Consider the following 55,119-nt stretch of genomic DNA (forward strand, 5'->3'; position numbering starts at 1 on the left):
AGCACAGGCCGCATCGCATTTCGCGGCAACGTCGGCGGGAATGGTGACAGTGCCGTCGTCGGCTTGGGCATTGAGATCTCGCCAGTACGCAATCAGGTCCGGCTGCGAATCGGTCACGGTTTCGGCACCCTTCATTTCAACACTTCTAGCCCGGGAGCTCCGGATCGAGCCGGACTACGAGTTCATTGAGTTCTGTGCATGGGTCGTACTGCAGGGAATCGGCCAGTGCGCTCGTGTTCAGCGTCGTCATGATCAATTCGGCTCCAACCGTGAAGGCAAGGGCGCAATTCAGAGATGCATCGGCACCGACCTGCTGGTACTGGGTGGCGTCCCGCGTTCCCACTCGAGTCGGCAGGAGTCGGTCGAAGGTGGTCGCATCGCCTATGTAGTCGAGACCTTTCAACCCCACGAATATCGAGAAGTAGTATTTGGTCGCCGGTGGCTGGTTCTCCCAGCCGCAGATCTTGAATCCATTTTGATCGCGTCCGAATATCCCCGATTCCTTGGTCTCGGCGTTCAGTCCCGCTCGCTCGATGGCCTCGTCGGGGATGGTGCAGGGATCCCATGGCTCTGTGGGTGCTGCGATGGTGGTGCTGGCCGCGGTCGGAGTCGCGTCGTCCCCTGTAGCGCTTGCACAGCCTGTGAGCAGCAGAAGTATCGCCATTGCCGGGAGCCATCGACGTGCCCTGTGCATCGCTGTCATCCATTCCTCGAGAACACCTATGTTCTTGGACGCAGTTGCGCCTCGTCCGGTTCCCGAGACGGTCGAATTCACGCACCTCGTGGGGATTCGCACCGCGTTCAGGGGGTGCGGATTCCCACGAGGGGCGTAGATCGGCGGCCATCGAGCGCGATCGCCCGATGGGCCGCCATCGTAGGTGCGTCACTGTGCGGCGTCGGTGAGACAGCCTCAGTGGCTGCATGATCGAACGGATGCCACCGACGATTCGACTCCATGATCCGTGTCAGGCTGTGTCACAGTCGCTTTCGCGCTTGCAGACGCTCCACGAGTCCGAGGTTGAATCTTTCGATGTCCTCGACGGCGAAGGTGTCGTCGCCGACAAGTGCGAGAGAGGGGCGTCGCAGGAAATGCTCACCGCCCACGGGGATGCTCACCAGTTCGACCAGGCGCTGGAGCCATCGAACGACCCGCAAGGACGAGGGTACGTGGTCGGCCAGCAGAAGGGTTCCGCCGGGCCGCAGCACTCGTGTCATCTCCGCGAGAGCGACGTCGGGTGAGGGGATCGCGCACAGGGAGAAGGTGCAGACGACGGTGTCGAACGATGCGTCGGGGAACTCCAGTCCATGCGCATTGCCGAGCATCAGATTGGCATCGGGCATCACCGACTCTGCACGAGTTCGACCGCGCGCCAGCATGTCCGGGCTCAGTTCGATCCCGGTCAAGGCCGTCCGCTCCGGGTAGTGATCGAGGTTGAGGCCGGTTCCCACCGCGATCTCGAGCACCTCGCCGGTGGCTCGAGAGCAAATCCAGGATCGGGTGTCTCGAAACAGAACGCGGTCGAGAAAGTTCATGTGCTTGTCGTAGTGGACCGACTGTTTGTCCCAGTATCGCTGCCACCTGTCATGTCGTCGATTCATGGCTTCGCGCACGGTGTCGATTGCTCCATGCCCAATCGTCGCATCACAAGACTCGCCGGACACCATCCCACCGCCGAGTAGAACACGAGGTTTCCGCCGACGAACGCCGTCAGTGCTTGCCATCGACGGTCGTGTAGTCGGGTGAGCGCGAGGCTCGCGAGCACCACGGTGCCTCCCAGTGCCGGTACTGCGCGATCGATACTCGGGCGGACGGATCCTGCAGCACATGACATGAGGAGATGCTCGATTCTCTGGGTGAACGGTGTTGTTCATGTATACCCTAGGGGGTACAAGTTCGGGTGTCATTGATACCCCCGGGGGTACCGTGCTACCGTTCGGGCACCGCCCCCGACCTTTAAGGACACACAGTGAGTTCTACGGACGTTCGAACCGACGAGAGTTCTGCAGACAGCTCGCCGCCAGGGATCACCGGGGGGCCGTTGGCGCGCTTCGGTGCGCGCATGGCAGGCAATTTCAAGTGGGTGGTCACCGCGTGGCTCGTGGTCATCATCGGATTGGGAGCGTTTGCCCCGTCGGTGTTTGGCTCTCTCGCCGGTGCCGGTTGGCAATCCAACGGATCGGAGTCGGTCCAGGTTCGCGAACTCGCACAGGAGCACTTCGGCGGGAACTCTTCTGCCGCGATACAGGTGGTCGTGCACTCGGACACCGAGCAGGTGACGGATCCCGCTGTTGCGGCGGTCATTTCCGAGGTCACCGACATTCTGGCCGCTGACTCGCGGATTTCCGAGGTGATCCCCCCGCAACCGGGGATGTCGATCAGTCCCGACGGGCACACCGGAATCCTCATCGGTGGAGCGAACGGGACGACCGACGAGATGGTGAAGGCCGTCGACGATCTCAAGGGCGACTTGACCGCAGCCTCCACGGACTCGATCGAGGTCTACCCGACCGGAGCATCGGCGCTGTGGAGTGACTTCAACAAGGCCAACCACGACGCGATGATCAAGGCCGAGATCATCTCCTGGCCCGTCACATTGGCGATCATGGTGCTCGCGTTCGGATCGCTCGTCGCGGCAGGCCTGCCCCTGCTGTTGACGCTGGCCGGTCTGGTCGCATCCGCGGGTGGCTTGGTTCTGCTGAACGAAATCACACCGATCTCGGTGTGGGCAATGAACTTTGCGATGATGTTCGCGCTGGCGCTCGGTATCGACTACGCGCTCTTCCTCGTCGTTCGATTCCGGGATGCGCTCCGAAAGACCATCGACGCCGGACGGATCGACCCGCAGCGTGCAGTGGCAGAAACGATGGACACGGCAGGCAAAGCAGTCCTGCTGTCCGGTCTGACCGTGCTGATCAGCTTGTCTGCCGTGCTTCTCGTACCGGCACCTGCGGTACGCACGATGGCCGTGGGCATCATGCTCGCGGTGGTGTTCGTGCTCGCGGCCACCCTCACACTGCTCCCCGCAGTTCTGGGCAAGCTCGGAGCCAAGGTCAATGCCGGCTCCCTCCCGTACGCGAAGCGTCAGGTGCACCGTTCGCCGAAATTCGCGTCCTGGGGTCAGTTGCTGCACAAGCATCCGTGGCCGTTCGCCATCGGCTCGATGTTGATTCTGGTGGCGCTGTCGATTCCGGCTCTGGGTCTGAAGGTCGCCATGCCGTCCATTTCGGTTGTGCCCGAGGACGCTCCGGTCCGGCAGGGCTACGAACTGGTGCAGGCACAGATGGGCGAAGGTGCACCAGGCATGCTGCAGATCATCGCCCCCACATCGGAGGCGGAGCAGACCGCGCAGATCGCAGCGAGCGTCGACGGCGTATCGATGGTGACGCCGCCCATGCCCGCCATGGACGGATCCGACTTCGTCATGCTGCAGGCCATCCCGAACGTGGACCCGTCGGACCCCGCACTCGAGACCACACTCGACGCCTTGCGCGCCGAGCTGCCCGAGGGAGCGATCGTCGGCGGTGCACCCGCGGAGAACCTGGACCTGCAGACAGCGTTGAACGAGTATCTGCCGATCGTGGTGTCGGTGATCCTCGTGCTCGGATTCCTGCTGCTGCTGATCGCGCTGCAGGCACCGCTGATCGCTCTGTTGGGGACCGTGGTCAGCCTGCTGTCCACCGGAGCGGCATTCGGTGTGGCGAAGTTGATCTTCCAGGACGGTCACGGCTCGTCGCTGCTCGGATTCACGCCGCAGGGATTCCTGAACGGTTGGGGCCCGGTGTTCTTCTTCGCGATGATCTTCGCAATCGCGATGGACTACACGGTGTTTCTGCTGTCGAGCGTCAAGGAACACTACGAGAACACCGGTGATCCGCACGGTTCTCAGGTCGACGGAATGGCGCATTCGGGTCGGGTGATCTTCGCGGCGGCAGCGGTGATGATCGCGGTGTTCTTCTCGTTCGCGCTCGCCGAACCACTGCCACCCAAGGAGATGGGAATCATTCTGGGTGTCGCCGTATTGCTGGACGCGATTCTCATCCGCTTGGTTCTGCTGCCGGTGTTGTTGCGCTTGACCGGCCACGCCGCATGGTGGTCACCCGCGTGGTTGCGTGCGGTACTCCCCAAGATCGGCTTCTCGCACAGCTGAGTGTCACCGATCCAGAGCAACACGGTGGTGGCCGAGGCCGTACGGCTTCGGCCACCACGACCACTCTTACCCCTAGGGGTAAACTGGAGTTTCATCGAACGAAGGACTGAACGACATGACCGGTGACACCGAAAGCATCGCATTGGTATTGAACCGTCTGCGGCGTGCGCAGGGTCAGCTTGCAGGGGTGATCGCCATGATCGAGAGCGGTCGTGACTGCAAGGATGTCGTCACCCAGCTGGCCGCGGTGTCGAAGGCTCTCGACCGGGCAGGCTTCAAGATCGTTGCCACCGGACTCCGTGAGTGCATCACGGGAGCGGAGACAGGCGAGAAGATGAGCGAAGCGGAACTCGAGAAGCTGTTTCTCGCCCTCGCCTGAAGTTCGCGACGGTCCGCCGACCCCGCGTCAGCGGTGCGAGGGTGCTCCGAGGGGCCCGTGTGGATGGGTGAAAACCGCACGGGCCCACAAAGCCGTGGACAACAGCCGCCGCACAACCCAAGTACATTCCGATGGATGGGCCCGCGAACTCCGCATCGGGCGTCAGCGATTGGCGCGACCAGATTGCCAGTACGGCGAAGACCGTGGTTACTCCGTTCCCAGCCAATGCCAATCCTGCCCATTGGAACCGCCGTACTGCGCGCGCAGCCGCGGCCACTGTGACCGTGAACGTGACGCTGAAGACGACGAACAGAGTGGGTAGAACTCCCGCAGACTCGTTTTCGGCGCGTGGTGTGCGTAGCAAGACGTCATATCCATGCGCTGAACCGGTGTGGGGTAGCACGAACCCCAGGATCGCGGTCGCGATCGCGGCGACGAGGATCGGCGTGCTTCTGCCGAACTCGACCTCGGGCAGCACCCGTCGTTCTATGGCGTCGAACAACGAGCGGTACGTGCTCAGCTCGCCGTCGACGCTGTGACTCCTCGGTTTTCGGCAGCTCACGCTCGGCCGGTGAGGATGGCGTTCCAATACAACGCCGGCAGGCCGCGCCTTTTCAGGAACCACATGTCGCGGCGTTCGTGGGTGGTGTCGATGAACGGAATAGAGGGTGCGGGCTGCATCGTGTAGTCGAATTCGGCCAGAAGCATCGTGTTCCGAGACGTCGTCAAGGGGCAGGAGGCATAGCCACCGTACTGCGCGGTCAGCGGACGGCCGGCGATGCTCGCCTGCAGGTTCTCGGCGACTACGGGTGCCTGCTTGCGAATCGCGGCACCGGTCTTGGAGTTCGGCGAGGATCCGGCATCACCGAGCGCGAAGATGTTGTCGAATCGACTGTGCCGCAGAGTGTTCTTGTCGATCTGTACGTATCCGGCCGGATTCTCGGGGTCCGCTATGGGGCTGGCCTTGATCCAGTCCGGTGCTGATTGCCGCGGTACGACGTGGAGGAGATCGTAGGGTAGCTCTTCGCTCACTCCCGCGGCATTGTCGGTGATCGTCACCGATCGGCCGTCGGGATCGACGGCGGTGACCTCACTGTTCTTGCGCACCTCGATACCGTAGCGCGCTACCACCCGCTCGAGCTCCTCGGCGAAGACCGGCACTCCGAACATTCCGGGTGTGGGCAGGACGAGGACAACCCGGATGGCGTCGAGCACGCCCTGCTCGCGCCAGTAGTCGGCCGCAAGGTACGCGATCTTCTGTGGGGCACCCGCGCATTTGATGGGGCCGGAAGGCATCGTGAACACGGCGGTGCCCGAGCGCATCTTCTGGATCATCTGCCACGTCTTGGGTGCGAGGTCGTAGCGATAGTTGCTAGAGACCTGCGGGGTGTCGATCGATTCGGCCATGCCGGGCACGGAGTCCCAGTCGAGCTGGATACCGGGGCACACCACCAGGTGGTCGTAGTGCACGGTGGTTCCCGAGGAGGTGCTGACCGTCTGGGCATCGGGGTCGACTCCCTCGGCTCGATCCTTGATCCAGCCGACGCCCTGCGGCATCACCGACGCCTCGCTGCGCGCACTTTCCGCGGCCGGGGCGCGGCCACCACCGACGAGAGTCCACAGGGGTTGGTAGTAGTGGGTCTCGGCCGGCTCGATGATGCCGATGTCGGTCATTCCTGCGCGCCGCAGACGTGCCGCGAGAGAGAGACCGGCATTGCCCCCGCCGATGATGGCGACTTCGTGGTCGATGGTGTGCGCGGACATGTGGTCCTCCTGTAGCGACACGAGCTCGGTGAGCGCGTTCTCGATTCGGTTGGAGCGGGGGCGGGAATTTCACCCCTTCTTGATTGTTCGTACGGATGTACGTACATTAAGGGAGGCTAGTCGCCGATCGCGACGAACGCCACACTCGGGTCGGTTGAATTTTCCTCCCCGTCCCGGCTGAGACGGACGTGATGGTCGACGACCCGCGGAGCGCGCGCCGAACCTGCTGAACACATTCGACCGGGTGCGACTACTTCTTCATCTACACGAACGCTGCCACGATCGACAAGGAGATTTCGATGCTTCTCGAACGCATCTACGACGAAGACCTCGCCCAAGCCGGGTACTTCATCGGCTGCCAGGCCAAGGGGGAGGCAGTGGTGGTCGACGCCCGCCGCGACATCGGTGTGTACCTGGATCTGGCCGATCGGCATGGCATGACCATCACCGCCGTGACCGAGACCCACATCCATGCCGACTACCTGTCCGGCACCCGCGAGTTGGCCGAGGCCACCGGCGCGACCACCTACGTCTCGGGCGAGGGCGGCGACGACTGGCAGTACGGCTTCGATGCCGAACGCCTCCACGATGGCGACACGCTGGCTCTGGGCAACATCACCGTGCAAGCCGTTCACACGCCCGGTCATACCCCGGAGCACCTCTCGTTCCTGGTGACCGACGGTGCCTTCGCCGATGCTCCGGGATACATGTTGACGGGCGACTTCGTCTTTGCCGGCGATCTCGGTCGACCGGACCTACTCGACGAGGCTGCCGACGGTGTCGACACCCGTTTCGAGGGTGCCAAACAGATCTTCCGCAGCCTGAAGCGGTCGTTCGTCACGCAGCCGGACCACATCCAGGTCTTTCCGGGTCACGGTTCGGGCAGTGCTTGCGGAAAAGCTCTCGGCGCGCTCCCGTCGACCAGCGTCGGCTACGAACGCCGTTTCGCTTGGTGGGCCGGGTATGTCGAGCGCGACGACGAGCAGGGCTTCGTCGATGAGATGCTCGACGGCCAACCGGATGCACACGCCTACTTCAGCCGGATGAAGCGTCAGAACAAGCAGGGCCCGGTCGTTCTCGGGCCACTCTCTCCACTGCGCGAGTACGACTCCGCAGAATTGGCACGCGCCCTGGATTCCGACGAGGTCGTCCTCCTCGACACCCGCGGCCAAGATGAGGTGCACGCCGGCGCTGTCCCCGGAGCGCTCAACATCCCCGGCCTCGGCAAGGCAGCTTCGTTCGGTGCCTGGGTCTACGACCCCGAGCGAGAGGACACTCCACTGGTGGTGCTCGCCGAGGACTGTGATGCCGCCGACGAGTTTCGTGATCACCTGCTGCGGGTCGGCATCGATGAGGTGACCGGATACGTCACAAGTCTTCGAGGCCTCTCCATGACGACGCCCGAGACGATCGGTGCGGACGAGCTGGATTCGTTCGACCCGGCAATGGTGCTGGACGTGCGCAACAAGACCGAACACGCCGACGGCCACATACCTGGCTCCGAACAGCTCAGCGGAGGCCGATTGCTGTGGAACCTGGACGGACTGCCCACGGACGGTCCCATCGTGACCTATTGCCAGAGCGGCGTCCGTAACGCGGTCGCAGCCAGCGCTCTGCGTCGCGCCGGCTACCGAGTTGTCGAACTCGAGGGCAGCTACGCCGCCTGGGCCGAGCACAACCTCGAAACAGTCTGATCGAATACACAGATCGACAGGAGAATCTGATGGTCGACGACGATCGCAGTGCTGCGCTCGACCGTTCCAGCGCGATGCCGCTGTGGGCGCAACTGCACGCCGATCTGGTCCGCCGAATCGATGACGGCGAATTCGCCGGCTCCGAGTTCCCGGGCGAGCATGCGTTGACGACGAGCTACGGCGTCAGCCGGCACACCACCCGCGAGGCCCTGCGGCGCCTGCGGAACGAAGGAATCTTGATTGCAGAGCGTGGCCGGCCTTCTCGACTGGCCGGTCCGCCGGTGATCGAGCAACCTCTCGGTGCGCTCTACAGTCTCTTCGCTGCCGTGGAAGCCACGGGTGTTGCTCAGCAGAGCTTGGTGCGTGCACTCGAACTCCGCACCGACCCCGCGGTCGCTGCCACTCTGCAGGTCGGTCCCAAGACCCCACTGCTCTACCTGGAGCGCATCCGTATGGCAGGGACGATGCCGTTGGCGCTCGACTATGCCTGGTTGCCGGGAGATCTGGCACACGACCTCCTGGACGCAGACTTCACTCACACGGCTCTGTACATCGAGCTCGAGCAACGCTGCGGCATCCGCCTCACCGGTGGCCGCGAGGACGTCACCGCCATCGTCCCGACCGCCGACGACGCAGCACTGCTGGACATCGACGAGCAGACGGCCGCGCTGTCCATTCGCCGGTTGGGCTGTATGAACTCACGTCCGGTCGAACTGCGGCACACGGTTATTCGCGGTGATCGCTTCACCGTCTCGGCTACCTTCTCGCCGAGCGAGGGCTACCGCTTCGTGCCGTCCGATCCGCTTCGTGCCCTGTAAGACCACCCACGCACTCGAAGGAGCGCTCACCATGTCGACCCATCGACCCGAACTCGACCCTGCCGGCGCTGCCGCACTCGTCGACGGTTCGGGAGCCATCCTGATCGACGTGCGCGAGGACGATGAATGGGCCGCTGGGCACGCCCCGACTGCCGTCCACGTTCCACTCGGGGTGCTCGATCCCTCTGCCTTCTCACCCGAACAGCCTCTCGTGATCGTCTGTCGATCCGGTGCCCGCTCGGGCAGAGCAGTCACCGCACTCACTGCGGCGGGTCGAACGGCTCACAACCTGGCCGGCGGGATGAAGGCCTGGAAAGCCAGCGGCCTGAATGTGATTCGCGACGATGGTGCCCCAGGCGCGGTGATCTGACGTGGTCGGAACCATCGTCGTTGCTGTCAGCGTAGGGATTCTCATCGGGTTGACCCTGGGAGCGCTCGGTGGCGGGGGCTCGATACTGACGGTTCCGGCCTTGGTCTACCTGCTCTCCGTCGAACCGCAATCGGCCACCGGTGCGTCGCTGATCATCGTCGGCATCACGTCGATCGTTGCCGCGCTCGGTCACGCCAGAGCGCGGCACGTGCATTGGCGGGCGGCGGTCGTCTTCGGAATCTTCGGATCGCTCACCGCATTCGCGGGTTCGATCCTCAACCGCTCCGTCGACCCACAGATACTGCTGCTGGCATTCGCGGCACTGATGATCGTCGCGGCCGGTGCGATGCTGCGCCGTACCCGGCGCGGACACGATGCCGACGTACCGACGCCGAACCCGGCCGAGACCGAGGAGATGCGCCCGAGCGCCGTCGCAGTTACCACCAAACCCGCGAAAGTGAAGATCACCTCTTCGCAGGTGGTCAAGCTGGTCGGATCCGCGCTCGTCGTCGGGTTCCTCACCGGCTTCCTCGGAGTGGGGGGCGGCTTCCTCATCGTCCCTGCTCTGGTTTTGGCGCTGGGCTATTCGATGCCCGTGGCGGTCGGGACATCGCTGGTGATCATCTCGATCACCAGCGCGGGGGCCTTCACCGAACGCCTCGGCACGGGTGCCGCCATCCCGTGGGAGATCGTCGTACCGTTCACACTCGCTGCGATCGCAGGCTCGTTCGCAGGAAGAGTCATCAGCGACAGAGTCTCTGCCACCACACTCACCCGTAGCTTCGCAGTCCTCCTGCTCGTCGTCGCCGTCTACGTCACCGTCCAAGCCTCCATGGCCCTGTGACCGGGGTTTCTCGGCCGGCGACCGTCGTCGGTGATCGCGTACTGCCGCTACTTCTTGGAGAACATGCGAGAGAACAATCCCGGTGATTTCGGATCGGCCTCGTGCCCCTTGCATCGATCGGACGCGGGAACTCCGCGCATGACTTGCTGAACGTGTTGGCCGCAGCCCGCCCAGGTGGTCTTTCCGCACTTCTTGCACTTGACAGCTCTGCACATGGCATCTCCTCGGGTACGTCGACTGGTAGGTCCACCATACCCCAAGGGGTATTGATGTCGGGTGCCCGGGCCGAGCGCGTCCGGTTGGCCGCAGCGTGTCATCGGTCGGTGTTGCCCAGGGTTTCGAGGGCCCGGTCGAAGTCCGGCGGCACCGCAGAACTCCACCGTCCAGATACGCCGATGCGTGCGTCAGTGTCTGACGCACAGTGCGTGGTGAATCCGCTTGTAGACCGATGCGACGGTCAGGTCGCCGACCGTGCCGGCCTTCTCCCTCGGTGGTGCCGTCGGCCTTCTGGTGGGAGTGATCGGGGCAGTCTTCGTCCTCACCGGAGTGGTCGACTTGTGTCTGCTCGGCCCGTTGTTCTCCGTGGATCTTCGCGGACCGACCAAGGCATCCTGAGGACGACTCGATCTGGGGACCGACGACCTCAGAAATGGGGTATTACCTTGAATGCGGTGTATCCGTCGGTGTCCGCGGCGAGCGCGACACCGTTGTGTGTCATGGCTACCGGAACTGGGCCCGGTGATGTGCCCGTCACGCGGCCGGTGACCGCTTCGATGGCGGTCACCGTCGAATCCGAAGCGCCGTAGACGATTCCGCCGACGAGCGTGAACCGATCGGCATCGGGGAATCGATCGGCTGTGAAACCTCGGGTGCCGTACTGCCGGAACAGAACGGCGATTCCGTCGTCGTCGAGGTCTCCGGTGGTGATCATCGTCGATCCACCACTCGCATCGGCCATGACAGCCATCGGGGTCCGAGCACCACTGACCCAACGGATCTCGGCGTCCGAGAGGCGATAGACCGCCTGGATCGGTTCGGGACGGGTGGGGATCGTCCATGCCACGACGACGGAGTTTCCGGCCGCCTGAACGAACCGTGCGCTACCAGCGAGGGCGGCGGGCGGTGGTGCCACCGTTTCGGTCGACCATGCCGTGTTGCCGGTATCGACCGTCACGATTCTTGCGGTGTCACCATCGCGGACGACCGCATAGCCCCCGGATTCGGACACTGCACCACTCAGGTCGGTGGTGTGCCCGTCGGCAGCAGATATCGCGGCCTCCGGAGGGGCGGACTCCCCACTGCATCCGGCATCGATCAGCAGCCCGTCCCCGGTCAGGCACCCGTCGGTACCGACCGGGCCCCACACGACCTCGCCTGTCCGAGTGTCGCGAGCGGTGAGAGAGGCGGCGTGTCCGGAATCAGTCGGGTCGACGTCCTCGGTGATCAGCAGCTCGCGATCGTGGGCAGTGGTGACGGCGAACTGCGCGCGGTTCTTCGGTACGTCGACCCCGAACCGCGCTGCGCCGGTATCGCTGATGACCTGCACCGTTACCGAATCGGATGACGCTGCCGTGTCGAGAACTCCTACGAATCCGTCGTCGACGACATGGGGTCTCGAGACGAAGGGCACCGACCACAGCGGGCTGTCGCCGAAGCCGGGCGGTGCCACCAGCTGCGACGCCGACGGATTTTCGACCGTCCCCACGGCCGACGACGTAGTACATCCGGTGGCCGCGAGAAATGCGCAGATCCCCACTGCTGCGATCGCTGCGGTGGGGATCTGCCGGGTGTAAGGAGCTGCCATCTAGGAGATGGCGTTCTCGCCGTCGAGGGTCATGATGGCCGCCTGTAGCAGCGCTGTGGCTTCGTCGGCGACGTCTGCAAGCCCGGGGGCGTCGGACATGCCGACCATCACCTGCGGGTTCATCGCTTCCACGATCGTGCTGCCCCCGTCGGCGCGGACGACGACGTTGCACGGCAGAAGCAGTCCCACCTGGCGGTCGGCGTCGATCGCACCCTTCGCCAGTCGAGGATTGCAGGCACCGAGAATGACATAGCGCTCGATGTCGGCATCGATCTTCGACTTGAGGGTGGATTGCATGTCGATTTCGGTGAGGATTCCGAAACCTTGTTCGGACAGTGCTTTTCGGGTTGCTTCGACGGTGTCCTCGAACGTCGTCTCGACCCGTGTGCTGATTGCCAATTCGGTCATGATGTTTCGGTCCTCCAACTGTTGATGTTCTTCATGATGTCGACCGGCACCGTGGCCGCGAGGTCATGCGGCGCAGGACGATGCCGTGCAGTCACGATTGCGCCATCGAAAAATCACGGCCGCTGTCAACATTGTCAGTGATACTCCCGCAAGGATGGGTTGAATCGGTGCCCACAGCCCCAATGCGCCCGAGGTACCGAGTGCCAGCAGCACGAGCTTGTTGCAGACAGGGCATCCGACGGCGAAGAACGTGAGCACCACGGCGAACGCGGCCGGGGTTCCGGTTCGCTCGACCTGTCTGGGCTTGTCGATGCCGAACCATGCAGCCGTCAACAAGGCCGTCGCGATCAACACCGGCAGCTCCCACGCGCGGACCGGAACTTCTCGGCCGAACACCGGTGTGTCGATTATGTCGGTCGGAATGCCCACGACGAGCATCGTGATGACCCCGGCCAGAGTGCCACGCAGTATCCGCGTACCCCACCGGTTGGCTGCCTCTGCCGCGTCGATCGGCCGTGCGTCGGAAGCGGCGGTCTCGGCATGGCGGCGTTCGGAGATGGTGGGCTCGACCATGAACTCGATTCTCCTACGAGTGGAATTTACGTGCGTATGGTGTCTTCGTGAGGATATACCCGTATGGGTATGAGCGCCAGTATCGTCCAGCACCGAAAGGTATTGCATGACTTCGACATCACGGTCCACCCGCAGGCGAGATATCTGGCTTCTCGGGATCGCGGTGCTGGTCGCCGCCGTCCTCGTCGGCGTTCTGGTGGTCGGAATGGACGACGGTGACGAACCCGAGGCGACGTCGGGAGCGAGTACCAGCGCGGAACCGGGTATGGGCGCGACACCTGCGACTGGGCCGCTGGGCGATCTCTCGCGTCGCGCCGTCGACGACCCGATGGCGCTCGGCGCAGTGGATGCGCCGGTGGTGATGATCGCCTTCTCGGACTTCCGGTGTCCGTTCTGCGCCCAGTTCAGCCGGGAGACCGAACCGCAGTTGATCGACCGCTACGTCGACGAGGGCACCCTGCGTATCGAATGGCGTGATCTGCCGATCTTCGGGGAACAGTCCTTCGATGCCGCCCGCGCGGGTCGAGCAGCCGCGGCTCAGGGCAAGTTCTGGGAGTTCACCCACGCCGTGTACGCCGATGCGCCCGAGACCGGTCATGCCGACCTGACGATCGATGCGCTCGAAGCCTATGCGCAGCAAGCCGGTGTCCCGGACATGGAGCGTTTCACCGCCGATGCCACAGGAACGAGCTTCGACTCCGCGATCACCACCGATTCCGACGAGGCACAGTCTTTGGGGATACCGGCTACACCTGCATTCTCGGTGAACGGCGATCCGGTGCTGGGGGCGCAACCGTTGTCGATCTTCGTCGATCTGATCGATACCGCAGCCGGAGCGTAGGACGCCGTATGTCGCAGATCGGACTTCTCGGAGCGTTTCTCGGTGGACTGCTGGCCTTGCTCAGTCCTTGCTCGGCGCTGCTTCTGCCCTCGTTCTTCGCCTACGCATTCGACGGGGCGGGCAAGCTCGCCGGCCGCACTGGAGTGTTCTACCTCGGGCTTGCCGCGGTTCTGGTTCCCCTCGGAGCCGGAGTCGGTGCCCTCGGCTCGGCGATCACCCGATACCGCGACATCACCACCATGATCGGCGGACTGATCATCATCGGACTCGGGGTGATGATCATCGTCGGTCGCGGATTCGCGCTGGGGTCGGCTCAGCGCGCTGCCGCCCGCATCGACGTATCGTCGATCGGGTCGGTGTTCGCGCTCGGGGCGGTGTACGGGCTCGCCGGATTCTGCTCCGGACCGCTACTCGGCGCAGTCCTGACCGTCGCAGTAGCTGGTGGGCAGGCGGTGTACGGCGGAATTCTGATGGCCCTCTACGCAGCGGGCATGGTGGTCCCGCTGTTCGTGCTCGCGCTGGTGTGGGACCGGTTCTCGTTGGGCTCGCGAACCTGGTTGCGCGGCAAAGAGATCGGTATCGGACCCCTCGAGACGCACACCACCTCGCTGATATCGGGACTGATCTTCATCGGAATCGGCGTTCTCTTCCTGCTCACGGAGGGAACCGCCAACCTCGGTGGCGTCATGGGCGTCGACAGTCAGTATTCGCTGCAGGTGTGGATCAGCGGGGTCGCAGATTCGGTGTCCGATGTGGCTGTTCTGCTCGCCGGGGTGCTGGTGATCATCGCGATCCTGGCGGTCCGGATCGTGCGTGGCCGAAACACCGCAGAAGTCGATACGGAAAATCACGAATAGAGCTGCGACCAGCCGTCCCGTTGGCGTCGGGCGAGATGTAGGACGGCAGCCGGGACAACGTCGACTCCCATCAACAGGTCGTCGTCGCCGAGCCCTCGGCTGTTCAGACTGTTACGACATGCTGCGACGGTGATCGTTGCCGAGTCGATCAGTGCGCGCATCTCCAGAGAGATATCCGAGCAGCGCAAGGCGGCGTCGAGGCCTGCCCCGAAGCACACGACTTCGATCGTCACGGGTTCGGATGCGGCTCCGCGAAGATTGTGAATTGCCGACACGACGACTGTAGGTGTGGCGTTCACCGCGAACACCACTCGCAGCGGTTCTGTGTGGTCACTCATTCGCGGACTCCGTCCATCAGGCTGCGGTGGGGTGAGCCGGACCACGGTTGGGCATGCAGCAGAATGTCGATGGCGTGGCCATCACCTTGCGGCCGAACCAGATGCGATAGTTCGCGAACCCGCAGTCCGCTTGCTGCCCGGGCGAGGTCGTCGATGTCGGGCAGTATCGAGGGGTCGGGCGGACCGCCCACACCGCGAGTGAAATTCTCGAGCGCATGTCCGAGATACAGCAGCCGTCCCCCGGGTGCCAGCCAGGTTGCCGCGCCGGCGATGACCGCAACGAGCTCGTCGACCGGAAGATGCAGGAAGCCGATGGCAACCAGATCCACCGGCCCGCTCGGTTCCCAGGTTCTGGCGTCGGCAACGCTGTACCTGATCGATCCATCGGCCCCGCCGCTCGTGGCGAGTTCGATTGCCACCGAGGAGAAATCGACCGCATCGACCGTCCAGCCGGAATCGGCCAACCATCGGGCGTGCCGGCCGTCCCCGCAGCCCAGATCGACCGCGCGACCGGGTGTCAGTTCGGCAAATCTCGCGGACAGAGCGGCCGCCGGTGCAGATCCCCATGGATGTTCGACACTGCTGTACCGCGCGTCCCATGCCGATGAATCCACTGCGGACTCCTGTCTGTGTCGTGGGGCCGCTCGTATCGGAACGGCGTCGGCCTCACTGTACCCCCGGGGGTACAGTGACAACGATGGAAATGGCCGACGGTGTGGGCGACCGCCGGTGAGCGCGAGCATTGCGCCTTGCGAATGCAACCCGCTGACAGACCGGCGTCGATTTGGCATGGTGGAGGTATGCAGCGGCGCGCGGGCGAGAGTTGGTCCGCGGGACCGGTCTCAGTGTTTTGGGTCGCTCCGCGGGCTCCGCTCTCAGGGGTAACCCCTGGGTACATCACGAGAATCGATCACTGCGTCCGAAGCAGGTCCGCACGCTTCGCGTGCTTTGCTGCTCCGAGGACGAAAGATTTCGGTCGCCCCGCGCCGTTGCATGTCACAGCGCTTCACCTGATCGACAGCCGTCCATGACCGAGCGCGAATTGTCCCCACGGGCCGCTGCGACACTGGCTCGGTTGGCGGCCGATGCCGAGTGGACGCGATCGGGCCTCGAGGTCGCGTTCGCGCGTCTCACGCCTGAAAAGGCGTCGTGGTTGGCCGATCGCATCATCAATCTGTATCCGAGCCCGCCGTTCGACGAGGCATCGATATTCGTTCTGTTGCGCGACCTTCCGTTCATCTCGGAGCCTTCGAGGTCTTCGCAGCGACCGCAAGTGCGCACCGGCCGCAAACCCTGGCGATTCGAGGTGCCACGCTACGAAACGACCGGTCAGCTCGCGCGATCCCTCGACCTGACGATCTCCGAAATCGAATGGTTCGCCGATCTGCAGGGCAGACTCCGAACCGCACCGTTCCCGTTGCAGCACTATCGGTCTGCGCGACTCGACAAGCGGCAGGGAATCCGCCTGCTGGAGGTTCCGAAACCGCGACTGCGCGAGATCCAGCGAAAGATATTGCGCCGCATCCTCGACCGAATACCGGCGCATCCGGCGGCGCACGGCTTTCGAAAGGCGCGGAGCCCGCGAACCTTTGCGATGCCCCACGCCGAACGCGACGTGGTGATCTCGGTGGATCTCCGACGCTTCTTCCCGTCCATCGGCTTCGATCGAGTGGTCGCGATCTTCGAGGCGGTCGGCTACCCACGGAGGGTTGCGGCAAATCTCGCAGCGCTGTGTACGACGGTCACCCCCGCCGGCGAGTTGATCGGGATGGACCGTCCCACCGCAGCGAGACTTCGTGCCACACATCTGCCGCAGGGTGCGCCCACGTCTCCTGCGTTGGCGAATCTCGCTGCGCGACAACTCGATATCCAAGCCAGTGGACTGGCCCGATCTGTCGGAGCTCGCTACAGCCGATACGCAGACGACCTGGCGTTCTCCGGCGGTGCGGATATCGACGTCGACAGACTGCTGTGGCTGACCTCCCAGATCGCCCACGACGAAGGCTTCACGATCCATCCGGACAAGACCAGGGTCCGACGCGCGCATCAGAGACAACAGCTCACCGGACTCGTCGTCAACTCGTGGCCGGCAGTGCCCCGAGAAGAGTACGACAATCTCAGGGCACTGCTGCACAACTGCATCACCGCCGGCGTTGCCGAACAGAACCAGAGCGATCACAACGACTTTCGTGCTCACGTCTACGGACGTATAGCCCGAATCGGCGAAACGAACGAGACCCGTCGGGCAAAGCTGCTGCACATGGCCTCACAGGTGGAGTGGGAGAGGTCGGTGTTCGAGTAGGGGAATTCGGGTAACCGGACCGAACACCCCGCTGCAGGAGGAGACTCGATGAACGACCTGACCTTGACCATCGGGCACGAAGAACTCGTGATCCGTCAGCGATGGGAAGTCGTCAGCATTATCAACGACATTCTGATTGCAGTGTGGTTCATCATCGGCAGCATCTTGTTCTTCCACGAAAGCACCACTGTGGCCGGAACGTGGCTGTTTCTTCTCGGGAGTATCGAGCTGCTGATCAGGCCGATGATCCGGCTGGCCCGACGCGTGCACCTGACGAGGATCGGCCGCGGCCGGTCGGCCTCGGACAGCGACGAGGACTACTGACCGGGGCACCCGACGCGCGTCAGACGGAGTGCACCCGTAGCAACACGCCGGTCTGCGGGAACAACACCGGGACTGCCACGCCGGCTCGGGCGAGTGCCGATCCCGAGAGTTCGATCACTCCGCCGTCGGCGATCCACGGTGGCAGCGCAATGCCGTTGCCGAGATCGCTGAGCTCACGTACGAATTCGATGCGATACCTGAGGGAGGGATCGAGACCCGGGAGGCGCACGCGATCCGTGCGGTCCTCGGCCGAGGTGTCCATCCGCACCACTGCGTACGCGGCCTCGGAGAAGTCCGCTGCCACGACTCCGTGCACCCAGACGCTCGGGTCGGGGTGGTCGGAGCGCACCACGTCACCGGTGTGCAGTAGCCCGCGCAGTTCCTTGTACAGCGTGGTCCAGGTTGCCAGGTACTCGTGATCCTCGGACGATAGTTCCGTGACGTCCATCTCCAACCCGGCGTGACCGAACAGCGCTGTCAAGCAACGGAATTGGAGCGTGGACCACCGGCCGGATGTGTGCGCGATCTGCGGCCCGACATGGGATCCGATCAACTCCGGCGGCAGCAACTGCGTCGTCCACCGCTGCAGCCGTTGACGTTCGAGGGGATCGTTGGTGTCCGACGCCCAGACCCGGTCGGTGTGTTCGAGGACCTCGAGGTCGATGCGGGCTCCGCCCGATGCGCAGGACTCGAACTCGACCTGCGGATGCCGGGACCGTAGCTCGTCCAGCAGCCGATAGAACGCCGAGGTCTGGGCGTGCACAGCAGCGCGTCCTTCGGTATCGACCGCGAGCATCAAGTCGCGGTTGTGATCCCACTTCACGTAGTCCGGCCGCTCGGTCGCCAACACGGTATCGATGGCCGAGAGGAGATAGTCGAAGACATCCTGGCGCGTCAGATTCAGCACGTGCTGATGACGCCACTCGAGTGGAACTCGACCCGGTGCTGCGAGCATCCACTCCGGATGCGCCCGAGCGATATCGGAATCCAGGTTCACCATCTCCGGCTCGAACCACAGGCCGGGGCTCATGCCGAGCTCTCGGACGTGATCGAACAGCGGAGCCAGCCCATCGGGCCAGACGCCCTCGTCCACCTGCCAGTCTCCGAGACCGGCCCGGTCGTCGCGTCGGTGGCGGAACCAGCCGTCGTCGAGAACGAATCTCTCAACGCCCACTCGTGCGGCGACGTCCGCGATGCCGCGCAGCCGGGTGAGATCGTGATCGAAGTAGACGCCCTCCCACACGTTGAGCACCACCGGCCGCGGCGTTGTGGGATGTGCTGGGCGGGAGCGCATCCAGCGATGCAGCGACTGCGCCGAACCGTCCAGTCCGGCGGAGGAGTACACGAAATGCACCCAAGGAGTCGTGTACGTCTGACCTGTCTGCAGCACCACCTCACCGGGGGCAAGCAGTTCACCGCCGCCCAGCACGCCCGAGGCCTGACCGGCACGCTCGGGCAGGCGCTCGGCCAGATGCAGGTGATCGCCGCTCCAGGCGACATGGGCACCCCACACCTCGCCGCTGCGGAAGCCGAAGCCCTCGCTGCCTGCGGTGAGTACCAGGGTGGCGTCGTGCCCGGTTCTTCCGCGACGCGAGGCACGCGCCACCGTGCCGTGATCGAACCGTCGACGCTGCGGGGTGCGTTCGCGGCAGTGCCGGCCGGTGAGGTCGAGCAGTTCGGTTGCCGTGTCCGGCAACGGCATCAGGGTCGCGACGCCGTCGACGGTCAAGGGTTCGCCCGAGACGTTCCGGACACCCTGACGCACCCGCAGTGATCCGCCGACCTCGAGCGACAGTTCGATCGACCACGAGATGCCGAGCTCGCTGTCGGAAGCGGCCACAGTGCAACCGAATTCGGTAGCGGAGACGGTCACATCTGCCCACCGCGGGTACTGCACCGAACCGTCGCGATGCATGGCCAGAGCTGGGGTGCCCTGCCAGGCGTCGTCGCCGCCGGGTGCCAGGGTGAGCCACCGAGGTACGTCGACACTCGAGTGCGGAACCGCGGGTATCGCGGCTCGGCGCAGTTCGGTGAGGTCGTGATCGGAGAGTTCACCGAGATCGGTACCCCAGTGCAGCACGGCCGGAACTGCGGTGGACGACGGGCCGAGGATCACCATGACTCCGTCACGGCGCAGGACGGTGAAACTCACTTGTTGGCACCCATCGTCAGACCGGAGACGAAATGTCGTTGCAGCGCAATGAAAACCAACACTGTCGGCAGTGCCACCAGCACCGATCCGGCCGCGAGCAGATTGGTGTCGGTGAAGAAGCTGCCCTGCAGATTCTGCAGCGCCGTCGTCACCGGGAGCTTGTCACCGCTGACCATCAGGGCCAGAGCCCAGAAGAAGTCGTTGTAGATCCACGTCACCATGAGTGTCGCGAGGGCAGCCAGTGCGGGACGGCACAGCGGCATGACGACCTGCCAGTACTGCCGGAACAGCCCGGCTCCGTCGACGGTCGCCGCCTCGAGCAATTCGTGCGGCACGGTCTTCATGTAGTTGCTGAGCACGAAGACGCAGAACCCGGTCTGGAATGCGACGTGCACGATGATCAGACCCCAGTAGCTGTCGTACAGCGAGCCCGAGGAACTCATCCAGTACGGAACCGGAATTGCGTTGTACAGCCGGAACAGTGGGGTCAGCAGCGTCTGCTGGGGTAGCAGGTTTCCGGCGATGAACACCGCCAACATGAAGATGTTGAACTTCCAGCTGAACCGCGCCAGGATGAACGCCGCCATCGAGCCGAAGAACAGGATGAGCAGCACCGACGGAACGGTGATGATCAGCGAGTTGAGGAAGTAGTGCGGGATGCCGCCGATCTGCCACGAGTCGATGTAGTTGTCCAACGTGAATCCGCCCACCGACAGGTAGCCGTTGAGCAGCACGTAGTCGTAGCTGCGGAACGAGTTGTACACCGCCCACGCCAGTGGAAACAACCAGGCCACTGCCATGACCGTCAGCAGCACGTAGATCGCGATCTGCGCGGTGCCCGCGCGTCGACGATTGGCGACGGCCGCGCGATTGCGGGTCAGCGGATCGCGCTCGGGAGGTGCTGTGCGCGTGAGTGAAGTGGTCATCAGTCTTTGCTCCGAAGAACGATGGCGAGGTACAGGGCGATGAAGACGAGTGAGATGCCGAGCATGATCGTGGCCAGTGCCGAACCGAAGCCGATGCGGCTCGCCTCACCGACCACGTTGGCCGTCACGAGCGCCGAGATCAACTCGAGTCCGTTGCGGCCCTTGTTGATCACCCACACCAGGTCGAAAGCGCGTAGCGCCTCGATGACGGTGATCACGATGATCAGTAGGTTGGTGTTCTTCATCAGCGGGAAGATGACGCTGAAGAACGTGCGAATCGGTCCGGCGCCGTCCATCACCGCGGCCTCGCGGACGGACGGGTCGATGGCCTTGAGGCCGGCCAAGTACAACAGCATGATGTAGCCGGTGTGCCGCCAGCCTGCTGCGACCATGACGGCCCAGATGTTGATGTCCGGATCGCCGAGCCAGTCGACGTCGGTACCGAGCAGGCTGTTGAGGACGCCGCCCTCGGTGGAGTAGATGAGCTGCCAGATGAAGCCGATGAGGGCCATCGACAGCACCACGGGGATGTAGAAGATGCTCTGGTAGAGCCGAGATCCCTTGAGGTTCTTGTCCAGCAGGATCGCCAGCAGGATGCCGATGACGGTCGGGACGAGGAACAGGAACACGAGCCACAGCACGTTGTTCTGCAACGCCTGCTGGAACGGTGGGTACGCCTGGACCGCGTCGACGTAGTTCTGAGTACCGATCCACTCGATACTCGACGTGCCGCCGATGCCGTCCCACCGTGCGAACGACAGGACCACCGTGAAGACCGTGGGGATCCAGACGAGTCCGATGACGATCATCGCGGGAACGCCGAGCATCATCGCGATGGTCCACTTCTCGCGAACACTGCGCCTGATCTTCGGCGACTTGACCCGTTCGGGTGCGGTCATGGCATTACCTGATCTCGACGTGGGTGAATGAATTGGGGGCAAGCGGGATTCATGTTCCGAACACCGCCGACTTCTGACGCTCGATGCTGCGGACCAATCCGTCGACGTCGTTCGGGTTGCCGATGAACTGTTGCAGGGCCGGGATCATGACGATCGACGCGAAATCGGGGCGAGTATCGCGGTCGAAGAACTGCGTGATCTCTCCGGCGTTCTGGACGAGGTTTGCCGACTTACGCACCAGCGCAGGGAAATCCGACAGGTCGGCGTCGCGGTGGGCGGGGATGGCCTGCGGATCCTGCTTCGCGTAGGCGACGGCAGGTTCGGGGCCGGTGAGGAAGGTGAGCAGCTTCTCGGCACCGGGGCGATTGCGCGGATCGGCCCGCATCATGAAGCCGTCCATCGGGGCCTCGACCGCGGAACTGCCGATGGCGGAGTCGAGTTCGGGGAAGGGAAAGAAGTCGAGGTCGTCGCGGTCGGGCCCGGCGGGAAAGCTTTGTGCGACGAACATGCCGGCGACCAAGGACCCTACGCTCTTGTTGAGCAACGCCGTCTGAGCGTCGGCGATCTTTCGACCCAGCGGTTGTGGCTGATGGAACGGCAGAAGCTCACGCCACGTGTCGAATACGGTGCGGACTCGATTGTCGGTCCAGCTGACGTCACCGGCCAACAGGGTGCGGTGGAAGTCGACTCCGTTGAGGCGCAGGTTCAGGTAGTCGAACGTCCCCATCGGCGGCCAGCCGTCACGCGCACCGAAGCCGATCGGGGTGACGCCGTCGGCCTGCATCTGCTTGCTCAGGGTGACCCACTGGTCGTAGGTCCTGGGCGGTTCGTACCCGCGCTCGGCCCACAGGCTCGGGCGGTAGAACACGGCCCACGGGTAGTAGAAGAACGGAATCAGATACTGATTGCCGTCGGATCCGGTCGAGTTCTCCTTGAAGGAGTCGCTGTATCCGCCGCCGTTGCTCGCCCACACGCTCGAGACGTCCTCCACCAGACCCTTGTCTGCGAAGTACTTCATTCGATAGCCGCCCATCCAGGTGAACACGTCGTCGGGCGTGCCCTGGAGGTAGTTGTTGACGTTCTCCTGGAACGACGTCGAGTCGACGGTGTTGACGCGGATGTCGCCACCGGTCTGCTGCCGATACATGGCGACGACATCTTCGACGCCGACCTTGGAGTTCTTGTCCGACAGCCGTGAGCCGAGCGTGATCGTGTTGGGATCGAGACTGCTCGAGCACGACGACAGCACGCCACCTGCGGTGATCGCACCGGCGGCGACGAGCGCAGATCTGAGGAAATCGCGCCGGGACGGCTGCCAGGTACGCGGCCACTCGTGTGGGTTCATGAGAGTCCTTCGACGGAAAATATCGATAACGATCAGAAGTGAACATTCCGCTGTGCGTTCCGCGGTACTCGTCTGACCGTTCGGGGTGATGCAGGTTACAGAAACACGACGCCACGGCGTCTGTCAAGCTCTTCGAGGCCCGCTCACCAGCATCAGTAAGAAAATGTTCATTCATGTTGACATCTGAGGACGACTCGTTCATATTGTGAGCATGGACACAGCGCGACGCAGCACCTGGCCGACCCAGGGAATCTCTTTCGGGGGCGACTACAACCCCGAGCAGTGGCCCGAGGACGTCTGGCGACGTGACGTCGAACTGATGCACGAGGCCGGTGTCGACTTCGTGACCGTCGGTGTGTTCTCCTGGGCTCGTCTGCAGCCGACCGCCACGACGTGGGACTTCGAGTGGCTCGATCGCGTCATGGATCTGATGCACCAGGACGACATTCGCGTGGACCTGGCCACGGCCACCGCGTCGCCGCCGCCGTGGTTGGCCACTGCGTACCCGCAGATGCGTCCGGTCGACGAGCGCGGCTACCGCTACGCCATCGGCAGCCGTCAGACGTGGAGCCCCAGTTCCGCTGTGTACCGCGAACATTCACTGGTACTGGTCGAGAAGATGGCCCATCGTTACGGCGAGCACCCCGCGCTCGCGATGTGGCACGTCTCCAACGAACTCGGTTGCCACAACGCCCTGTGCTACTCCGACGACAGCGCGCACGCGTTCCGGGAATGGCTCAGCGCCAAGTACATCGACCTCGAAACCCTCAACACCGCGTGGGGCACCGACTTCTGGAGCCAGCGGTACAGCGACTGGGACGAGATCGTTCCCCCGTCGGTGAGCACCACGTTCGGTAATCCCACGCACCAACTCGACTGGCGCCGTTTCTGCTCCGACGCGCTCCTCGAGCAGTACCGCGCCGAGAAGGCGGTGCTGAACCGCATCACCCCTGGCGTGCCGGTCACCACCAACTTCATGGTGGGTATGGGCCAGGGCCCCGCACTCGCCGGCAACATGGACTACGCGTCCTGGGCCCCCGAGCAGGACATCGTCTCCACCGATCACTACCTCGTCGGTCCCGAGACCGGCGACGCCGCAGCGCATCACAAGCTTTCGTTCTCGGCTGACCTCACCCGCGGCGTCGCGGGGCGTCGACCCTGGTTGTTGATGGAACATTCCACCAGCGCCGTCAACTGGCAGCACATCAACCGCGCCAAGGTGCCCGGTGAGATGATGCGGAACTCGCTGGCGCACATGGCACGTGGAGCAGACGGCATCGCCTACTTCCAGTTCCGCGCCTCCAAGGCCGGAGCGGAGAAATTCCACTCCGCATTGGTGCCGCACGCGGGCGAGGACTCCGCCCGGTGGCGTGAGGTCGTCGAACTCGGTGCGGCACTGCGTCGCATGGCCCCGGTGGCAGGCAGCACCGTCGACGCTCGGGTCGCCGTGCTCTTCGACTGGGCCTCGCAGTGGGCGTGCGAACAAGAGGGCCATCCGTCGATGGCGATGCAGCCCATGGAGATTGCCCGCCGCGCCCATCACGGGTTCACCTCCGCAGGCGTGACCTGCGATGTCGTCCCGTCGTCGACGGACCTGAGCGACTACGACGTGATCGTGGTTCCGGCCCTGTACCTGTGCAGTGACGAGACCGCTGCGCGGATCGCCGACGCGGCCGAGGCGGGTGCGCAGGTGCTCGTCACTGCTTTCTCGGGAATCGCCGACGAGGACGACCACGTGCGACTCGGCGGCTACCCGGGAGCCTTCCGCGAGTTGCTCGGAGTCCGCGTCGAAGAGTTCTTCCCGCTCGCCGAGGGCGAGACCCTGCCCCTCGACGACGAGACCGTCGGTGAGATCTGGAGTGAATATCTCACCGCATCCGAGGATGTCGACGTGCTGGCGCGCCACACCAGGGGCCATCTGCGCGGTGTGCCCGCGCTGACGAAGCGGGCCGTCGGCACCGGCGCTGCCTGGTATGCGGCCACCGTTCCCGACGCAGTCGGCTGGGCTGCACTGACCGACAAGCTCTGCGGTGCAGCCGGTATCGAGACTCGACGAGATCTGGGATCCGATGTGGAGATCGTGCGGCGCTCGGCGGGGGAGCAGTCCTGGCTGTTCGTGCTCAACCACGGAAGCGACAAGGTGAGTGTGCCGGCCACCGGTACCGATCTGGTCAGCGGCGCACACGTCGACGGCGAGCTGATCGTGGCTGCCGGCGGTAGTGCAGTGATTGCCGAGAACAGCTGATGCTCGCCCATCAGCGTCAGCAGAAGATCCTCGACCAGGTGACGGCGCAGGGTGCGGTCAAGGTCGCCGATCTGGGAACTGCACTGTCGGTGTCGGACATGACCATTCGACGCGACATCAACGAACTGGTGGCTCGCGGTCTGGTCGAGCGGGTGCACGGCGGTGTCACGCTGCCACGATCGGCGAGCGTGTTCGAGCCGGGCTTCTCCGCGAAGTCCGAACTGGATCGAGATGCCAAGGCGGACATAGCCAAGGCCGCAGCTCGGTTCGTGCGACCGGGGACCTCCATCGGCATCTCCGGCGGTACCACGACTCACGCGCTCGCTCAGGAACTACTCGACATCCCGGACATCACCGTCGTCACCAATTCGCTTCCCGTCGCCGAGGTCTTCCACACCGGTGGCCGAACGGATCAGACCGTCCTGCTCACCGGCGGACAACGCACGCCCTCCTATGCGCTGGTCGGACCACTCACCGTCAGCGCGTTGCAGAGCATCCACCTGGACATGCTGTTCCTCGGAACGCACGGAGTGGACATCGAATCAGGGCTCACCTGCCCCAATCTGATGGAAGCACAGACCAATCAGGCGCTGGTGGCATCGTCCCGACGCGTCATCGTGCTGGCCGACCACACCAAATGGGGCGTCCGCGCGCTCGCCAACACCATCCCGCTCTCCCGCGTCGACGTGTTCGTCACCGATGCCGGGCTCGACCCCGGCGTGCAGGACGCGTTGTCCGAGGTGGTCGACGACGTGGTGATCGCCGGAGGACCCGTCGACACGAACGAGGAACGAGTACTCGATGACCGCGCATGACGCCACGACGCACGCACTGCGCAAGACGTCGACCACTCTGGCCGACGGCCGCGAGCTGATCTACTACGACGACACCGAGCCCTACGTCTCCGGCGGAGCCACCCGAGACTTGGTCGATACCCGCGCTCTCTCACCGTCGATGTCGCAGTCGCAGATGCGATTCGACGTCCTCACAGGCGAATGGATCGTCATCGCGGCGCAGCGAATGGACCGCACGTTCCTGCCCCCGGCCGACGCGTCGCCGTTGGCACCGAGCCGCCCCGACAGGCCGGCGACAGAGATTCCAGCTGCGGACTACGACGTGGTGGTGTTCGAGAACCGGTTCCCATCACTGTCCGAAACTGCTGCACAACAGACGCTTCCGAGCGAGGTGGACGGCGAGGCGCTGTGGCCGCTCGCGCCAGGCACCGGACGCTGCGAGGTGATCTGTTTCGCCAGTGATCCCGACGCCTCCTTCGTGTCGTTGGAGCTCTCTCGCGTCCGCACCATCATCGACGTCTGGGCCGACCGTACGGCTGCCCTCTCGGCTGTCCCCGGTGTGCAGCAGGTCTTCTGCTTCGAGAACCGCGGAAAGGAAATCGGCGTCACGCTGACGCACCCGCACGGTCAGATCTACGCCTACCCCTATCTCCCGCCCCGCACCGACGCGATGATGCGACAGTCGCGCACACACTTCGAGCGCACCGGTCGAGTCCTGCTCGCCGATGTACTCGCGGCCGAGCTGCGTTCGGGTCGACGCATCGTCGTCGACGCCGAACACTGGGTCGCGTACGTCCCGGCGGCGTCGCGCTGGCCCGTCGAGGTACATCTCGCTCCTCGTCGTGACGTGGCGGACCTGGCCGAGTTGAACGGTGCCGAGCGGGACGAATTGGCCGGGGTCTATCGCGATCTGCTGCGCGGCGTCGATGCATTCTTCGAAGGCGTCGACGAAGTGCCGTACATCTCGGCGTGGCATCAGGCCCCCGTCGGAGCCGATCGCGAGCTGGGACGTCTGCATCTGCAACTGTTTTCGATGATGCGCTCACCGGGCAGGATGAAGTTTCTGGCCGGGTCGGAATCGGCGATGGGCGCGTGGGTCAACGACACCACGCCCGAGCGGATCGCCGATCGCCTGCGCGAGGTGCTGGCATGAATTGGCTCGAGGTGGTGCCCGAGGAGGATCTCGCCGACGCAGCAGCGGCGTTGTTCCGCAGTGCATTCGGCGGCGAACCCGACGGCGTCTGGATCGCTCCCGGACGCGTCAATCTCATCGGTGAGCACATCGATTACGCAGGCGGACTCGTGTTGCCGTTCGCGCTGCCGTACGCAACCGCAGTCGCTGTCCGGCGCCGCGAGGACACTGTGATGCGCGCCGTATCGACACATACCGACGAGTCGTGGACGGGTGAGCTCGCGGAGATCGGTCCGGGCACGCCGTCGGGTTGGGCCGCGTACGTGGCAGGTGTGTCCTGGGCACTGCAGGTTCACGGCGTCGGCGGAGTCGATGTGGCCGTGCACTCCTCGGTACCGGTGGGCTCGGGGTTGTCGAGCTCGGCGGCCCTCGAATGCTCGTTCGCGCTGGCGCTCGACGACCTCTTCGATGTGCAGGTCGATCGGAAAGTGTTGATCGACGCCAGTATTCGGGCCGAGAACGAGATCGCCGGTGCGTCGACCGGAGGCATGGATCAGAACATCGCGATGTCGGCCCAGTCGGGACATGCGCTGCTACTCGACTGTCTCGACGGTTCGACGCGTCAGATACCCCTCGATCTCGCCGCGTCGGGAACTCGGTTGCTGGTGATCGACACCAATGCGCCGCATCGGTTGGTCGACGGTCAGTACGGAGAACGCCGGAAGGCGCTGGATACCGCGTACGCCGAATTGGGGGTGACGACGCTGCGCGGTCTCGATCTCGACAAGGCGGTGTCGGGACTCGTCGACGACACCCTGATCGCGCGAGTTCGCCACGTCATCAGTGAAATTCGCCGAGTGGAGGAGGCCGCCGAACTGCTCGACCGCGGCGCCGCAGGAGCCGAACTCGGTGAGTTGATGACGGCCTCGCACGCGTCCTTGCGAGACGACTACGAGGTCAGCTCACCGGAGCTGGACAGTGCGGTCGATGCGGCGCTGCGCGCGGGTGCATATGGGGCCCGGATGACCGGCGGGGGATTCGGCGGCTCTGCCATTGCGCTGGTTCCCTCGGAGTTGGTCCAGGCTGTTGCGGACGAGATCGCCACCGGTGCAGCACGATCCGAACTGCCGGAACCCACTTTTCTGACCGCCGAGCCCTCCGGCTCCGCGCATCGATTCTTCTAACCTCGACAAAGGAGTACTCCCATGGCACAGGTCACGTACGAAGGAGCGACCAAGCTCTATCCGGGATCGGACGTCGCGGCGGTCGAATCGTTGGACCTCGCCATCGAGGACGGCGAGTTTCTGGTTCTCGTCGGTCCGTCCGGCTGCGGAAAGTCCACCTCGTTGCGCATGCTCGCCGGGCTCGAGGACGTCGACTACGGTGCCATCAAGATCGGCGATCGCGACGTCACCTCGCTGGCACCCAAGGAACGCGACATCGCGATGGTGTTCCAGAACTACGCGCTGTACCCGCACATGACCGTCGCCAAGAACATGGGCTTCGCACTGCAGATCGCCGGCATGGACAAGGCCGAAGTGGGCCGACGCGTCGAGGAAGCGGCGAAGATTCTCGACCTCACCGACTACCTCGGCCGTAAACCCAAGGCGCTCTCCGGCGGTCAGCGTCAGCGCGTCGCGATGGGCCGCGCGATCGTGCGGAACCCGCAGGTCTTCCTCATGGACGAGCCGCTGTCCAACCTCGACGCCAAGCTCCGCGTTCAGACTCGCACGCAGATTTCGTTGCTGCAGCGCAGGCTCGGCACCACCACGGTCTACGTCACCCACGATCAGGTCGAGGCCATGACGATGGGTGATCGCGTGGCGATCATGAAAGCCGGTGTGCTGCAGCAGTGTGCCAGCCCGAAGGAGCTGTACGAGCGCCCGGTCAACGCATTCGTCGCCGGGTTCATCGGCTCTCCCGCGATGAATCTGTTCGAGGTGGACGTGGTCGCCGGAGCCGCGAAGCTGGGCTCGCTGTCGGTCCCCATCGAGCGCGCCATCGCCGACCGGATCGACGGCAGCCGCGTCACGATGGGCGTGCGACCGGAAGCGTGGACGCTCTCCGAGTCCGGAACGGACATCGTCGTCGATGTCGTCGAGGAACTCGGTGCGGACGCCTACATCTACGGCCGGACCGTCGCGGACGCGTCGAATCTCGGCACCGTCGGGGCACAGATCGTCGCGCGCATCCCCGATATCGCAACCCCGTCGCAGGGCGATGTCCTCCGACTCGCCCCGCGCGCCGAGACCGTGCACTACTTCTCGACGACAACAGGATTGAACCTGCTCCCCTAGGGCCACCTCTCGCTTCTCAACGGCTGTTGCGTTAGTCTCCTCGGCGGGGTGAGTCCGATCTGCACCAATTGCGGATCCACTATTTTTCCGGGGGATACGAAGTGTCGAAGAAGTGGTTGCGCGGCGTCGTGGTGTCTGCAGTGGCGGTCGCGTTGTATCCGATCGCTACGGTCTCGGCCGATCCTGCGCCGAGTCCGGCACCAGCGACCATCATGGGGTCCATCGACAACGGGCCGGGTCACTTCAGCGTTTTCCGTACCGTCGACAGCGGCCAGCGTCCGACCGCGGAGGACAACGCGGCGTGCAACGATTACTTCGGCTCCCCGCGTTCGTCGACCGTTGTCGAACGCCTCGACGCGCGGATGTACACCTTCACCAACGACCCGTCGACGGGCTTCTTGCAGAACCCCACGGCTCAGAACGTCGGACCGATCTACGTGTGCGCCGGGCCGACCGTCGACGGCCAGGCCTTCCTCGACCAGTGGGGCGCACTGACAGCCCCCGGACTGGGCGAGTTGTCGATGTACGGGCCGTGCGGGATCGAGTTCATGATCGGGTTGCCCGGCCGCGCGGCCGTCGATTGTGTTCTGCGAGTGAACCCCAACGATTCCGGGGTCATCGACGGTGTCGCGACCAGCAACTCGATCGCCAATCCGCTTCGCCTGCCGGACGGACGCACCGGCTCGCTGTGGACGCTCTACACACTCGGTGAAGGCACCGCTCCCGTGCCGGAACCCGTTGCGGGAACCCCGCAACCGACGGGTTCGGTGAAGTACAGCGTCGGGCGCGAGGTGAACTCGGTCTCGACCGGAAGCACTCCCGCATGCCCGGGTGGAGTGCGCACGACGGAGATTCACGCGGTGTCGGTGGACGCCGCCACCGGCGCGGCATCGACCGAGCCCTCCGCGGACGTCGCAGCCACAGCATCGATCTGCTACCAGAATCCGTCGTCTCCGGATTTCGGCGCGTCGTTGAGCATCACGAGCTACGGTGTCACGCCTGCGCTCACGGCCACGTCCACCGGACAGTGCCGTCGTATCGATCTGCCGATCGAGCCGGGCACCGTGCAGCAGTCCTGCGGCTTCACCTTGCCGCCGCAGCCTGCTCTCGGCCTGACCGGCGGCCAGGTGACACTCAACGGTCTGGTTCCGACGAACGATGCTGCAGGATCGGCAAACTCGGCCATCTGGACCACCTCGTTCCTCGGTTCCATCACCCCTCGATGAACAGACGGGGGATCGGGGTGCGCGTCGATCCGGTGTTACCGTCGGCTGGTGCACCTCGTCGTTCCCTCCGATGACTTCGCCGCCGCCTGGCGGGAGGCTCATGCCGAGTGGGGGCGAGCGGGTCGCCTGTCCGGTGTCGGCGGTTCGCTTCTCGATTTCCGTGCCCTGAAGAATCGGGTGCAGCTGACCGCGCTCACCGCGGTCCAGTGCACCCGATTTTGCTCTCTTGACCCTCACACTGTGTGAGACGAGAACCTCGGAGGGTCATGTTCAGCATTGGAGAGTTCGCATCGATCGGCCGGGTGTCGGTTCGCATGCTTCGGCATTACGACGAGATCGGGCTGTTGACGCCGGCACGGGTGGATCCGTTCACGGGCTATCGCTCGTACGACGGTTCACAGTTCGAGGTTCTGGGACGCATTCTCATGTTCAAGGACCTCGGGTTCAGGCTCGACGAGGTGACGCAGATCGTGCACGGTCAGGTCAGCGTCGACCGGCTACGTGAGATGCTCGCCGCCAAGCGTGATGATGTCGCTCGTCGACTCGATCTCGACGCCGCTCGCCTGCGTCGCATCGATGCGCGGCTCTCCCACACCGAAGGGATTTCGATGATCATCGTGGACACCAAATCATTGCCGCCCACCCGTATCGCTTTCGTCACCGACACTGCCGCCGGGTTCGGGCCCCAGAACATCGGCCCGGTAATCGGCCCGATGTACGCCCGACTCGCGCAGACCCTCGCCGGACACGGGGCGACGTTCGGGCCGTCCTCCATTGCGATGTACGAGGCCGTCGACGACGGGGACGGCACCGGCATCACCGTGCATGCCGCATTCGAGGTGGGGCCGGAAGTGACAGCGGCCGAGGGCTACGAGGTTCGCGAGCTTCCGCCCGTCGAGCTCGCGGTCACCACCGTCCACCACGGTTCGATGGCCACGATCGGTGAGACCTGGGAGCAGTTCACGGCGTGGATCGAGGCCAACGGCTACGAGCTCTCCGGGATCTGCCGCGAGTTCTATCTGGTATCGGAGCCCCAGCCACAGGAGAACTGGGTGACCGAATTGCAGCAGCCGGTGATCCGGCGTCAGGACGCCTGAGCGAGCTCCACGAGAGAAGTGCACTGGCAGCCGCCGGTGACCTCCTCGCATTCCAGCACCAGAAAGTGGCGGACGTACTCGAGGTCCACGCAGTCTGGCTCCGTGCACTCCGCACCGCCGACCGCGTGGATCACGAGTGTGCCGTGGCAGGTATCGAAGCGTGCGGACATGCGAATCCCTTTCTGTCGTTTGCTCTACATCCTTGATATCACCGGGCTCCGACAAGTTCGGGAGAAGACGAGCGTGTTCGACGCCTGAGCTGGGTTGCGATCATCACCGTCAGAGCCGGAATCCAGGCGTATCCCAGGGCGGTCCTGATGATGGTCCGGTCGCCCAGCCACGCTCCGGCTGACACCAGTACAACCGCCCACACGACTGCGGCCAGCAGGCTGAGTACCGCGTATTCACGGTGCCGCAGCGCGGAGGTCGCTACGAGTCGCGGTGTGACGGTGCGGATACCCCCGATGAGATGTCCGACGGCGGCGACAGCGCGTGGTCGTGATCGCGCCTGTGTGGTCAGCCCGAGGACGACCCTCATCACCGGGGCCGGCACCGCCGACTCCACTCGTCCGAGACCCGACACCGTGGCGGTGCGGCGACTGTGCCAGAACGCCCACTGCGCACCCATGCTCGACGCCACCGCCGCTGTGACGACGGCAGGTAGCCACGGTACGACGCCGATCGACGTCAGCACCCCGAGCGTGATCGGGACGCTGTTTCCTGGTGTGAAAAGACCCAGCAACGACGCGGACTCGAACGCCAGCAGCACGAATACGACGGCGAAGACGACCCATACGGGCACGGACGACAACCGGTCCACATCGAGGATGTTCAGGTTCATACTTGTCCAATCTGGTCGACCGTGGCGCGGAGAACACCACGATCGACCCACGGATCGACGGTAGGGCCAGCCCTACCTCGGGCCGTGGGTTCACACTGCGGACAAGCCGACGACACCCGACTTAGGCTGATCCGCATGAACGAGGCTCTACCGATTCCCCTGAATCCACTCAGGGCGTGGATATCGCCGCACTGGTGGCTTGCGGTGGCGTCGTTGCTGGCATCGACGGTCGCCGGGCTGGGCGGTTGGATGATCCTGGGCCTGCTGATACTGGCGGTGTGCGCACTGCCGTTTGCGCTCAGCGGGGTGCTCGTCTTCGCGCTGACGATAGTGGCGCTCAAGTGGATGGACTGTGCAGCGCGTGCCGGAATCGGTTTCACCGGTGGAATTGCCATCGAGGGCCCCGAAGTGACCGTGTACCCGACCAGTTGGCGCAAGTTCGTCTGGTGCCTTCGCGACCTCGGATTGTGGAAGTCGTTGTGCTACTGGCTCATCCGTATTCCGGTCTCTGCTGTTCTGCTGTTCTTGCTGCCGGCGCTCTTCGTGGCCCTGCCGGTTCTCGCGCTGGCCCCGGTCGCCTGGATCGTGTCGAATCCGGTCGCCGATCAGCTCGAAATCGGCGAGCGGGTGGGCTATCCGTTCGTCGCGTTGGTCGGTTTCGCGTCTTTGGTGACCTTCGTTGCGGGAGTTCCGCTGCTGCTCACCGCCCTGGCGCGACTCGACTGGTGGAGTGCCGCAGCCCTTCTCGGCCGATCGGAGTCCAGTAGGAGAGTGGACGAATTGACGGTGAGTCGAGCTCGCGTCGTCGACGCTGCGGATGCCGAACGCCGTCGCATCGAACGCGATCTGCACGACGGGGCCCAGCAGCGTCTCGTCTCGGTGGCGATGTCACTGGGGCAGGCCAAGTCGCGCGTCTCTGCGAGCGAGGACGCGGTGTTGAAAGAACTGCTGGACGACGCACATCGAGAAGCAAAGAATGCGATCGGCGAGATCCGCACCCTCACCCGCGGTCTGCATCCGCCGATCCTGACCGACCGTGGACTCGACGCCGCACTGTCGTCCGTCGCGGCGTTGTGCACGGTACCGGTGACGTTCCGGATAGACCCGGCCCTTTCCGGTGATCGACGCCCGGACGCCACCGTCGAGTCGACGGTCTACTTCGTCGTCTCGGAGGCCCTGACCAACGTGACCAAGCACGCGAAGGCCGACCACGTCCGAGTGGACGTCTCGAGAGTCGAGTCCGCAGTGCGGGTAACGGTGGTCGACGACGGTTGTGGCGGAGCGCATCCGGCACCGGGAGGCGGCCTGGCCGGGCTCGAGGACAGGCTCAGCGGAATCGACGGAACCCTGTCCATCACGTCGCCGTCCGGTGGCCCGACGCGGCTCGAGGTGAGCATCCCGTGCGAGTGATCATCGCCGACGATTCGGTTCTGTTGCGAGAGGGCGTCGCTCGCTTGCTGACCGATACCGGAGCCGACGTGATCGGCAAGGTGGCCGACGCGTCGGAACTGCTCGCGGCCATGTCCGCTGCCGATCCGCTTCCCGATGTCTGTGTGGTAGATGTACGCATGCCGCCCACCTTCCTGGACGAAGGTCTGCGTGCAGCGCTGGTCATTCGCCAACGGTGGCCCGCTGTAGGGGTTCTCGTGCTCTCGCAGTACGTGGAGGAACGGTACGCGGCCGAGCTCATTCGGCAGAGCACGGACGGCGTCGGCTACCTGTTGAAGGACCGGGTAGCCGACGTGGACGAATTCGCCGATGCCGTCCGGACCGTTGCCACCGGTGGCACGGTCATCGATCCAGAAGTGGTGCAGCAGATTCTGGCTCGGGCCCCACGATCGGATCCACTCGATTCGCTGACCCCACGCGAGCGGGAAGTGTTGACCGCCATGGCCGAAGGCAAGTCGAACGCCGGAATTGCCGCTGCTCTGGTGGTCGGTCAAGCAGCCGTGGAGAAGCACATCGGAAACATCTTCGCCAAGCTCGGGCTGCTCGGAGACAGCGCCGATCACCGCCGTGTCATGGCCGTCCTGCGATATCTGGGAGCGATTCAGTGAGAAAAGTTCTGTGGCGCACTGCTGTCGCCGTGTCGGTTGCCGTCGTAGTGGTGGGTACCGCAGGAGCGGCCACGACGGCCACCCTCGCTGTCGGCTTCACCACGCCGAAGATGCAGTCTTTCGATTACTCCGCCGATACGGCGATCGTCGGGAACAATCTCTCCGTCACAACCAGATTCGCCAAGGTGTCGGTGTCCATGAGCCCCGACTCGGACCTGCACGTACGGGCCGACGGGTCCTACCGAGGGGATACTCCGACGGTCGACATCAGTGACGACGGCTCGACGATCGCTGTGGAGTGTTCCTACCGCAAGCGAGGCAGCTGCGACATCGGCCTCGAACTACGGATACCCGCCGGCTCGATTCTCGACATCGACGCAGCAGCAGGCGACGTGGAGCTCTCCGACGTGGACGCGCAGGCATCGGTGTCCACGTCCGCGGGATCCGTGACAGCTCGGGGATCTGCCGGAACCCTGAACATCACCACCGGATTCGGTGACGTCGACATCACCGACGCAGCTGTGTCGGCAGTCGAGGTGGACACGACGTTCGGTCGGGTCGCCCTGGATTCGAGGGTGCCACCGGACTCGGTCCGTGTACAGAACATGCAGGGCGACAGCACGATCGAACTGCCGGCAGCCGATTTCTACGACGTCGAGGCGACGTCGGAGAAGGGAGATGTCGACATCGACGTCGTCGACGATCCGAATTCCCCGAGGTCGGTGTCGATCACCAGCGAAGACGGCCGGATTTCGGTGCAGCGGAGATAGTTTCGGTCGGTGACTGCTGTTCAATGACTCCGACGCCACGCACTGAACGATCTGACCGAGGACGGGGTGGGACGCACCAGCCACGGCCACGGATGCAACTCGACCGGGGCCACGGCGTCGGCGATGCGGGAGAAGCCGGGAACGGGCGCCCAGGTGGTGGCCACGGCGCGCTCGGAGAGTTCGTCGGCCACTCGACCGCGGCGCACCTCCAACGGGCGGGTCGACGCGATCTCACCGAGCGTCTCGGCAAGAAAGACCAGCCTTTTGCCGGAGAGCCGCAGTTTCCGCAGCAGTGGTTCGTCGAACACGAACACGGCAGCTCGATCGGGCTGCGCTGCCAGGGCCGGGTCTGCGGTGCCGAGCGACTCTGCTGTGATCCACACTTGTTCTGCGCCTTGTCCTTCCACGTGAGCAGGACCGGCGGGAATCGGAGCCTTGTTCAGATCCGGGCCGTCGACCGCGGGGCCGAGATCGTCGTCGGGCCAATTCTCGATGGGGCACGCATCGTTCAGTGCGCAGTTGCGGCACAGGGACGGTGCTCGCTTGTTCACCTGCCATCGACTGAAGCCGTACACTTTGCCGCTTCCGGTGCCGACGGTCCACTGCCAGCCGAGGCGATTGGCGGCGCGAGAGCCGTCGAGTAGGTGAGCGAACATCTCGTCCTCGCCATCGCGCCACGTTGCACCGGCGCGGACTGCCCACTGGGACGCCAGCCACATGCGAGTTTGATTGACGAGCCAGCCGTCGTCGTGCAATTCACCGACCACCGAAGACATGCAGTTCATCTCCTCGGGCCACGGCTGCGCGGTCCAGCCCTGCGGTCGTGGCTGTTCGCGGCGCAGGGACTGCCCCAGTTCTGTTCCGACCCGTGCATAGAGGTGGCGAGCATATTCCTGCCACATCAATTCGTCGCGGTAGCGGGAGCGGTCGCGGGAGGGAGCGTCGGCGACCGCGTCCCACACTTCGCGCAGAGTCAGCAGCCCGTGGCGGATGTACGGCGACATGCGGCTCGCACCTCGGCGATTCACCGGCAGGACCGTGCTTCGATCACGGGCATAGCCGGTGATGTCGAGTCCGGCCAGCGCGGTATCGGCAGCGGACTGCCCACCTCGAATGGCACCGGCGGTGACCCCGTCCGCCCCCTCGCGAGTCAGATCGCCCAGGTGCTCGGCAACCCAGGCGACGACGTCATCGGTGGCGGCGCCGTCGGCGATGGATGGGGGAGGAGGCAGCTCGGACATGCCGTCGGACTTCCCCGTCGGGAGGAAAGGGAAACGCGGGTGTCAGGGTCGCGGCAGGCGTCGATGAAGCGGGTTCGATGTCGTTCTTGTCGCCGCCCTCCCCTGGTGAGGTACGGACGAGACGACGGCGGGCGTGTCCGCAGTGGCGCGGGCGGCATCGTGCGCTTGCATCGCAGCGCTGTTTCCTCTACCGAGAACGGGTGAGGAGATCTTTCGGGCTGCCGCCTGCCCGCATGCCGGACACGGCACCTCCGAGGGCACGTCGGCCATGGAGAATCGCTGCTCGACGGGGGCGCAACGCTGTGCGCAGCGGAAGCTGTAGGTGGGCACGTATCCGAGGGTAGCGTTAGATGTCGCATCAGCGACGTTCCGGCACAACGTCATACAAGATTTACATGCCATATGCGGCCGGATGCGCCACGACGGTGCAATGATCGAGGCAGGGGAATCCGCGCAACCGGAGGTGTTCAGTGCCCGAACTGCTGTTTCCGCTCGACTCGACGAAGAGCTTCACCGAACAGGAGATCGTCGGCCACAACCGATGGCATCCCGACATTCCGGCGGCGGTCACGGTCAAACCCGGCACATCATTTCGAGCCCACTGCCGCGAATGGTTCGACGGGGCCATCCACAACGACGATTCCGCCGAGGACATTCTGAATGCGCCGCTCGACAACGTGCACACACTGTCCGGGCCGTTCCACATCGAGGGAGCCGAGCCCGGCGACCTGTTGATCGTCGACATCCTCGACGTAGGGCCGATCCCGCAGGAGGATTCGGGTCCGCTGGCCGGTCAGGGCTGGGGTTACACGGGAATCTTCGCCAAGGAGAACGGCGGCGGGTTCCTCACCGATCGATTCCCCGACGCGTACAAGGCAATCTGGGATTTCTCGGGGCAGACCACCACATCTCGTCACGTTCCCCACGTGAAGTACACCGGCATCACCCATCCCGGCCTCATGGGGACCGCGCCATCGGCGCAGTTGTTGGCGAAGTGGAACGCCCGTGAAGGTGCCTTGATCGCTACCGACCCCAATCGTGTTCCGCCACTGGCACTTGCCCCAGAACTCGACGGGGCGATTCTCGGATCACTGAGCGGCGACGAATTCTCCCGTGTCGCAGGTGAAGCCGCGCGCACGGCACCGCCCCGCGAGAACGGCGGAAATCAGGACATCAAGAACCTCACCAAGGGCACTCGCGTCTTCTATCCGGTGTTCGTGCCCGGGGCGAAGCTGTCCTTCGGCGACCTGCACTTCTCGCAGGGAGACGGAGAGATCACGTTCTGTGGAGCCATCGAGATGGGCGGCTTCATGGACCTGCACGTCGACCTCATCAAGGGTGGCATGGAGACCTACGGGGTGAGCGAGAACGCGATCTTCATGCCCGGAAACACGGCACCGCAGTACTCGGAATGGATTGCGTTCTCGGGCATTTCGGTGACCGTCGACGGTGAGCAGAAGTATCTGGACTCCGACCTGTCGTACCAGAACGCATGCATGCACGCGATCGACTACCTCACCAAGTTCGGCTACAGCCCCGAGCAGGCATACCTGCTGCTGGGATCGGCCCCGATCGAAGGACGCCTGTCCGGCGTGGTGGACATCCCCAATTCCTGTGCCACCGTATACATCCCCACCGCGATCTTCGACTTCCCGATAGCACCTTCTGCCAGCGGACCATTCCAAATCGACCCGGGAATGGGAGCGCCGAGGGCTCAGTTCTGACGCCGTATGCCGACACTGTGGATGCTCGAGGACCTAGAGCCCTTCCCCGACGAGCCTGTCGTAGGTGCGGTGTGTACACCGACGACCTACTGGGCGTCACCCGACGCGATGGACCTACCCGCTGAGGTGTGTACCGAGGTGCAGGCTCGAGTGGAGGCTGTCACCACCAACGGCCGGACGGAGCGGGTAGCGCACCTCGGCAACGGGTTCACCACGATGATGGGCGACGGTAACTTGGTCGGTGACGTGATGTTGCACGGCTGCTTGGTGTGGGACCGGTACCTATGGATCGATTTCTGGGCAAGGCCGCGGGGTAGCGTTCGCGTGTTGGATCGCCCCGGCTTTCTAGCACGGCACGAGGAACATACTCCAACGCCACATCCCGGGATGTTCGCCGTGACGCCGTACGGACGCATGGAGTATCGCGAACACGGCTCATTGCCAATGAGTTTCGGTGTGCAGTGGAACGTGCTTCTGGTCGAGACTGTTGCATCGAATGGTTGAGGAGTCTCAGTCGTTGTGCTCGTCGTGGCCCTGAGTGACAATCTGGTCGACGCGGACTGGCATGGATGCGATGGAGGTGAGCGCGAGAATGTCGGCGACGGTTTCTGCGCTGCCTCCGAGGTACGCGCAGTGGAAGTCGAAGTGCTGAGCCACGCACCATGTGTGATCGCTGGGCCACCACAGATTCGGTGACAGTCCTTCGAGTGTGTCCGCTGCGCGTGAGACCGGTCCCTTCAACAGGAAATAGTCGTAGCCGGCGATGGCTGCGGTCGGTGCCGTCGCGCGAATGTCGTCGAGTGCTGTGTTGCCTTCCCAGACGGCGAACCAGCACTCATCCGGCGCTGTCGTGCTTCGAGCGAGTACTTCGATGATGGATTCCAGCTGATCACGCCAGGGCGCAATGGTTTTCGACGACGCATGCTGGGTCGTGGTGGCACGTAGGGGATACAGGACACGGGCATAGGCGTCGAACACAGTGGGGACCAGCGAGCCCACCGTCGTCTCGGCCACGACGTTCAGGTTGTAGTCCACCCACTGCGCTTCCGAGACATTCTGCTGCAGATCGTCGTTCGACCATACCGGGTGATACGTGCTCGATGCCATAGCCCTCACGCTACCGACATCGAGTGCGCCCGCTGACAGGTTGAGCCACCACCCGCCAGGCGAATTGTTCAAGCCAGGATCGTTCAGCTCCGAATGCCGATCATGCGGTTCGGATGTCTCACGTCAGTTCCTACCACCGTGACTGCGTAGATGATGGGCGGAGCCGTCGACAGTCGTCTTGCCCTGTTCGTAAATCTGTTCGAAACTTGTCGGTGGGTCGCGGTAGATTTTGTACATGCTTTCGGGGGACGGCGGATCAGGGGTGGACGGCATCGATGTGGTGCCGCCTGCCCCTGACGTGTCCGATCCTGACTTGTCGGCATTGGTGGAGCGGGTCGAGTCCGCGGTTGCGGAGTTGACGGAGCAGGCGTCGGTGTCGTGGACGAACGCCGACCGGCGTGCGGTGATCCAACGCATGGAGATGCTGAACCGATCCTTGTCGGCCTATTCGTACACCTGGCTGAACGAGCTGATCTCTCAGCACGGCCTCGACGTGTATCCGGGCTCGGTCCCGTCGTCGGTGGCGTGGATGCTGCGGATCACCCCTCGAGCAGCAGGAGCACGAGTGCGTCTGGCTGCACAATTGGGTGATCGAACGTCGTTGTCCGGTGAAGTACTGGCCCCGTTGCTGCCGCGAACTGCCGAAGCATTACGGGCGGGGTTGCTCGATGCCAAGCATGTGCAGATGATCCGCGAGTTCTTCCGTCATCTGCCCTCGAGTGTCGATCCGCAGACCCGCGATCTCGCCGAACAACAGTTGGTGGAACAGGCAGTGAAATTGCGGCCGGACGATTTCGCGCCGGTGGTGGCGTGCCTGGACGCGATGGTGAATCCGGACGGCGATCACGACGATGATGACGATGATGACGATGACGACGGAAACCCGCCGAAGCCGCGAAAGCGGAGGGATGCGTTCTTCTACCTCGGCGAGCAAGGGGCCGACGGTATGTCGGAAGGCAAATTCTGCGTCGACCCCGAACTACGCGCCTACCTCGAAGCCCTGTTCTCGAAAGCCGCGAAACCTGGCATGTACAACCCCGCCGACGGCAAACCGATCGTCGACGACGAGAACGGAAGCGACGGGGACGACCAGACCTCGGGCGAGGATGCCCACGCACGACCGCAGCCCGGGACCACGCCCCGCGAAGCAGGGGCGAGTGATGCAGGATCGGGGGACTCCAATTCCGAGACACCACCGCTACCTGAGCGTAAAGACCGGTGGCGAAGTGATGCGGGACTCTGGGACGACGGTCCATGTGGCTGTGACGGCCATTGCGGTGACGGCCATTGCGGTCACGACGAGTGCGGAGGCGGCATCGAATGCGGTTGCGGTACAGGCTCTGACGGCACCTCCTCCGACGACACTTCCTCCGACGGCCCTGCTGCCAGGCGTACCGCTGCCGGGCACGGCGATACCGAGAGCAGTCAGGCAAGGGCCGAGGCTGCGGCGTCAACGCGCGAGGCCGCCGTCCAGCGTGACATCCGCACCCAGAACGAACGTCGTCACGACGCCCTGAAGGTGGCACTCCGGCACACCCTCGCCTCCGGGACCCTCGGCACCCACCGAGGCCTGCCCGTCACCGCCATCGTCACCATGAGCCTGAAAGATCTGGAAGCCGGCTGCGGATACGCGAAGACCGCCACCGGATCACGAGTGTCGATCCGCGACGCGATCCGCATGGCTTCCCACGCACACCACTACCTGACGATCTTCGACGACAACGGCAGAGCCCTCTATCTGGGTCGATCGAAACGCATCGCCTCCGCAGACCAACGCATCGTGCTCATCGCCCGAGACCGTGGCTGCAGCTTCCCCTCCTGCACCCGCCCCGCAACCTGGTGCCAAGCCCACCACCTCACCGACTGGATCGACGGCGGCAACACCGACATCGACGGATTGACCTTCGGCTGCGACATGCACCACGCACTCGTCGGCACCGGACCCGGAAAGTGGGCAACCACCAAAACCGGAGCAGCACATCGCTATCCGGGCCGCACCCTGTGGCATCCACCGGCCGGGATGGACCCCAAGCGCCGCGGGCTGATCAATCACGCCCACCACCCCGAAGAGGTGCTGTACCCGCCGGACCACCATGACGACACCGGCGACGTGGAACCACGACAACCCGCCTGACGACCCACGCCAGTCTCAGGGCACAGCCCTGCCTGTAATCAGCACAACCTGCCTGCTCGAGGGACGGACTCGGAGGTCGGCGGTTGCGTACGGTGGGTCGATGATGGTTCTCGGGAGCGGCACGGCTTCGTTGTCGCCGCCTGCGCGCTTCGTGTGGAATGCGCTGATGCATCCCGATCTGCACCCGCACAATCGAGGCTTCGCCTGGCCGGTGATGTTCCAGGACGCGCCGCCGCCTCGGGTGGTCGAGAGCAGTGAGTTCGACCGTGTCGTGTGGAGCTCACCGTGGCCTACCGTTCCGGAAGTGCTGGTGCAGTTCGATTTACGACCGCATACCCAGCTCCGATGGACGTTGCTTGCTCACGCACCTACGCCGAGTCTGCAGACGATCGAATGGTTGCGCGCTCAGGCAAGCCATCTGGTGAATATCGATCTCAGGAGCGCACTCGGTCACTAGCGGCGGCTAGCCGTTGCCGCCGCTCGGCCCGTAGGAATACCGCTTACCGATTGTGAACCACAGGATCGGCCCGATGATGGGCAGAACGAACGCAACGAGAATCCATGCCAACTTGGCAAAGAACCCCATGTAGCGATCACGGACGATCGAGAAAACAGCCATGGTGAACAGGGCAAGCGCGATAGCGATACCGGTAGAGGTCATCTGTCGAGACGGAACTCAGTCGGTTCCGCGCAGATAATCGCGACGTACCGCGACTCGCCGACCACGGTCCACCGGATCCCCTGGGTGCAACGATTGCTGCAATTCGAGGATTGCAGCATCATCCAACTCCGTGTCGAACGCTCCGGCCGCCCAGTCCCAGTCCTGCGTGGACCACACATAGTGCGTCACCCTCCACATTGGTGCCCATCCCTCGTCGCTGCGGGGACGGCGACCCAGGAACGTTCTGCGAGAACTGGTGTCGAAGCCCCCGTTATCGGCGATGCGAACGTCCTCGGGAGTGAAATCCAAAAGCGCGCGGACGGTCAGTGGCGTCGATGCCACCTGGTCGGTGAACCACTGGACGTGCTCGTGACGCAATGCCCTCGACTCGTCCTCGAGCAGTTTCTGGTACTCCTCGGTGGTGTATGCGGGCCCGTCCCAGGCGAACAACGCCTCGTCGATCGGTTCGCCCACTGCGAGTTCGACGAACTGCGAACCGATTCCGACTTCGTCGATGCGGTCACCCAGGATGAAGCCGGACTCGACGTCGACCCAGATTCGGAGCGGATACGGCTTGTCCTCCGGCGGAGCCAACCGAACCGTCCAACACTTGCGCCCGGCGAACTCGACCGTCTCCACCGGCCCGGTGGGTTGGGCGAACTCGTTGCCGGCCCATTCGGCGGTACTGCGTTGTTGCAACAAGAATTGGCTGGGCCCGAGGTAGATCACTCTGCCGAGTGGGCCGACGCGAGGCCGGTCGGCCGGGCCCGTGAAGTCCCAGGCGCGCGTGCCGTCGCTGATGAAGATGGGACTGCCGTCGATGCGTTCCACGCGGGTTCTTCGCCCGGATCGCCACACCCGACAGCTGTCTTCGGGCCGGATCAGAACGGGTGGCGTTCCGCTGTAGGCGAATCCGTGACGAAAGGACTCGGGGCTGCCCGCTTCGTGGACTTCCTCGATAGTGCCGCGCAACGGTATGTTCGATTCACTTGTCATAGCCGTGAGCACTTCGATCCACGCGGTCATGGCCGCAGCCTAATGCGATCGAACTCGACAAGGTGGAGTTCGGAGTCGAAGGGAGTCGGGTGAGAATCAGCGCCGAGGTCAATCCCACACTTCCGCTGGCGTTCGACCTTGCCTGGATGTCCGTGGTCGTGTTGTGGCTGGTGCTCGTCGTTGTTGCGTGGATGTCGATATTTCGCAGCACTCAGTCGCGGAAAGGCACGAAATTCTGGTGGTGCGTATTTGTATTGCTGATGCCGATAACCGGTGCACTGATCTGGTTTTTCGCTCGCCCGCGTAACTCCGACAACGATCAGCGAACGAGTTCGTAGCGAGCCAGCCACAGTCCCGGCAGTACTTCTTGACCTTCGGTGTGTACGAAGCCGAGTGATTCGTACAATCTGCGGGCCGGCGCATTGTCCCGTCCGGTAGCCACCTGCACACGTTGTCCCACAATCGAATCCAGCATCACGTCCACCAAACCGCGTCCGATGCCCCGGCGGTGTGCATGTGGAGCCACCACCAGGCGATCGATCTCCGCCTCGTACCATGCAGCGGCACCGAGGATTTCGTGATCCTCTCGCGCGACGAGCCAGTGGACCTGTGCGGCGCACAGATCGTCCACCGACTCGTGCAGCAACGGAATCCTGTTGTCGCCGATCAGTCTTGCTTCGACTGCATACGAACTCTTCTGCACTGCGAGAATCTGCTCGGCGAGACACAGGTCGGCGGCAGGGTCGACACCGACGATCTCAATAGCGACCACCAGCGGGAGCTGGCAAAGCGTCGAGTGCAGCGAGGTGATCAGCGCTCAAGGTCAACTCGGCCGCTCCTGCATTCTCGTCCAGACGCGACGTGCGCCGGGTGCCGGGAATCGGGACCACATGTTCACCCTGCGCCAGAACCCACGCCAGGGCCACCTGCGCAGGCGTCGCACCGAGCTCGTCGGCGACCGCCGCGATGGCGTCGACGATCACGAGATTGGCATCGAGGTTGTCCTGGCTGAAGCGAGGCAATCGTGAACGGAAATCGTCTGCGGCAGGTGTGGTTCCGCGAAAGTTGCCGGTCAGGAAGCCGCGGCCCAACGGTGAGAAAGGCACGAATGCCGCACCGTTGTCTTGCGTCCACTTCAGTGAGGTCTCGAGGTGGTCGCGCGTCCACAGTGACAGTTCGGACTGCACGGCCGAGATCGGATGCACCTGCTGGGCCCGATCGAGCTGCTCGACGGTGAACTCCGAGACCCCCAGTGCGCGAACCTTTCCGGCCTGCACGGCCTCGGCCATCGCGCCGATGCTGTCTTCGACATCCACCTCGGGATCCGGGCGATGCAGGTAGTACAGATCGATGTGATCGACGCCCAGGCGGCGGAGCGAATCGTCGATCGCCGAACGCAGGTGCTCGGGCTTGCCGTTGGGGCCCGAAATGACGGGTTCTCCGGCGTCGCCGATATGAGATTCGAGACCGCCCTTGGTCGCGAGGATCACCTCGTCACGTCGGCTACCGATGGCTGTGCCGACGACCTCTTCGTTGGTGAACGGTCCGTACACATCGGCCGTGTCGATGAAATTCACACCCAGGTCCAGGGCGTGCCCGATGACGTGATCGGGGCTTTCCGTCCGGTCGTCGGCCTTGTATGCCCAGGTCATTCCCATGCACCCCAGGCCGATGGCACCCACCTCGGGGCCGTCGTTCCACAGGGTCCGGGTCTGTACTGTTCGTGCGCTCATGAACTCGACCATACGACGAGAAATGTGTTGTCGCTCGGACTTGCCGGGCGACTAGCATCGCCGCATGGCTCTTCCACACTCGAAGGTGTATTTCGGCGACCGTTTGGTCGAGGCGCAGGATGCGACGCTCGGAGTAGCGACCTCGGCCGTTCTGTACGGGCTCAGTGTCTACACCGTCTTTCCCGTGCAGGTGGACGGTGACCGGCGTACTGCGTTCCGGTTGCTCGATCACTACCAGCGACTGGTCGAGTCCTGCAAGATCATCGGCATCGACACGTTCGCGTCGCAGTGGACGTTCGAGCGGTTCCTACAGGCAACGCGCGACGTGGTCGACGCCAACGCCCCGACGACCGAGGTCTACGTCCGAGCCACCGTTCACGTGGACGAATCGATCCCCGGAACACGGGTGCGCGGGCTGCACACCACGGTGTCGATCTTTCTGTACGACGCCAATCCAATTGTCCCGCAGGACGGCATGCGGTTGAAGACGAGTGTGTGGCGTCGAATCCCCGACAACGCCATTCCATCGCGCGCCAAAGTCAACGGTGCATACGTCAATTCTGTGCTCGCCAAACAGGATGCGATCGACAGTGGCTTCGACGACTGCATCTTCCTCGACATCAACGGCCATGTGTGCGAACTCAGTGCCGCGAACATATTTCTCGTCCGGAACGGCGTACTCGTGACCCCGGACGTCACCAGCGACATTCTCGACGGCATCAACCGTCGGACCATTCTGACTTTGGCGCGCGAGGAAGGGCTGACGGTTCAGGAGCGGACGGTCGATCTCACCGAGCTGTACATCGCCGACGAGGTGTTCGTCTGCGGCACCTCGGCCGGAGTTGCTCCGGTGTACGAAATCGACGGTCGCGCACTAGGAACCAAGGAAACCGGCCCGGTGACGCTGACTCTGCGTAAGCGACACCAGGCCGCGCTCACCGGCGACGAGGTGCACGGCTGGGTGAGCGTGCTGTGAGTTCTACGCCGGGCAGGTCGAGGTGAGTCCGGCGATCAACGCTTCGGCGGCCGGCTGCTCGAGTGGATCGGCGGCCGGGTTCGGCCCCGCCGTGGTCCAGGCCAGCGATACCTGACGCTGACCGTCCGGGCTCGAGAACGCGTAGGTGCGGTAACCGAAGCCGTTGCCGCGGTTGCCGAATACGAGCTCGCCCGAGCCCGGGTTGCACGCATCTCCGCCGAGCAGCAGGCCGAGTCCGTACGTGGACGGCGTCACGACCTGCATCTCGTCGATCAGATTCTGCGGGATCAGCGTGCCGTCGAACAGCCCTCTGAAGAAGGTGTTCATGTCGGCCACGGTGGAGACCACTGCCGCCCCCGCCGACCAGATGCTGGCGTCGTACTCGGTGACGTCGGTGTACGTCCCGTTGTCCAGAACGTAACCGTGCAGGGCATCGGCGTCGAGCGTCGAATCGGTGGGGTACGCCGTGTCGGTCATCTCCAGGGGATCGAAGATCCTGTCCTGCAACGACTGTCCGATGGACTTGTCGTCCAAGTCGGCGATGATCTTCCCGAGCAGGACGTAGTTGGTGTTGGCGTAGCTGAACTCCTGACCGGGCTCGCTCGCCCAGGGCATGGCCACAGCCTGGGCGATCAGCTCGTCGTCGGTGACGGCATCATTCGCCCGCGCGGCGATCTGGTCCGCCGAGTCGAATCCGGTGAAGTAGTCGGGAACGCCGCTGGTGTGGTCGAGTAGCTGGCGAACGGTCACCGCCCTCGGGAGCAGGCCGGGAAGCAACTCGTCGACCTGCTGATCGAGCTCGAGCTTCCCCTCGTCCACGAGCTGAAGCACGACGGCAGCAACCATCGCCTTGGTGACGCTGGCAATGCGGACCGGGTCGTCGGCGGACGCGGCCTCGGTGCCGTCGCGTTCGACCAGGCCTGCGGCTCCCGACCATGAATCCTCGCCGTCACGTACCTGCGCCACAGCGGCGACGGACCCGGCGTCGACCATGGCGTCCAAGGCCGCCTGGACGTCGTCGGTTCTGATGCTTCCGATCGAGGGCGTGGTGGTGGTCGACTCGACGGCTGACGGCTCGTCGGATGTGGAGCACCCACTGACCAGCAGGGACGTCGACACTGTGAGGGCGGCGAGGATTCGTAGCTTGCTCATGCCTTCGACGCTAACGCCGCCCCGTGAAGAATTTCAGTGTCAAATGTCAGTGATTGGCTCGGCCCGCGCTCGAATCCAGCAGAACCTCGGCCGCAGTCTTTGCCGCAGCGGCAGATTCGGCCAGTTCGGTGATGGCCGCCGTGGTTTGAGCGCCCTCGGCGAGCAACGCGATCTGCAGTCCGACGGTCGGTGCGCAGCCGGCTTCGACGGCCAATCGGGTGACGTACTCGATGAAGTTCTTCTTGTGCTGATGCGCGGCGTCGGCGACCTCGGGCATGGTTGCGCCCAATTCGCCGAAGGAGTTGATGAACGCACAACCGCGAAAGTCGTCCTCGCGAAACCAGTGGTCCAGGAAGTCGAAGATCGACAGCAGCTTCTCTCTCGGAGACTCGTGAACGGCGGCTTCGGCATGGATGCCGTCGTTCCACTGGCGGGTGCGCCCGCGAAGAACCTCGGCCACGATGGCGGTCTTCGACGGGAACAGGGAGTACATGCGTTTGAGAGAGATGCCCGCCGCAGTGCGCAGTTCGTCCATGCCGACGGCCTGAATTCCGCGGGCGTAGAACAGCGCGTCCGCTGCTCGGACCACGTCGTCCCGCCCGAGTTCCGTATTCGTCATCGTCTACCCCTTGCCGAGAGAACCAACGTTCTCTACAGTAGTCCACAGCGGAGAGAACGACCGTTCTCCTGCTCGGCTCAGGACCACAGGAAGGCAGGATCATGGCGCACATCAACGTCGGAACCGAGAACTCCACCCCCGTCGAGGTCTACTACGAGGATCACGGCACCGGGCAGCCCGTCGTGCTCATCCACGGCTACCCGCTCGACGGCAACTCCTGGGAACGTCAGTCGCGGGCGTTGCTCGACGCCGGCTACCGCGTGATCACCTACGACCGCCGCGGATTCGGTCAGTCGAGCAAGCCGACCGTCGGATACGACTACGACACCTTCGCCTCCGACCTGGACAAGGTGCTGACCGAGCTCGATCTGAACGATGTCATCCTGGTCGGATTCTCGATGGGCACAGGTGAACTCGCGCGATACGCCGCGAAGTACGGCACCGATCGCGTCGCGAAGTTCGCGTTCCTGGCATCCCTCGAGCCGTTCCTGCTGCAGACCGACGACAACCCCACCGGCGTTCCTCAGTCGGTGTTCGACGGCATCGACAGTGCCGCTCGCGAGGATCGCTTCGCCTGGTTCGACAGTTTCTACAAGGACTTCTACAACCTCGACGAGAACCTCGGGACCCGAATCAGTGAGGCCGCGGTCCGTGCGAGCTGGAACACCGCGACCGGCAGCGCGCCCGTGGCTGCCTACGCCGTCGTGCCCACCTGGCTCGAGGATTTCCGCGGCGACGTGGAGAAGGTGCGCGAATCGGGCAAGCCGACGCTGATCCTGCACGGCACGGCCGACAACATCCTGCCGATCGATTCGACGGGCCGGCAGTTCCACAAGGTGTTCCCGGAGGCGACGTACGTCGAGGTCGAGGGCGCGCCGCACGGGCTGCTGTGGACGCACTTCCAGGAAGTGAACGACGCGCTGCTCGCGTTCGTGAAGTAGGAGCATCACGGCGGCAGGCATCGACGCCTGCCGCCGTTCGTGGGCTATACCGCGACGACGCCGTCGTGGTCGCTGTAGACGATCTCGCCCGGGTTGAAGGTCACTCCGCCGAACCTCACCGGGACGTTCTTCTCGCCCGAGCCGGTCTGAGTGCTCTTGCGGGGGTTGGTGCCCAGTGCCTTGACGCCGATCTCGAGCGTGCGCAGAATCGCGGAGTCGCGCACTGCACCGTTGACGATGACACCCGCCCAACCGTTGGTGACGCCGCGTCCGGCGATGATGTCTCCGACCAACGCGGTATGCACGCTGGCATCGCCGTCGACCACCAGTACGCCACCGTTGCCGGGCTCGCTCAGGGTCTGCTTGACCAGCAGATTGTCCTGGAAGCAGCGAATGGTGGTGATGGGGCCCGCGAACTCCGTGTGCTTGCCGAACTGGATGAACTGGGTGTCGCAACTGCGGATATCGGGACCGATCTCGTCGGCCAGATCAGCTGTTGCCTTGAATTCCACAGGTGACGTCATGCGGCACAGACTATCGCTCGCACATCAACCGCGGCCGTGACGCCGTTCGTAGTCGTCACGAGTGCGGTCGACCCGGCTCTGGGCCTTGGCGTTGATCATCTGCGGGTCGAGGCCGTGGATCAGCAAACGATGCCGCCGATAGACGTTCATCAGCGCGATCGAGAAGTAGACCAGCGGAATGAACAGCAGCGACATCATCGCCAGGGACATCCACAGCGGCCCCGGGATCAGCAGGAACAGCAGCAGCAGCGGAACGATCGGAAGAACGAAGCGCGCGATGTAGCGAACCTGGGCGCCATTACCCACCAGATCGTTTCGAACCCAGTCTTGCATCGACGCGGGCAGGACGCGTCCGAACGTGTACCCGAGGAACTGCATGGGGCTCGGGGTAGAGCGATCGGTTGTCATCGCGCAATGCTAGTCCGACCTGTCTTGGTACATGTCACCGTTGACTGCGGTTTATCTCATATGTGACGCTAACGTCAGTTTGTGGCGGCGGACCGAAGGACTTCGACAGTGATCGATCGCAGAACCCTGCTCAGCGCACGAGCCGCGGGCGACGGACTGGGGAACCGGCGCGCAGTCACATCCGGCAACATCCGCCGACTACTGAATCTCTGATCGAAAGGGGTGGCTGCCGATGAGAACGCAAGCAATGCAACCGATCTCCGAGTACTGGGATTGGCAGATGAACGCTGCCTGCCGCTCGATGCCGGTCTCGATGTTCTACCCGCCCCTGGGACTGCGGGGATACTCGCTGAGAAACCTCGAGCGACAGGCGAAGCTCGTGTGCGATCGATGCCCCGTGATCGCGCGCTGCCTGCAACACGCACTCGACTCGGACGAAAAATACGGAGTCTGGGGGGGATCGACCGCACACGAGCGGTCCGCGATGGCTCGCGTCAACCCTGGCGAGCGGCGTTCGCAACGATGACGTCGCGAAGATACTGCGCCAAGCCGGACGCAATCCCGTTGTAGTGCTTGGCAAATCGCTCGTCGGCTATGTACATCTCCGCCAGGTTCACCTGCATCTCGTAACCGCAGTCGTAGTACCGTTCGATCGATGCCCGATGACGCTCGGCCAGTACCCCGGCCTCGGTGGAATCCGGTGACACACCCCGCTGCATCGCGGCTGCGAGGTCCGCTTCGAGGAGATCGGCCTCGACCTTGATGGCCTTCCAGTCGTCCTTGGTGAACGACGCCGTCCGCTCCTGCGACTGCTTCCACTCGTCGGTTTCGCCCCAGCGTTGCTCGGCTTCCTCTGCGTACTCTTCGCCGGTCCAGTTGTCGCCGAAGATCTCGCGCTGCTCCTCGGGAGTCAGTTGCATACCCATCTTTTTCGCCTCCATCATCTTGTCCACGGCCGCAGCCATTGCGTGCAAGTGATCGATTCGCTCGTTCAACAACTCTCGCTGCCGACGCAGATGCGCCATGGCATCGACCGCGGGATCGTCGAGCAACGCCGCGATGACGTCGAGCGCGAACCCGAGCTCGCGATAGGTCAACACCTGATGCAGCCGCTCGACATCGGCCGACGAGTACGTCCGATAGCCCTTCGGAGTTCTGCCCGACGGCACCACCAACGCGATCTCGTCGTAATGATGCAGCGTCCTGACGCTGACACCCACCAACCGTGCGACAGCACCGACCTGCATGCTGTCCTGGTCGCTGCCGAAGGTCTCGTTGCCGACGAAGGAAGAATCACTCACGAAAGACACTGTGCTGCCTCCCGTGGCGTGAGGGTCAAGCCGCGCTTATCGGGTCACACGTTCGCACCCGGAGGTGGACTCTCCGGCGAGGCGCTGCCCGAGCCAGTCGTACGCTCCGGGACGGCCGTTGGTCTGCGCCACCGAATGATCTCCGGGAACCAATTCGAGGCGAACCGACGCTCCCGCCGCGCACCACTGGTCCTGCACGGCCTCGGCACCTTCCTTGGGAATGAGGAAGTCCTGCAGGCCCTGGTAGATGTAGATCGGTGCGTCCGGCGTCGTCTGGCCCATCCGGTTCTCCTCGACGACGGCCTTGGTGATCGGGTGGTCGAAGACATCGGGCACGTTGGAGAGGTTTCGCTGGTCCAGCAACAACAGTCCCGAATACGACAACACATCGACGCACTGATCCTTCTGCGCCAAAGCCAGTCGCTTCCCGTTGTCGTTGGCGAGCTCCCGCATCTCCGGGTACTCCCTGGACAATCCGATCGTCGCCGCAGTGAACAGACCGGAACCGATCTGGCCGTTCAGAGAGGTCTGCAGAATCTTGTAGTCGGTCGGCGGGCCACCGAAAGCGACACCGGCGATGTTCAACTCGGGCGCGTACTCGGGAGCCAACTGGGCGGCCCAACCCGAGGCTATGGCACCGCCGGAGTAGCCGGTGATGCCGATCGGCGCGTCCGCAGCCACTCCTGCACTCTGGGATGCGCGTAAGCCGTCGAGCACGGTGTGTCCGGAAACGAGACCGGCCGAATAGGCCTGCCGAGGACCCTGGTAATCGGTGACGACGACCGTGTAGCCGCGGTCGAGCAGAATCCGGACCTGATCGACTTCCTTGTTGTTGCCGCGCGGCAGCGTGTACGACGGCGCGCACTGATTACCGAGCGAGTCCGTTGCCTCGTTGTACGCGATGACCGGACGATCTCCGGCTCCGGTCCACGGCGCGGTGGGCGTCAGGACCGTCGTCGCCGCGGCGATGGGTCGGTTCTTCGAATCGGTGGAGCGGAAGAGCAACTGCACGGACGACGCCTCGGGCGTGACCGCGACGTCGCGACGGTTCAGCACTGTGCCGGGCTGCAGGTTCTCGTACCCGGCAGGCGGGTCGAACCATGGATCACCGAGTGAGGTGGGGAGATACGCATCCGGATCGCTCGGCGGAGCGATGAAATCCTGCAGTGGATCGGCCTGGGCCGACCCTGCGAACGACAGCATCAGTGCCGCGGCTCCGGCCAGAACGAATGCCTTGCGCATATATTTCCCACCCTGTAGCTCCGTACGCCCCGACGTCCGGTAGACCACTGACCATCGTGCCACAGGATTCGGTAATTTCGGCCCTGTGAAGTGAGCCGAAGACCAGGTAGGTTGTCTGTTACTCAAAACACTACTCACCAGTAGGGACCAGTCCATGCCAGCACCGTCCGCCTCGACCTTCTCCCGGCTCGCCGATCTCATCGCCATCCCCGACGCCGAATCGCGGCCGACGAAAACGATCACCGAGGTGTTCACCGGCAAGGAGCTGGCGACCATCCCGGTGGGCACCGCCGCCGACGCGACCGCTGCGATCGCGCGCGTACGCGCAGCTCAGGTGGCCTGGGCCAAGCGTCCGGTGTCCGAGCGCGCCGAGATCTTCCACCGCTACCGCGACCTGGTGCTCGCGCACCGCGACGAGCTGATGGACATGGCGCAGGCCGAGACCGGCAAGTCTCGCGCCGCTGCTCTCGAAGAGGTTCTCGACATCTCGATGACCGCTCGGCACTACGCGCGGACCGCCGCCAAGCTGCTGGCTCCGAAGAAGGTCACCGGCATGCTGCCCGTGCTGACCAAGACCCGGATCCGCTACCAGCCCAAGGGTGTTGTCGGAATCATCTCCCCGTGGAACTACCCGATGACCCTCGCGGTGTCCGACGCCATCCCGGCACTGCTGGCAGGCAACGGCGTGGTGCTCAAACCGGACAGCCAGACGCCGTACTGCGCGCTCGCCTGCGTCGAACTGCTCTACAAGGCCGGACTGCCCCGTGACCTGTTCGCTGTGGTTCCCGGCCCGGGTTCGGTGGTGGGTACCGCCATCGTCGAGAACACCGAGTACGTCATGTTCACCGGCTCCACCGCCACCGGTCAGCTGTTGGCCGAGCAGGCCGGGCGTCGACTCATCGGATTCTCCGCCGAGCTCGGCGGCAAGAACGCGATGATCGTCGCCAAGGGTGCCAACCTCCGGGAAGTGTCCGACGCGGCCGTGCGGGCCTGCTTCTCCAACTCCGGCCAGCTCTGCATCTCCATCGAACGTATCTACGTCGAGAAGTCGATCGCCGCGGAGTTCACCGAGAAGTTCGGTCAGCGGGTGCGCAACATGAGCCTCGGAGCCGACTACGAATTCGGCATCGAGATGGGCAGCCTCATCTCCGAGGATCAGATCAAGACGGTCTCGGCCCACGTCGACGACGCCAAGGTCAAGGGCGCGACCGTCGTCGCAGGCGGCAACGCACGCCCCGACATCGGCCCGCTGTTCTACGAGCCGACGCTGCTGACGAACGTCACCGAGGACATGGAATGCGCGGCAACCGAGACCTTCGGGCCGCTGGTGTCGATCTACCCCGTCGCCGACGTCGACGAGGCCATCGAGAAGGCCAACGACACCGAGTACGGACTCAACGCCAGTGTGTGGGCCAAGACCAAGGCGCAGGGCGAAGCCATTGCAGCACGGCTGCATTCGGGCACCGTCAACGTCGACGAGGGCTACGCACCGACGTGGGGCACCACCGGCGCTCCGATGGGCGGCATGGGCGTGTCCGGTGTCGGACGCAGGCACGGCACCGAGGGCCTGCTCAAGTACACGGAGTCGCAGACCATCGCGACGACGCGTCTGCTCAATCTCGGTGGGCCGCGCGGACTTCCGCCGAAGCTGTGGGCAAAGATCATGCCGCCCTTCGTCAAGGCGCTGAAGTACATTCCGGGTCGGTAAGCAGCGTCGACGACGGGGGAAGATCTATCTCGCTCGTAGCAGCGAGATGCTCAGTGCCCTGGTGTAAATGGAATCGGTGTCGATCGAGTCGGTGTCGATCGAGTCGCTGTCGACTCGATCGAACATCGGCCACGACTGCCGATCGATTCCCTCGTCGTCCAACGCCGCCACGGGGATGTCCCACACCGTGGATCCGGTTCTGACGTCGATTCCGCGCAGCACTTCCGGTCCGAACAGCGTGGCGACGTCGCCGTCGAGGGCACCGACCTCCGCGAAAGCCCCCGATTCTCGACTCCACAGCGTGGTCCCGGTGTCGAGGTCGATCGCGGATTCGGTGGCCGTGTCGGTGTTGCGCAGCAGTGCAACCGAACCCGTGACGGCGTAGGCAAGGCCGTTGGTGGACAGGAACGCCGCGGCGGGGCCGGTGATGTCCGACGGAACGGCCCAGACCAGACTCTCGTCGGTCCACACGGGGTCGGGATTCGACGGCCGATAGCCTCCCGTTCCGAGCAGTAGCGGACTCGACTCGGCGGGGGAATCGAACGTCGGTTGCTGCAGGGTCACGGAATCCGTTGCAGCGAGCACGGTTCCGTCGGTGTCGATGATTTCCGAACCCACGATCGTAGTGGGGTCCGAGCAGTCGGCCCGCGCCACCCGCACTGCGCCGTCGCGCGAGGCGACGCCCGATCGGGCGCAGTCGGGAACCGTTCTGGACCAGAGGTTGTCGCCGGTGTCGAGGTCGAAGGCGAACACTCCCCGGCCGTCGTCGAACAACCCGATTCCGTTCTCGGTGTGCATTGTGGACGCGAACGGTGCGTCAGGCGAGGCCGTGGAATCGAACTGCACCGACCAGTCCGCGTCGAGGGCGTCCGCAGTGCCGCGAGACACCGTCGCCCTCGCACCATCGCGCACCGCCCGGGAGGTGTACACGTGGCCGTCTGCGGTGGTCAGACTCAAGATCGGAAAGGCCGCGTCCCGAGTGCTCGATTCTCCGGATTCGGTGTCGACAGTGAGGATTTCGGATGTCGTGCCGGTGTTGCCGCGGTAGCAGACGACCTGCCCGTCGACGAATTCCTCACCGCAGCCCACGATATCGTCCGCGGGGGTGCGCCAGCGCACCGAGCCGTCCGCGATGCTCGCGCCCACCAGGGTCGCGTCGACGAACTCCCTGCCGTCCGGGCGGCCGACGAGCGTGACGACCGTCGACCCGTCGGAGATGGAACCCGAGTGCATCGAATCGGTGTCGCTGCCCTGGACGGGATCGCGGAACTGGCCGCCCTCGATGCCCGCATCCGAGGGAGTGAGAGTCCACCCGAGTCCGGGAGCGGACCCCGTTGCACCGTCGATGGGGGCGCCGGGCGTCCGCTCTTCGGTGGCGCACGATGCGCAGGCGAGCGC

The 55,119-nt window shown here is 64.2% G+C and carries 62 protein-coding genes (2 of these 62 cut by a window edge); 30 read left to right on the forward strand and 32 right to left on the reverse strand.

Going from position 1 to position 55,119, the window contains the following annotated elements:
• From CH291_RS10355 to CH291_RS10370, 4 genes are all read right to left on the reverse strand, one after another.
• Positions 1 to 117, reverse strand: the 5' portion of a protein-coding gene (locus tag CH291_RS10355; RefSeq protein WP_094687461.1) for a hypothetical protein. The gene continues 270 nt to the left of window position 1, outside the view; the window shows 117 of its 387 coding nt (coding positions 1–117); it begins with the start codon at positions 115 to 117; the stop codon falls past the left edge of the window.
• 28 nt (positions 118 to 145) lie between these two features.
• Positions 146 to 775, reverse strand: a complete 630-nt coding sequence (locus CH291_RS10360; protein WP_256980797.1) for a DUF3558 domain-containing protein — start codon at positions 773 to 775, stop codon at positions 146 to 148.
• 200 nt (positions 776 to 975) lie between these two features.
• The gene (locus CH291_RS10365; protein ID WP_094687393.1) at positions 976 to 1,599 is read right to left on the reverse strand and encodes a class I SAM-dependent methyltransferase; all 624 of its coding nucleotides are present in this window, start codon (positions 1,597 to 1,599) and stop codon (positions 976 to 978) included.
• On the reverse strand, positions 1,596 to 1,832 hold the full coding sequence (locus tag CH291_RS10370) for a YgaP family membrane protein (protein ID WP_094687394.1): 237 nt from the start codon (positions 1,830 to 1,832) through the stop codon (positions 1,596 to 1,598). The genes CH291_RS10365 and CH291_RS10370 overlap by 4 nt, the downstream gene beginning before the upstream one ends.
• A gap of 135 nt (positions 1,833 to 1,967) precedes the next feature.
• On the opposite strand from CH291_RS10370, the gene CH291_RS10375 reads away from it, so the two are divergent.
• Positions 1,968 to 4,148: an MMPL family transporter gene (locus CH291_RS10375; protein ID WP_094687395.1), complete on the forward strand. Its 2,181-nt coding sequence runs from the start codon at positions 1,968 to 1,970 to the stop codon at positions 4,146 to 4,148.
• Between the two features lie 115 nt (positions 4,149 to 4,263).
• A complete protein-coding gene (locus CH291_RS10380; RefSeq protein WP_011331580.1) occupies positions 4,264 to 4,527 on the forward strand; it encodes a metal-sensitive transcriptional regulator in 264 nt (87 codons plus the stop codon).
• Here CH291_RS10380 and CH291_RS27485 read toward each other — a convergent pair.
• Entirely contained in the window at positions 4,457 to 5,152 is a 696-nt protein-coding gene (locus tag CH291_RS27485) for an Rv2732c family membrane protein (protein ID WP_441347263.1), read from the reverse strand. The two genes, CH291_RS10380 and CH291_RS27485, sit on opposite strands and share 71 nt — an antisense overlap.
• Positions 5,086 to 6,291: an NAD(P)/FAD-dependent oxidoreductase gene (locus CH291_RS10390; RefSeq protein WP_094687462.1), complete on the reverse strand. Its 1,206-nt coding sequence runs from the start codon at positions 6,289 to 6,291 to the stop codon at positions 5,086 to 5,088. Before CH291_RS10390 ends, CH291_RS27485 begins: the two co-directional genes overlap by 67 nt.
• 299 nt (positions 6,292 to 6,590) lie before the next feature.
• On the opposite strand from CH291_RS10390, the gene CH291_RS10395 reads away from it, so the two are divergent.
• Genes CH291_RS10395 through CH291_RS10410 form a run of 4 tightly spaced genes read left to right on the forward strand, consistent with a single transcriptional unit; the run spans position 6,591 to position 10,017 of the window.
• Complete coding sequence (locus CH291_RS10395; protein WP_094687396.1) at positions 6,591 to 7,985, forward strand: MBL fold metallo-hydrolase; 1,395 nt, start codon at positions 6,591 to 6,593, stop codon at positions 7,983 to 7,985.
• 29 nt (positions 7,986 to 8,014) lie between these two features.
• The gene (locus CH291_RS10400; RefSeq protein ID WP_094687397.1) at positions 8,015 to 8,803 is read left to right on the forward strand and encodes a GntR family transcriptional regulator; all 789 of its coding nucleotides are present in this window, start codon (positions 8,015 to 8,017) and stop codon (positions 8,801 to 8,803) included.
• Between the two features lie 31 nt (positions 8,804 to 8,834).
• Positions 8,835 to 9,173 (forward strand): rhodanese-like domain-containing protein, encoded by a 339-nt coding sequence (locus CH291_RS10405; protein ID WP_094687398.1) that lies wholly within the window; start codon positions 8,835 to 8,837, stop codon positions 9,171 to 9,173.
• A gap of 1 nt (position 9,174) precedes the next feature.
• Positions 9,175 to 10,017 carry a sulfite exporter TauE/SafE family protein gene (locus CH291_RS10410; protein ID WP_094687399.1) on the forward strand — a complete coding sequence of 281 codons (843 nt, stop codon included), beginning with the start codon at positions 9,175 to 9,177 and terminating at the stop codon, positions 10,015 to 10,017.
• A gap of 47 nt (positions 10,018 to 10,064) precedes the next feature.
• On the opposite strand, the gene CH291_RS26765 is transcribed toward CH291_RS10410, so the two are convergent.
• Positions 10,065 to 10,232 carry a hypothetical protein gene (locus CH291_RS26765; protein ID WP_094687400.1) on the reverse strand — a complete coding sequence of 56 codons (168 nt, stop codon included), beginning with the start codon at positions 10,230 to 10,232 and terminating at the stop codon, positions 10,065 to 10,067.
• Between the two features lie 256 nt (positions 10,233 to 10,488).
• Between CH291_RS26765 and CH291_RS26535 the strand changes: the two genes are divergently transcribed.
• Positions 10,489 to 10,632, forward strand: a complete 144-nt coding sequence (locus CH291_RS26535) for a DUF2892 domain-containing protein (RefSeq protein WP_143545913.1) — start codon at positions 10,489 to 10,491, stop codon at positions 10,630 to 10,632.
• Between the two features lie 28 nt (positions 10,633 to 10,660).
• Here the strand turns inward: CH291_RS26535 and CH291_RS10420 are convergent, their stop codons facing one another.
• From CH291_RS10420 to CH291_RS10430, 3 genes are all read right to left on the reverse strand, one after another.
• The gene (locus CH291_RS10420) at positions 10,661 to 11,821 is read right to left on the reverse strand and encodes a hypothetical protein (protein ID WP_256980798.1); all 1,161 of its coding nucleotides are present in this window, start codon (positions 11,819 to 11,821) and stop codon (positions 10,661 to 10,663) included.
• Positions 11,822 to 12,229, reverse strand: coding sequence for a DUF302 domain-containing protein (locus CH291_RS10425; RefSeq protein WP_094687464.1), 408 nt, complete (start codon positions 12,227 to 12,229; stop codon positions 11,822 to 11,824).
• Positions 12,230 to 12,292: 63 nt separating this feature from the next.
• The gene (locus tag CH291_RS10430) at positions 12,293 to 12,802 is read right to left on the reverse strand and encodes a hypothetical protein (RefSeq protein WP_306437682.1); all 510 of its coding nucleotides are present in this window, start codon (positions 12,800 to 12,802) and stop codon (positions 12,293 to 12,295) included.
• 106 nt (positions 12,803 to 12,908) lie between these two features.
• Between CH291_RS10430 and CH291_RS10435 the strand changes: the two genes are divergently transcribed.
• Positions 12,909 to 13,643 carry a DsbA family protein gene (locus CH291_RS10435; protein WP_094687401.1) on the forward strand — a complete coding sequence of 245 codons (735 nt, stop codon included), beginning with the start codon at positions 12,909 to 12,911 and terminating at the stop codon, positions 13,641 to 13,643.
• 8 nt (positions 13,644 to 13,651) lie between these two features.
• Entirely contained in the window at positions 13,652 to 14,500 is an 849-nt protein-coding gene (locus tag CH291_RS10440; protein ID WP_094687402.1) for a cytochrome c biogenesis CcdA family protein, read from the forward strand.
• Here CH291_RS10440 and CH291_RS10445 read toward each other — a convergent pair.
• Together CH291_RS10445 and CH291_RS10450 are read right to left on the reverse strand one after the other, a co-directional pair.
• The gene (locus CH291_RS10445; protein ID WP_094687403.1) at positions 14,491 to 14,838 is read right to left on the reverse strand and encodes a DsrE family protein; all 348 of its coding nucleotides are present in this window, start codon (positions 14,836 to 14,838) and stop codon (positions 14,491 to 14,493) included. The two genes, CH291_RS10440 and CH291_RS10445, sit on opposite strands and share 10 nt — an antisense overlap.
• Complete coding sequence (locus CH291_RS10450) at positions 14,835 to 15,452, reverse strand: class I SAM-dependent methyltransferase (protein ID WP_094687404.1); 618 nt, start codon at positions 15,450 to 15,452, stop codon at positions 14,835 to 14,837. The genes CH291_RS10445 and CH291_RS10450 overlap by 4 nt, the downstream gene beginning before the upstream one ends.
• A gap of 413 nt (positions 15,453 to 15,865) precedes the next feature.
• Here CH291_RS10450 and CH291_RS10455 point away from each other — a divergent pair, with 413 nt between their 5' ends.
• Both CH291_RS10455 and CH291_RS10460 read left to right on the forward strand, forming a co-directional pair.
• Positions 15,866 to 17,140, forward strand: coding sequence for a reverse transcriptase family protein (locus tag CH291_RS10455; protein ID WP_094687405.1), 1,275 nt, complete (start codon positions 15,866 to 15,868; stop codon positions 17,138 to 17,140).
• Positions 17,141 to 17,188: 48 nt separating this feature from the next.
• Positions 17,189 to 17,464, forward strand: a complete 276-nt coding sequence (locus CH291_RS10460; protein WP_094638482.1) for a YrhK family protein — start codon at positions 17,189 to 17,191, stop codon at positions 17,462 to 17,464.
• Positions 17,465 to 17,483: 19 nt separating this feature from the next.
• On the opposite strand, the gene CH291_RS10465 is transcribed toward CH291_RS10460, so the two are convergent.
• From CH291_RS10465 to CH291_RS10480, 4 genes are read right to left on the reverse strand one after another with little or no spacing between them, the layout of a single operon-like run.
• Positions 17,484 to 19,616, reverse strand: coding sequence for an alpha-galactosidase (locus tag CH291_RS10465; RefSeq protein ID WP_256980799.1), 2,133 nt, complete (start codon positions 19,614 to 19,616; stop codon positions 17,484 to 17,486).
• Entirely contained in the window at positions 19,613 to 20,542 is a 930-nt protein-coding gene (locus CH291_RS10470) for a carbohydrate ABC transporter permease (protein WP_082898537.1), read from the reverse strand. Before CH291_RS10470 ends, CH291_RS10465 begins: the two co-directional genes overlap by 4 nt.
• Complete coding sequence (locus CH291_RS10475; RefSeq protein ID WP_094638483.1) at positions 20,542 to 21,441, reverse strand: carbohydrate ABC transporter permease; 900 nt, start codon at positions 21,439 to 21,441, stop codon at positions 20,542 to 20,544. The genes CH291_RS10470 and CH291_RS10475 overlap by 1 nt, the downstream gene beginning before the upstream one ends.
• A 49-nt stretch (positions 21,442 to 21,490) precedes the next feature.
• Positions 21,491 to 22,786 carry an ABC transporter substrate-binding protein gene (locus tag CH291_RS10480; protein ID WP_094687406.1) on the reverse strand — a complete coding sequence of 432 codons (1,296 nt, stop codon included), beginning with the start codon at positions 22,784 to 22,786 and terminating at the stop codon, positions 21,491 to 21,493.
• A 211-nt stretch (positions 22,787 to 22,997) separates the two neighbouring features.
• Between CH291_RS10480 and CH291_RS10485 the strand changes: the two genes are divergently transcribed.
• The 7 genes from CH291_RS10485 (at position 22,998) to CH291_RS10520 (ending at position 31,577) form a co-directional block, all read left to right on the forward strand.
• Complete coding sequence (locus CH291_RS10485; protein WP_094687407.1) at positions 22,998 to 25,031, forward strand: beta-galactosidase; 2,034 nt, start codon at positions 22,998 to 23,000, stop codon at positions 25,029 to 25,031.
• Positions 25,031 to 25,846, forward strand: coding sequence for a DeoR/GlpR family DNA-binding transcription regulator (locus CH291_RS10490; protein ID WP_068045263.1), 816 nt, complete (start codon positions 25,031 to 25,033; stop codon positions 25,844 to 25,846). The genes CH291_RS10485 and CH291_RS10490 overlap by 1 nt, the downstream gene beginning before the upstream one ends.
• Positions 25,833 to 26,978, forward strand: a complete 1,146-nt coding sequence (gene galT / locus CH291_RS10495) for a galactose-1-phosphate uridylyltransferase (protein ID WP_094687408.1) — start codon at positions 25,833 to 25,835, stop codon at positions 26,976 to 26,978. Before CH291_RS10490 ends, galT begins: the two co-directional genes overlap by 14 nt.
• A complete protein-coding gene (gene galK / locus CH291_RS10500) occupies positions 26,975 to 28,141 on the forward strand; it encodes a galactokinase (protein ID WP_094638487.1) in 1,167 nt (388 codons plus the stop codon). The genes galT and galK overlap by 4 nt, the downstream gene beginning before the upstream one ends.
• Positions 28,142 to 28,162: 21 nt before the next feature.
• Positions 28,163 to 29,254 (forward strand): ABC transporter ATP-binding protein, encoded by a 1,092-nt coding sequence (locus tag CH291_RS10505; RefSeq protein ID WP_094687409.1) that lies wholly within the window; start codon positions 28,163 to 28,165, stop codon positions 29,252 to 29,254.
• Positions 29,255 to 29,355: 101 nt separating this feature from the next.
• Positions 29,356 to 30,480 carry a hypothetical protein gene (locus tag CH291_RS10510; RefSeq protein ID WP_143545914.1) on the forward strand — a complete coding sequence of 375 codons (1,125 nt, stop codon included), beginning with the start codon at positions 29,356 to 29,358 and terminating at the stop codon, positions 30,478 to 30,480.
• A 266-nt stretch (positions 30,481 to 30,746) separates the two neighbouring features.
• On the forward strand, positions 30,747 to 31,577 hold the full coding sequence (locus CH291_RS10520) for a MerR family transcriptional regulator (RefSeq protein WP_094687412.1): 831 nt from the start codon (positions 30,747 to 30,749) through the stop codon (positions 31,575 to 31,577).
• Here CH291_RS10520 and CH291_RS10525 read toward each other — a convergent pair.
• Positions 31,565 to 31,747, reverse strand: coding sequence for a hypothetical protein (locus tag CH291_RS10525; protein WP_094687413.1), 183 nt, complete (start codon positions 31,745 to 31,747; stop codon positions 31,565 to 31,567). The two genes, CH291_RS10520 and CH291_RS10525, sit on opposite strands and share 13 nt — an antisense overlap.
• Positions 31,748 to 31,785: 38 nt before the next feature.
• A complete protein-coding gene (locus tag CH291_RS10530; RefSeq protein WP_094687414.1) occupies positions 31,786 to 32,418 on the reverse strand; it encodes a hypothetical protein in 633 nt (210 codons plus the stop codon).
• A gap of 135 nt (positions 32,419 to 32,553) precedes the next feature.
• Between CH291_RS10530 and CH291_RS10535 the strand changes: the two genes are divergently transcribed.
• From CH291_RS10535 to CH291_RS10545, 3 genes are read left to right on the forward strand one after another with little or no spacing between them, the layout of a single operon-like run.
• Entirely contained in the window at positions 32,554 to 33,828 is a 1,275-nt protein-coding gene (locus CH291_RS10535; RefSeq protein WP_218829023.1) for a sensor histidine kinase, read from the forward strand.
• The gene (locus tag CH291_RS10540; protein WP_068045236.1) at positions 33,819 to 34,475 is read left to right on the forward strand and encodes a response regulator transcription factor; all 657 of its coding nucleotides are present in this window, start codon (positions 33,819 to 33,821) and stop codon (positions 34,473 to 34,475) included. The genes CH291_RS10535 and CH291_RS10540 overlap by 10 nt, the downstream gene beginning before the upstream one ends.
• Positions 34,472 to 35,245 carry a DUF4097 family beta strand repeat-containing protein gene (locus CH291_RS10545; protein WP_094687415.1) on the forward strand — a complete coding sequence of 258 codons (774 nt, stop codon included), beginning with the start codon at positions 34,472 to 34,474 and terminating at the stop codon, positions 35,243 to 35,245. The genes CH291_RS10540 and CH291_RS10545 overlap by 4 nt, the downstream gene beginning before the upstream one ends.
• A 20-nt stretch (positions 35,246 to 35,265) precedes the next feature.
• Here the strand turns inward: CH291_RS10545 and CH291_RS10550 are convergent, their stop codons facing one another.
• Both CH291_RS10550 and CH291_RS27330 read right to left on the reverse strand, forming a co-directional pair.
• Positions 35,266 to 36,486: an FAD-binding domain-containing protein gene (locus CH291_RS10550; protein ID WP_094687416.1), complete on the reverse strand. Its 1,221-nt coding sequence runs from the start codon at positions 36,484 to 36,486 to the stop codon at positions 35,266 to 35,268.
• A 42-nt stretch (positions 36,487 to 36,528) separates the two neighbouring features.
• Positions 36,529 to 36,888, reverse strand: coding sequence for an FmdB family zinc ribbon protein (locus tag CH291_RS27330; RefSeq protein WP_306437432.1), 360 nt, complete (start codon positions 36,886 to 36,888; stop codon positions 36,529 to 36,531).
• A 68-nt stretch (positions 36,889 to 36,956) separates the two neighbouring features.
• Between CH291_RS27330 and fmdA the strand changes: the two genes are divergently transcribed.
• Complete coding sequence (fmdA, locus tag CH291_RS10560; protein ID WP_068045226.1) at positions 36,957 to 38,210, forward strand: formamidase; 1,254 nt, start codon at positions 36,957 to 36,959, stop codon at positions 38,208 to 38,210.
• 6 nt (positions 38,211 to 38,216) lie between these two features.
• A complete protein-coding gene (locus CH291_RS10565) occupies positions 38,217 to 38,714 on the forward strand; it encodes a hypothetical protein (protein WP_094638496.1) in 498 nt (165 codons plus the stop codon).
• Positions 38,715 to 38,720: 6 nt separating this feature from the next.
• On the opposite strand, the gene CH291_RS10570 is transcribed toward CH291_RS10565, so the two are convergent.
• Positions 38,721 to 39,317 (reverse strand): hypothetical protein, encoded by a 597-nt coding sequence (locus tag CH291_RS10570; RefSeq protein WP_094687417.1) that lies wholly within the window; start codon positions 39,315 to 39,317, stop codon positions 38,721 to 38,723.
• A 235-nt stretch (positions 39,318 to 39,552) separates the two neighbouring features.
• Between CH291_RS10570 and CH291_RS10575 the strand changes: the two genes are divergently transcribed.
• Together CH291_RS10575 and CH291_RS10580 are read left to right on the forward strand one after the other, a co-directional pair.
• Positions 39,553 to 41,451, forward strand: coding sequence for an HNH endonuclease signature motif containing protein (locus CH291_RS10575; protein ID WP_094687418.1), 1,899 nt, complete (start codon positions 39,553 to 39,555; stop codon positions 41,449 to 41,451).
• A 100-nt stretch (positions 41,452 to 41,551) separates the two neighbouring features.
• Positions 41,552 to 41,908, forward strand: a complete 357-nt coding sequence (locus CH291_RS10580) for a hypothetical protein (RefSeq protein WP_143545915.1) — start codon at positions 41,552 to 41,554, stop codon at positions 41,906 to 41,908.
• Between the two features lie 6 nt (positions 41,909 to 41,914).
• Here CH291_RS10580 and CH291_RS10585 read toward each other — a convergent pair whose 3' ends face one another.
• Both CH291_RS10585 and CH291_RS10590 read right to left on the reverse strand, forming a co-directional pair.
• Positions 41,915 to 42,112 carry a PLD nuclease N-terminal domain-containing protein gene (locus tag CH291_RS10585; protein ID WP_068045214.1) on the reverse strand — a complete coding sequence of 66 codons (198 nt, stop codon included), beginning with the start codon at positions 42,110 to 42,112 and terminating at the stop codon, positions 41,915 to 41,917.
• Positions 42,113 to 42,127: 15 nt separating this feature from the next.
• Positions 42,128 to 42,943: a hypothetical protein gene (locus tag CH291_RS10590; RefSeq protein ID WP_143545916.1), complete on the reverse strand. Its 816-nt coding sequence runs from the start codon at positions 42,941 to 42,943 to the stop codon at positions 42,128 to 42,130.
• A 311-nt stretch (positions 42,944 to 43,254) separates the two neighbouring features.
• Between CH291_RS10590 and CH291_RS27405 the strand changes: the two genes are divergently transcribed.
• A complete protein-coding gene (locus CH291_RS27405) occupies positions 43,255 to 43,446 on the forward strand; it encodes a PLD nuclease N-terminal domain-containing protein (RefSeq protein WP_373454850.1) in 192 nt (63 codons plus the stop codon).
• On the opposite strand, the gene CH291_RS10600 is transcribed toward CH291_RS27405, so the two are convergent.
• Both CH291_RS10600 and CH291_RS10605 read right to left on the reverse strand, forming a co-directional pair.
• Positions 43,428 to 43,880: a GNAT family N-acetyltransferase gene (locus tag CH291_RS10600; protein WP_179276505.1), complete on the reverse strand. Its 453-nt coding sequence runs from the start codon at positions 43,878 to 43,880 to the stop codon at positions 43,428 to 43,430. The two genes, CH291_RS27405 and CH291_RS10600, sit on opposite strands and share 19 nt — an antisense overlap.
• Entirely contained in the window at positions 43,867 to 44,841 is a 975-nt protein-coding gene (locus CH291_RS10605; protein ID WP_094687468.1) for an aldo/keto reductase, read from the reverse strand. The genes CH291_RS10600 and CH291_RS10605 overlap by 14 nt, the downstream gene beginning before the upstream one ends.
• Positions 44,842 to 44,905: 64 nt before the next feature.
• On the opposite strand from CH291_RS10605, the gene CH291_RS10610 reads away from it, so the two are divergent.
• Entirely contained in the window at positions 44,906 to 45,817 is a 912-nt protein-coding gene (locus CH291_RS10610) for an aminotransferase class IV (RefSeq protein WP_068045205.1), read from the forward strand.
• A 3-nt stretch (positions 45,818 to 45,820) separates the two neighbouring features.
• Here CH291_RS10610 and CH291_RS10615 read toward each other — a convergent pair whose 3' ends face one another.
• Together CH291_RS10615 and CH291_RS10620 are read right to left on the reverse strand one after the other, a co-directional pair.
• On the reverse strand, positions 45,821 to 46,969 hold the full coding sequence (locus CH291_RS10615; RefSeq protein WP_094687422.1) for a serine hydrolase domain-containing protein: 1,149 nt from the start codon (positions 46,967 to 46,969) through the stop codon (positions 45,821 to 45,823).
• Between the two features lie 46 nt (positions 46,970 to 47,015).
• A complete protein-coding gene (locus CH291_RS10620) occupies positions 47,016 to 47,588 on the reverse strand; it encodes a TetR/AcrR family transcriptional regulator (protein ID WP_068045200.1) in 573 nt (190 codons plus the stop codon).
• A gap of 101 nt (positions 47,589 to 47,689) precedes the next feature.
• Between CH291_RS10620 and CH291_RS10625 the strand changes: the two genes are divergently transcribed.
• Positions 47,690 to 48,529: an alpha/beta fold hydrolase gene (locus CH291_RS10625; protein ID WP_068045197.1), complete on the forward strand. Its 840-nt coding sequence runs from the start codon at positions 47,690 to 47,692 to the stop codon at positions 48,527 to 48,529.
• 44 nt (positions 48,530 to 48,573) lie between these two features.
• Here the strand turns inward: CH291_RS10625 and rraA are convergent, their stop codons facing one another.
• Together rraA and CH291_RS10635 are read right to left on the reverse strand one after the other, a co-directional pair.
• Positions 48,574 to 49,053, reverse strand: a complete 480-nt coding sequence (gene rraA / locus CH291_RS10630; protein ID WP_068045194.1) for a ribonuclease E activity regulator RraA — start codon at positions 49,051 to 49,053, stop codon at positions 48,574 to 48,576.
• Positions 49,054 to 49,077: 24 nt separating this feature from the next.
• Positions 49,078 to 49,461, reverse strand: coding sequence for a DUF5313 family protein (locus CH291_RS10635; RefSeq protein ID WP_094638507.1), 384 nt, complete (start codon positions 49,459 to 49,461; stop codon positions 49,078 to 49,080).
• Positions 49,462 to 49,741: 280 nt separating this feature from the next.
• Here CH291_RS10635 and CH291_RS10640 point away from each other — a divergent pair, with 280 nt between their 5' ends.
• The gene (locus tag CH291_RS10640) at positions 49,742 to 49,987 is read left to right on the forward strand and encodes a WhiB family transcriptional regulator (RefSeq protein ID WP_256980805.1); all 246 of its coding nucleotides are present in this window, start codon (positions 49,742 to 49,744) and stop codon (positions 49,985 to 49,987) included.
• Here CH291_RS10640 and CH291_RS10645 read toward each other — a convergent pair.
• A complete protein-coding gene (locus CH291_RS10645) occupies positions 49,956 to 50,708 on the reverse strand; it encodes a MerR family transcriptional regulator (protein WP_068045190.1) in 753 nt (250 codons plus the stop codon). The two genes, CH291_RS10640 and CH291_RS10645, sit on opposite strands and share 32 nt — an antisense overlap.
• A 99-nt stretch (positions 50,709 to 50,807) precedes the next feature.
• A complete protein-coding gene (locus CH291_RS10650) occupies positions 50,808 to 52,013 on the reverse strand; it encodes a lipase family protein (RefSeq protein WP_068045185.1) in 1,206 nt (401 codons plus the stop codon).
• Positions 52,014 to 52,128: 115 nt separating this feature from the next.
• Here CH291_RS10650 and CH291_RS10655 point away from each other — a divergent pair, with 115 nt between their 5' ends.
• Positions 52,129 to 53,721, forward strand: coding sequence for a succinic semialdehyde dehydrogenase (locus CH291_RS10655; protein ID WP_256980806.1), 1,593 nt, complete (start codon positions 52,129 to 52,131; stop codon positions 53,719 to 53,721).
• Positions 53,722 to 53,745: 24 nt separating this feature from the next.
• On the opposite strand, the gene CH291_RS10660 is transcribed toward CH291_RS10655, so the two are convergent.
• Positions 53,746 to 55,119: the 3' portion of a PQQ-binding-like beta-propeller repeat protein gene (locus CH291_RS10660; RefSeq protein WP_094687423.1), read on the reverse strand. It continues 45 nt past the right edge of the window; the window shows 1,374 of its 1,419 coding nt (coding positions 46–1,419); the start codon falls outside the window, past its right edge; the stop codon is at positions 53,746 to 53,748.

The organism is Rhodococcus sp. 14-1411-2a (assembly GCF_002259485.1).
Lineage (GTDB): Bacteria > Actinomycetota > Actinomycetes > Mycobacteriales > Mycobacteriaceae > Rhodococcoides.

Bases quoted from the DNA above. Each gene is read 5' to 3' on its own strand.
- CH291_RS10365 (WP_094687393.1), bottom strand. From the start codon at position 1,599: ATGAATCGACGACATGACAGGTGGCAGCGATACTGGGACAAACAGTCG.
- CH291_RS10370 (WP_094687394.1), bottom strand. From the start codon at position 1,832: ATGTCATGTGCTGCAGGATCCGTCCGCCCGAGTATCGATCGCGCAGTA.
- CH291_RS10380 (WP_011331580.1), top strand. From the start codon at position 4,264: ATGACCGGTGACACCGAAAGCATCGCATTGGTATTGAACCGTCTGCGG.
- CH291_RS10390 (WP_094687462.1), bottom strand. From the start codon at position 6,291: ATGTCCGCGCACACCATCGACCACGAAGTCGCCATCATCGGCGGGGGC.
- CH291_RS10395 (WP_094687396.1), top strand. From the start codon at position 6,591: ATGCTTCTCGAACGCATCTACGACGAAGACCTCGCCCAAGCCGGGTAC.
- CH291_RS10400 (WP_094687397.1), top strand. From the start codon at position 8,015: ATGGTCGACGACGATCGCAGTGCTGCGCTCGACCGTTCCAGCGCGATG.
- CH291_RS10405 (WP_094687398.1), top strand. From the start codon at position 8,835: ATGTCGACCCATCGACCCGAACTCGACCCTGCCGGCGCTGCCGCACTC.
- CH291_RS26765 (WP_094687400.1), bottom strand. From the start codon at position 10,232: ATGTGCAGAGCTGTCAAGTGCAAGAAGTGCGGAAAGACCACCTGGGCG.
- CH291_RS10420 (WP_256980798.1), bottom strand. From the start codon at position 11,821: ATGGCAGCTCCTTACACCCGGCAGATCCCCACCGCAGCGATCGCAGCA.
- CH291_RS10425 (WP_094687464.1), bottom strand. From the start codon at position 12,229: ATGACCGAATTGGCAATCAGCACACGGGTCGAGACGACGTTCGAGGAC.
- CH291_RS10430 (WP_306437682.1), bottom strand. From the start codon at position 12,802: ATGGTCGAGCCCACCATCTCCGAACGCCGCCATGCCGAGACCGCCGCT.
- CH291_RS10435 (WP_094687401.1), top strand. From the start codon at position 12,909: ATGACTTCGACATCACGGTCCACCCGCAGGCGAGATATCTGGCTTCTC.
- CH291_RS10440 (WP_094687402.1), top strand. From the start codon at position 13,652: ATGTCGCAGATCGGACTTCTCGGAGCGTTTCTCGGTGGACTGCTGGCC.
- CH291_RS10445 (WP_094687403.1), bottom strand. From the start codon at position 14,838: ATGAGTGACCACACAGAACCGCTGCGAGTGGTGTTCGCGGTGAACGCC.
- CH291_RS10455 (WP_094687405.1), top strand. From the start codon at position 15,866: ATGACCGAGCGCGAATTGTCCCCACGGGCCGCTGCGACACTGGCTCGG.
- CH291_RS10460 (WP_094638482.1), top strand. From the start codon at position 17,189: ATGAACGACCTGACCTTGACCATCGGGCACGAAGAACTCGTGATCCGT.
- CH291_RS10470 (WP_082898537.1), bottom strand. From the start codon at position 20,542: ATGACCACTTCACTCACGCGCACAGCACCTCCCGAGCGCGATCCGCTG.
- CH291_RS10475 (WP_094638483.1), bottom strand. From the start codon at position 21,441: ATGACCGCACCCGAACGGGTCAAGTCGCCGAAGATCAGGCGCAGTGTT.
- CH291_RS10480 (WP_094687406.1), bottom strand. From the start codon at position 22,786: ATGAACCCACACGAGTGGCCGCGTACCTGGCAGCCGTCCCGGCGCGAT.
- CH291_RS10485 (WP_094687407.1), top strand. From the start codon at position 22,998: ATGGACACAGCGCGACGCAGCACCTGGCCGACCCAGGGAATCTCTTTC.
- CH291_RS10490 (WP_068045263.1), top strand. From the start codon at position 25,031: ATGCTCGCCCATCAGCGTCAGCAGAAGATCCTCGACCAGGTGACGGCG.
- galT (WP_094687408.1), top strand. From the start codon at position 25,833: ATGACCGCGCATGACGCCACGACGCACGCACTGCGCAAGACGTCGACC.
- galK (WP_094638487.1), top strand. From the start codon at position 26,975: ATGAATTGGCTCGAGGTGGTGCCCGAGGAGGATCTCGCCGACGCAGCA.
- CH291_RS10505 (WP_094687409.1), top strand. From the start codon at position 28,163: ATGGCACAGGTCACGTACGAAGGAGCGACCAAGCTCTATCCGGGATCG.
- CH291_RS10520 (WP_094687412.1), top strand. From the start codon at position 30,747: ATGTTCAGCATTGGAGAGTTCGCATCGATCGGCCGGGTGTCGGTTCGC.
- CH291_RS10525 (WP_094687413.1), bottom strand. From the start codon at position 31,747: ATGTCCGCACGCTTCGATACCTGCCACGGCACACTCGTGATCCACGCG.
- CH291_RS10530 (WP_094687414.1), bottom strand. From the start codon at position 32,418: ATGAACCTGAACATCCTCGATGTGGACCGGTTGTCGTCCGTGCCCGTA.
- CH291_RS10535 (WP_218829023.1), top strand. From the start codon at position 32,554: ATGAACGAGGCTCTACCGATTCCCCTGAATCCACTCAGGGCGTGGATA.
- CH291_RS10550 (WP_094687416.1), bottom strand. From the start codon at position 36,486: ATGTCCGAGCTGCCTCCTCCCCCATCCATCGCCGACGGCGCCGCCACC.
- CH291_RS27330 (WP_306437432.1), bottom strand. From the start codon at position 36,888: ATGGCATGTAAATCTTGTATGACGTTGTGCCGGAACGTCGCTGATGCG.
- CH291_RS10565 (WP_094638496.1), top strand. From the start codon at position 38,217: ATGCCGACACTGTGGATGCTCGAGGACCTAGAGCCCTTCCCCGACGAG.
- CH291_RS10570 (WP_094687417.1), bottom strand. From the start codon at position 39,317: ATGGCATCGAGCACGTATCACCCGGTATGGTCGAACGACGATCTGCAG.
- CH291_RS10575 (WP_094687418.1), top strand. From the start codon at position 39,553: ATGCTTTCGGGGGACGGCGGATCAGGGGTGGACGGCATCGATGTGGTG.
- CH291_RS10580 (WP_143545915.1), top strand. From the start codon at position 41,552: ATGATGGTTCTCGGGAGCGGCACGGCTTCGTTGTCGCCGCCTGCGCGC.
- CH291_RS10585 (WP_068045214.1), bottom strand. From the start codon at position 42,112: ATGACCTCTACCGGTATCGCTATCGCGCTTGCCCTGTTCACCATGGCT.
- CH291_RS27405 (WP_373454850.1), top strand. From the start codon at position 43,255: ATGTCCGTGGTCGTGTTGTGGCTGGTGCTCGTCGTTGTTGCGTGGATG.
- CH291_RS10605 (WP_094687468.1), bottom strand. From the start codon at position 44,841: ATGAGCGCACGAACAGTACAGACCCGGACCCTGTGGAACGACGGCCCC.
- CH291_RS10610 (WP_068045205.1), top strand. From the start codon at position 44,906: ATGGCTCTTCCACACTCGAAGGTGTATTTCGGCGACCGTTTGGTCGAG.
- CH291_RS10615 (WP_094687422.1), bottom strand. From the start codon at position 46,969: ATGAGCAAGCTACGAATCCTCGCCGCCCTCACAGTGTCGACGTCCCTG.
- CH291_RS10620 (WP_068045200.1), bottom strand. From the start codon at position 47,588: ATGACGAATACGGAACTCGGGCGGGACGACGTGGTCCGAGCAGCGGAC.
- CH291_RS10625 (WP_068045197.1), top strand. From the start codon at position 47,690: ATGGCGCACATCAACGTCGGAACCGAGAACTCCACCCCCGTCGAGGTC.
- rraA (WP_068045194.1), bottom strand. From the start codon at position 49,053: ATGACGTCACCTGTGGAATTCAAGGCAACAGCTGATCTGGCCGACGAG.
- CH291_RS10635 (WP_094638507.1), bottom strand. From the start codon at position 49,461: ATGACAACCGATCGCTCTACCCCGAGCCCCATGCAGTTCCTCGGGTAC.
- CH291_RS10640 (WP_256980805.1), top strand. From the start codon at position 49,742: ATGAACGCTGCCTGCCGCTCGATGCCGGTCTCGATGTTCTACCCGCCC.
- CH291_RS10645 (WP_068045190.1), bottom strand. From the start codon at position 50,708: ATGCAGGTCGGTGCTGTCGCACGGTTGGTGGGTGTCAGCGTCAGGACG.
- CH291_RS10650 (WP_068045185.1), bottom strand. From the start codon at position 52,013: ATGCGCAAGGCATTCGTTCTGGCCGGAGCCGCGGCACTGATGCTGTCG.